This window comes from Bacillus sp. SA1-12 (genome assembly GCF_000981385.1).
Taxonomy (GTDB): domain Bacteria; phylum Bacillota; class Bacilli; order Bacillales; family Bacillaceae; genus Metabacillus.
Genome location: NZ_LATZ01000020.1, coordinates 1 through 57,671, shown reverse-complemented (window position 1 = coordinate 57,671; position 57,671 = coordinate 1). Strand labels below are relative to the sequence as shown.

Genomic DNA, 57,671 nt, shown 5'->3' with positions numbered 1-57,671 from the left:
TATATTGAAGGTCCTTTTCCTTTACCTTCATCTTTAAAATCCCCATCTGTACCTGCCACTCATCATCATTCACTTTTTCAATTAAATGACCTTTTTGATCGAAGCTAATAACCTTTACTTCATCACCAGGAGTAAACGTTTGCTTGACTGGTTCCTTCTTTTCAACTTTTTTACTTTTCTCGAAGACCGGAACTGCTCCTTCTAAACGTTTCCTTGCATCAATCAGCTCATGCTCCTTTACTTGTGCATGTTGTTCCTTTCTCATTCGTCTTAAATCCTGAATGATTTTTTCAGCTTCTTTTTTTGCTTCTTCAACCTTTTCCTCTGCTTTACGTTCTGCCATTTCATATAAAGCATCACGTTTTTCATTCAAGTCAATGATTTGCTGCTGCAATTCTTTATGAAGCTTTTCAGCTTCCTTCCGGATATTTTCTGCTTCCTTCCATTCTTGCTCAGCTGTCTTTTTGCTTGTTTCTAATGAAGCAATCATTGTATCCACTTCAGTACGTTCATCACTCATCTGTGCTCTAGCCATGTTTATCACATGTTCTTGTAAGCCTAATCTCTTAGAAATTTCAAATGCATTACTGCGACCAGGTACACCAATCAATAGCTTATAGGTTGGGCTTAATGTCGTAATATCAAATTCAACACTTGCATTTATAACCTCGCTTCGATTGTAGCCATAAGCCTTTAATTCAGGGTAATGAGTAGTCGCTACAACCCGTGCTCCTCTGTTATACACCTCGTCGAGAATGGAAATGGCCAGTGCCGCACCTTCTTGTGGATCTGTACCAGCCCCAAGTTCATCAAATAGCACTAGACTATTTTCATCAACTTTTTTTAGGATATCAACAATATTAACCATATGTGAGGAGAATGTACTTAAGCTTTGCTCAATCGATTGTTCATCACCAATATCAGCAAATACATGAGCAAATACAGCAACTTCAGATCCATCTAGGGCCGGTATTTGCAATCCTGCCTGTGCCATTAACGTACATAATCCTAATGTTTTTAACGCCACAGTTTTACCACCGGTATTTGGACCTGTAATAACGATTGTGGTAAAGTCCGTTCCAAGTTCAATATCATTTGGTACCACTTCTTCTATAGGCAATAGCGGGTGACGTGCCTGAAACAGTCTTATAACACCTTTATTATTGACGATTGGCTTTGTCGCTTTAATTTGCTTTGCAAATCTTGCTTTTGTAAACATAAAGTCCATTTCTGCTAAGCAATAAACATTTTGTAATATATCTTGACTATTTTCAGCAACTTCTTCAGAAAGAAGTCTTAAAATTCGCTCAATTTCCACTTTTTCTTTAACCTTTGCTTGTTGAAGGGTATTATTTAAATCCACAACTACTTGAGGTTCTATAAAAAGAGTTGCTCCTGAGCTCGATTGGTCATGAACGATTCCGCCATATGATGACCGGTATTCCTGCTTTACCGGTATAACATAACGATCGTTTCTAATCGTAATAATGGCATCGGAAAGCATTTTCGTTGCCGAAGACGAGCGTATCATTGATTCTAATTTTTCCCTTACTCTTGCTTCTGTTGTTCTAAGCTGCTGACGAATCCCTTTTAATGTTACACTCGCACTGTCCAGCACATATCCATTATCATCAATGCATTGTGAAATGCTTTTCTCAAGGTCTTGCATAAGAATAATTTTCTCTGCAAGCACAGGGAGGTGATGCAATTCAATTTCCTCTTCAACCATTTTGTCAATAAACCGTTTCATATTGCGTCCAGCATAAAGTGTTCCGGCTACTTCAATTAATTCAGAAGCACTTAGCAAACCGCCAATTTTTGCACGCTTAACAGCAGCTCTAACATCCACTAAGCCGCCTAGAGGAACATTCCCTTTTAAACGCAATACTTTGGAAGCCTCATCTGTTTGCTCCTGAGCAATAAGAACTTCTTCAAAATGGCTTGAAGGAGTTAACGCTTTTGCTTTTTCTTTTCCTAACGAGGATGAAGCATGGTTAACAAGCTGGTCTTTTACTTTTTCAAATTCTAAAACATGTAATACTTTTTCCTGCAAAACCGTAAACCTCCTAGTAATTGCATGATCGTTTTTATAAAATTGGTCTTTTCAATATAATATTTAATGTGTTAAACTTGCTTATTGATTTCTGCTAAAGGCTCTTGCTTTCACGCAGGTGGTCCTGGGTGCCTCTCAGCGTATACAAGCCTGCTTAGGTCTCCCAACTGTCCTGCTGCTCCCTCTGGAGTCTTGTGACTTATGCCCCAATCAACGTAAAGCAGTTTTTACTATGAGTTTTCATATAGTATAGGACAAAGCAGGCTTTTAACTAGGTAAAAAGTCATTCTATCCATTACAATATAACCTACTGCTCCCCTATCATTTCAGAAAGGACAAGGATCTTGCAGCTAAAGAAACAATTAAGTTTGAAAAAAAGCTCTTTAAATCAATTATTTCTAGCACAAAATCATATTTCAGCATTCTTTATGATGTCTATTTAAAAATGCCTGCAGACTGTCGATCTCCCATGTATTTATAATATTATCACTCATTATCCAGCCTTTTTTAGCAGTAGCGACTCCCACTCTCATATCTTCCAGCATATCCGTATTATGCGCATCTGTATTAATGACAAGCTTTACCCCCGCTTCCTGTGCCTTTCGTACGTGTTCAGCGCTTAAATCAAGACGATGAGGATTTGCATTTAATTCTAGCGCAGTATCCGTCTCCTTGGCTAGTTGAATCAGCATATCAATATCCACATCATAGCCGTTTCGCTTCCCGATTAGGCGGCCAGTTGGATGAGCAATAATGTCAACATGTTTGTTCTCCAAGGCTTTCTTTAAACGACTCATAATTACTTCACGAGGTTGAGAAAAGCTCGAATGAATCGAAGCAATCACAAGATCCATCTCACTTAATAGCTCATCATCATAATCTAATGTGCCATCTGGCAAAATGTCCATCTCTACACCTGAAAGAATAGTTATATCATCATACTCCTCATTTAAGGCCTTAATTTCTTCCTGTTGCGCTCTAAGACGCTCTGGTGTTAACCCGTTTGCAACCTTTAGATAGTGAGAGTGATCAGTTATTGCAATATAGCTATATCCTTTTTTGCGGCAGGCCTCCACCATTTCTCTTATCGTAAATGCACCATCGCTCCAAGTAGAATGCATATGCAGGTCACCTTTAATATCCTCTAATTGGATTAACCTCATTTCTTTGTTGAATAGATCCACCTCTGTACCATCTTCCCGAATTTCTGGTGAAAAGTGCGGGAGATTAAAGTACTCATAAAATTCACTTTCTGTAGCAAATGTTTTTATTTCATTTGTTTCAATGTTTTCTACACCATATTCACTGATTTTTTCTCCGCGTTCTTTTGCAAGCTGCCTCATCCTCACATTATGATCCTTTGAACCTGTAAAATGATGAAGTGTTGTTGCAAATTCCTCAGGCTTAACAATGCGAAAATCCACGCTTACTTCATAATCATAGCTTAATTGAACGGAAACCTTTGTATCACCATTTGCGATAATTGCAGATAGAGCAGAAATAGCTAGCAGCTGATCCCGAACCTTCCCAGGTTCTGTTGTTGAAATAATAAAATCTAAATCCTTGATTGTTTCCTTCATACGTCGGAGAGAGCCTGCTTTTGAAAATCCCTCAATACATTCACATTGCCTGAGATATGCTTCAATTTCCTCTGCAATTGGCAGCATAAAGGCTAATGGAAGACGATCAGGACGACTTCCCATTTCCTCGATTGCTGCTAATATTTTTTCCTCTGTTTTTTTCCCGAAGCCTGCCAGCACTTGAATTTTATTCTCCTCACAAGCCTGCTTTAAAGCTTCAACACTATCTATTTGTAATTCTTTATAAAGCTTAGCAATTTTTTTTCCGCCTAAACCCGGTAGCTTTAATAATGGCAGCAGCCCCGCTGGAACCTCTTTCTGCAATTGCTCCATCACTTCTGATTTCCCAGTTTCTATATACTCCTTAATAACGGCTGAGGTTCCCTTGCCAATTCCCTGAATTTTAGTAAAATCATCTATTAAAGCCAAGCTTCTATCATCTATTTCAAGTGCATTGGCAGCTTTTCGAAACGCTGCTATTTTAAACGGGTTCTCGCCCTTTAACTCCATTAATACTGCAATTTTTTCCAATAAACGAATAACGTTCTTTTTATGAATAGCCATGTTTTCACCTCTACCTCGTTAATCAAAATGATACAAATATTTATAGAAAAAGTACAATTTTTACAAACATCATTTAGCGAATAGAAAAAACTTCTCTATGCGTGAGAGAAGTTATGACATGTACTGAATCCATAGTTCATTTACCTTATCTGAAAAATACGGTGTATGATTGACGATCAAATTCGCTAGCAATGATTGATCTAATGCTTGTTGAAGCTGATCAATTGGAATGAGTGCACCAATAAATAGTAAAATAAATAGCACGAGATAGGATTCTAAAAATCCTAAAATTGAACCTGCCCATTTATTTAACTGCTTTAAGATTGGCAGCAATGCTACAAAATCCAGCATAGCACCAATGATTTGCATAACAATCTTTGTTCCTATAAATAATATAACAAAAGCAACTGCACGGTAATAAGCTCCTTCTAAATTATCACCATTTAGTAAGGTTAAAATGGCCGGACCTTCACTTGTTACAGGATACGGAACCCACAGCTTTAATTTCGGTGCAAGATCATCAAAATACTGATATGCTACAATATATGCAACGATAAACCCGGTTAAATGTACAAATTGAAGAATAAAACCGCGTTTTAAGCCGACTAGGATTCCGAATAATAGAATAATAAATAGTACTAAATCTAGCATTTCTTAGCTTCAATCCTTTTCTATTATTTGCTTCTCTAGTTTTTCATACTCTTCTTTTAACTTTAAGTATTCGTGAACTACATTAACCGCTGTTAAAACAGCAAGCTTATTTATATCAAGAGAAGGGTTTTTACTATTAATCTCTCGCATTTTATCATCAACAATTGAAGCAACTGCACGAATATGACTGGTGCTTTCTGCACCTACAATTGAGAATCGTTGACCATATATATCTACTATCGTTTTCGATTTAGGGCGATTTGACAACGATAAATCCTCCATTTCCTGCAAATCCTACACTCTATCATAACATGAAGCTTTAGGAAATGTGAAGAAGATCGATATTTCGATTGATTTTGCGGGATTCCATTACTATTTTTAGAAGATGAAAGGATGTCATGATGGCAAACACAGTGATTAAAGTAACGACTGATACGATTAATAAAATGGAAACACATTATACCTCTGCTAAAACAGCAAAAGCCCCTCAAGGTGCTGTTTTTTCGGCAAAAGTGAATGGTTGCACCATTACTGCTTACAAATCGGGAAAGGTTTTGTTTCAAGGAAGCAAAGGAGAAGAAGAGGCTTTAAAATGGGAAACTCAAAGTAAACCTGCTCAAAATCCTGTATTAACTTCAGCAAAGAAAACATCAACCGGTTTCCAGCCGCCAGCAAATATTTCAAGCTTATCCATCATTGGATCTGATGAGGTTGGCACAGGTGATTTTTTTGGACCAATGACAGTGGTTGCAGCTTACGTTAAAAAAGAGCAAATTCCTTTACTCCACGAGCTGGGGGTAAAGGACTCAAAAAATTTAAAGGATCCGCAAATTATCGAAATCGCAAAAGATTTAATTCAAACAATCCCATATAGCTTACTTGTGCTACATAACGAGAAATACAATGAACTGCAGCAGAAGGGAATGTCACAAGGTAAAATGAAGGCCTTATTACATAATCAAGCCATTAACCATCTTCTTAGCAAAATAGCTCCTGAAAAACCTGATGGATTATTAATTGATCAGTTTGTTGATCCAGCTATTTACTTTAAGCATTTGCAAGGGAAAAATGTTGTAAAAGAAAATATTTACTTTTCAACAAAAGCGGAAGGGATCCATTTAGCAGTTGCCGCTGCTTCGATAATTGCCAGATACTCGTTTGTAAAAGAGTTTGAACGTTTATCAGAGTTGGCAGGCTTTACCCTTCCAAAAGGTGCTGGAGCTCATGTAGATATTGCAGCTGCAAAAATCATTCAAAAAAGAGGAAATCAGTTTTTGGCATCAATTACTAAAAAGCATTTCGCGAATACAGACAAGGCATTGAAATTAGCGAAAAAATAAAGAAAAGAGCTGTTTTAAAACCAAAGGATCAGTCCCCCTCGAGAGAGCACTGATCCTTTTTTAAACAACTCTAGTTCTTTATCCGCGTAAGGTAGCACCAAATTTCTCTTCTACTGCCTTCAACACGTTTTCATGTGTTTTTGTTACGTCTTCATCTGTTAACGTTCGCTCTGGATCGAAATAGCGAAGTGAGAATGCAACTGATTTCTTGCCTTCTTCAAGACGATCTCCTTCATAAAGATCGAAAACAGATACTTCTTTAAGCATGGTACCGCCAGCATGGGTAATTATCTGTTTAATATCTCCCGCTACAACGTCCCTTTCTACAACAAGTGCGATGTCTCTTGTAATGGATGGATAACGCGGAATCACTTCAAATCGTGTTTCCTCAATCTCAACCGTTAACAAATCAACTAATGAAAGCTCGAATACATAGGTTTCTAATAAGTCTAACTGTTTTTGTACAGATGGATGGACTTGGCCGATAAAACCAACCAGCTTTTCACCAAGGAAAATTTCAGCTGTGCGCCCTGGGTGCATGCCCTCACGTTTTGCTTGCTTATATTGAAATTGATTTGTCAATCCTAGAAGATCTGCTAATCCATCAATGATTCCTTTTACGACATAGAAGTCAACTGGTTTTTTCTCACCTTGCCAAGAATGTGAATGCCATAAACCCGTAACTGCAGCTGATAATCGTTCTTTCTCAAGCGGCTGGGTATCCTTGCCTTGTGAAAGGAAAACTGAGCCAATTTCATATAAAGCAACTTGATCAATTTGTCTTGCCACATTGTACTTTAACGCTTCTAATAAATTTGGAATAAGGCTTAATCTTAGTACACTGCGTTCTTCACTCATTGGCAAAGCCAGTTTGGTTAATTCTGAGAATTCAAGTGCATATTTTGCCGCTTTCTCTTCGCTCGTTAATGAATAAGTTATGGCTTGATATAAACCCGTACCTTCTAAGTAACGACGTACTTTACGGCGCTTATGTTGATAATCCGTCAATTTGCCCGGGAATGCCTGCCCCACCGGCAACGTTGTTGGAATATTGTCATAACCAAAAAGCCTTGCAACCTCTTCGATCAAATCCTCTTCAATCGAAATATCACCGCGGCGAGTTGGAACTGTGACAGTGATTGTTGAGTTGTCAACCTCTACTCCGAATTGAAGACGTTCAAAAATAGACTTCACTTCTTCAGCCGAAATAGACATTCCAAGAACTCGGTTTACCTTTTCAATTGTTGTTTGAACAACTGCAGGCTCAAAAGAGGCTGATTGAACTTCAACCGTACCTTCAAGCACTTCTCCGCCTGCATATAAGGAAATTAACTGTGCTGCACGCTCAGCTGCTGCAAAAACACGATTAGGGTCAACTCCTTTTTCATAACGGGCACTTGCTTCACTTCTTAATCCGTGATCCTTGGAAGCAATCCGAATTCTTTGTCCATTAAATAATGCAGATTCCAAGAGAATGGTTTTCGTGTCTGATTGAACTTCAGAATTTGAACCGCCCATTACACCAGCCAAGGCAACAGGCTCTGAACCATTGGTAATGACTAAGTGTTCTGTCGTTAATGTACGCTCTTGATCATCAAGCGTTATCATTTTTTCTCCAGCTTTTGCTCGGCGAACAACAACTTCCTTTGATCCGAAGCGATCATAGTCAAAAGCATGTAATGGTTGACCATATTCTAAAAGAACAAAGTTTGTTATATCAACGACATTATTATGGGGACGGATCCCTGCTGCCATCAGACGCGTTTGCATCCATAATGGAGATGGGGCAATGGTTACATTTTTAACTACCTTTGCTGTGTAAATCGGATTATCCTCAGCTGCATCAACTTTAACTGTCACTGCATCTGAAGCTTTCTCACCAATGCTCTCAAATGATATTTCAGGATACTTCACATCGCGATTTAAAATAGCCGCAACTTCATGGGCAACCCCCAGCATACTTAAGGCATCAGCTCGATTTGGTGTTAAGCCCAGTTCAAGAACAGCATCATCAAGATTTAATTGCTCAAGCGCATCAGCCCCTGCTTCTACATCGCCAGGGAATACAAAAATACCTTCTGAATATTCCTTTGCGACAAGCTTAGATTCAATTCCCAGCTCCTGTAATGAACAGATCATTCCGTTGGAAGCTTCTCCGCGAAGCTTTGCTTTCTTAATTTTAAAATTCCCTGGCAGAACAGCCCCTACTGTTGCAACTGCAACCTTTTGACCTTTATCCACATTCTTTGCACCGCAAATGATCTGAACAATTTCACCGTTTCCTAAATCAACTTGACATTTATTCAGCTTATCAGCATTAGGATGTTGTTCCTTCTCAAGAACATGACCTATAACAACGCCCTTTAAGCCTTCGTTTAATACGTCAACACCTTCTACTTCGATTCCGCTGCGGGTAATTTTTTCCGCTAATTCATCAGGCGTAATCCCTGATAAATCTACATACTGGGCTAACCATTTATATGAAACAAACACGTTCATAACCTCCTAATTTTGTTATGAATTAACTTATATTTTTATACTTGGGATAAGCGATCGACATCCAGTTCCAGTTCACACGTCACTGATCAAGGCGCTTCCGCTTTTGCTCTTAAACTCGTTTAAATTGTTTTAAGAAACGGACATCATCTGTATAGAAATGACGGATATCATCGACTCCGTACTTTAACATGGCAATACGTTCTCCACCGATTCCAAATGCAAATCCGCTGTATTTCTTTGAATCAAAGCCAGCCATTTCAAGAACGTTTGGATGTACCATCCCGGCTCCAAGCATTTCAATCCATCCTGTTTTCTTACATATATTGCAGCCTTTTCCTCCACAAGAGAAGCAAGATACATCTACCTCTACTGAAGGCTCAGTGAATGGAAAGAAGCTTGGACGCAAACGAATTTCTCGCTCTTCTCCGAACATTTTCTTGGCAAATACTTCAAGAGTTCCTTTTAAATCACTCATGCTAATGTTTTCATCAACAACTAAACCTTCAACTTGCGTAAATTGATGGGAATGTGTAGCATCATCATTATCACGACGGTACACCTTTCCAGGGCAGATAATTTTCACCGGACCTTGGCCTTTATGCTTTTGCATTGTTCTTGCTTGTACAGGTGATGTATGCGTACGCAATAGCAGTTCTTCTGTAATATAGAAAGAATCCTGCATATCACGCGCCGGGTGTCCTTTAGGAAGATTTAACGCTTCAAAATTAAAGTAATCTGTTTCTACTTCAGGTCCTTCAGCAATTTGATATCCCATTCCAAGGAATAAATCTTCAATTTCCTCAAGTACCGCTGTTAACGGATGGTGATTTCCAACTTTAACAGGTCTTCCAGGCAACGTCACATCAATTGTTTCCTTTGCAAGCTTTTGTTCAACAGCTAATTGCTCTAAACGCTCCTGTTTGCTTGAAATCGATGTTGCAATAACTTCACGCACTTCATTCGCTAGGGCACCCATTACCGGACGTTCTTCGGCTGAAAGTTTTCCCATACCGCGCAAAACTTCTGTGATCGGACCTTTTTTCCCTAAATAAGCTACGCGAATGTCATTCAATGCTTTTAAATCCTGCGCTTGTTCAACCTTTTCAAGCGCTTCTTGTTGAAGCTGTTTTAATTGCTCCTGCATGTTTCTTCCTCCTTTATTTGAAAAGCGAGAGCGCCTTGACCAACCTAAGGCATATTAGACGGTTATGAAATAGAGCTGTTTTCTCCCTTTATTTCATGAGTGGCTGGACCTTAGAGGTACTATACGCTGTAGCTAAACTTAATTACAAATGTCAAATGAATGGCTCTTTATTGCAAAATAAAAAACCCGCCCCTAAAAAGGGACGAGTTGAATTCGCGTTACCACCCTTGTTAGCCGTGCATAAACTGATTCGCACTGCTCACTTCATTTGAATAACGGTAAAAACCGGAACACCTTTACGTTTTAGAGTTTTTATAGAAGTGCTCTAAGTTCGAAAACCTTTCCTACGAAAATCTCTAATACGGTCCAAGTATCAACTCGAGAGGTGAATTCATTTACACAATTCCATAAAGTGCTTTCAGTCTACGGCACTTTTTCCCTGATTGGATAAATTGTAAATTACTAGTCTCTGTCATCGTTTCTTTCATATGTAATTTCTATCTTATTATAATCAAAACAAATTGTTCCTGCAACTTACGCCCTCAAATGATAAAGAAGAATTCCTGTTGCAACCGCAACATTTAATGATTCTGCTCCACCATAAATTGGAATATACAGGTTTTTGTCGGTTTTAGTCAGCAACTCACTGGCAACACCGCTGCCTTCATTACCAATCAAAAGACAAAACGACTCAGACGGTGATACTTCACGATAGCTTACTCCATTTTGCAAAGAGGTGCCGTATGTTGGAAGCTGCTTTTCACGGTATGCCTCAAGCCATTCAAGTACATTCCCCTTAACGATTGGCAAATGAAAGATCGAACCTTGGCTTGATCGAATAACCTTTGAATTGAAGTGGTCAACCGACCCTTCAGCTATTATGATTCCGTCAATACCTGCAGCATCTGCTGTTCTTATAATAGTTCCTAAATTTCCGGGGTCTTGCACTCGATCAACGAGAAGGATCTTTTTCCAATCATGGGCAGTATCATGCGAATAAACCTCACAAATAGCTGCTACTCCTTGTGGAGTTTCTGTATCACTAATAGCCTTCATAATTTCCTTTGTAACGATCGTTATATTCAATTGATCGACATTCCAATGGGAAGGAAGTGTTATCTCCTCGGAAACGATAAGATCTGTGATGATTTCCTTCTTTTTTAATGCCTCTTCAACTAAATGCTGACCCTCAATGATAAACGTGCCTGTTGTTTCCCGTTCCTTTTTTGTATGAAGTTTTTTCCATTGCTTTACTTTTGGATTTTTAACTGACTCAATGCGATTCACTGTATTTCTCCTTTTACGTACAATTCCATTATCTCCTATCAATCATACATAATTCTCATGCATTTAACAAACGCTAATCCTAGAAGCAAGTATAAATTAAGGAGGGAATCTACATGAATTTAAATTTACGCCATGCAGTAATCGCAAATGTAACTGGAAATACTCAGGATCAATTAGAAGATACTATTGTTGACGCCATTCAAAGCGGGGAAGAAAAAATGCTTCCAGGCCTAGGGGTGTTATTTGAAGTCATTTGGCAAAATGCAACCGAGCAGGATAAAGAAGAAATGCTCTCAACATTAGAACAAGGGTTAAAAAAGCAATAAAAGGGCTATTTAAAAGACTGTTTCACAAACCTTGTTCCTATTTACCATGTAATACGGAATGGTTGATTGCAGCAAGAGTTGCCCGTTTTCCGCTTGCAGCCAGTTCCACTCAACCTTAAACAGTTTTTGTCATTGAACCTATTTTAAACAACGATCTTTTAGAAAAGAGCCTTATAAAAAAAGAGGGTCAGCCCCAACACACACTATGGAACCTATCATAGCAGGAAGTTCCGAAAAATTAGTGTTTTTGGGTACAGACCCTTTTTCATCTTTTTTTATTACTCATACGTAATTTTATCAACCGTTTCACGGTCCAATCGCTTGATGACTTCTGTTATTAATTTTACTGCATTTTCATAATCATCACGATGAAGCATTGCAGCATGTGAGTGAATATAGCGGGTAGCGATCGTAATGGAAAGTGCAGGCACCCCATTAGCTGAAATGTGAATCGCACCTGAGTCAGTTCCCCCGCCCGGCAATGACTCGAATTGATATGGAATATTTAATTCATCAGCCGTATCTGTTACGAAGTCGCGCAATCCTTTATGAGAAACCATTGAAGCATCATATAAGACAATTTGCGGACCTTCTCCCATTTTGCTTGCTGCCTCTTTCTCTGAAACCCCTGGTGTATCCCCAGCAATCCCAACATCAACCCCAAAAGCAATGTCAGGCTTAATAAGGTTAGCAGATGTACGAGCTCCGCGTAATCCAACTTCCTCTTGAACTGTCCCTACTCCATAGACAACGTTTGGATGATCTGAATCTTTTAAATGTTTGAGTACATCAATCGCAATCGCACACCCTATACGATTATCCCACGCTTTCGCAAGGAGCATTTTTTCATTTGGCATGACAGTAAATTCAAAATAAGGAACGACTTGATCTCCTGGCATAACCCCAAATTCCATTGCTTCTTCACGGCTAGATGCCCCGATATCAATAAACATATCCTTAATTTCAACCGGCTTTTTACGGGCTTCAGGCGGAAGTATATGAGGCGGCTTAGAGCCAATAATACCTGTTACATCACCTTTTTTTGTTACGATCGTCACACGTTGGGCAAGCATTACTTGTGACCACCAGCCTCCAACTGTTTGAAAGCGCAGGAAACCCTTGTCATCAATCTGTGTGACCATAAAACCAACCTCGTCTAAATGTCCCGCAATCATGATTTTTGGACCGTTATGCTTTCCAACCTTTTTTGCAACCAAGCTGCCTAAATTGTCTGTGAACACTTCATCAGCATAATTTGTTATGTATTTTTTCATGACGTCTCGAACTTCTCGTTCATTACCAGGTATCCCCTTAGCATCTGTTAAGTCTTTTAACATCGTTAAGGTTTCATCAAGCTTTGTCATTATGCGGCCTCCTTTAGTTAACCATATCTTTACTATTATATTATAAACTGGCTATTTTAAACGAATTATCTACATGAATATAATTAATAACCTTGTTTTTGTCTTTCATGATTAACCTCGTTTTTAGAAACATATGCATGTACAATTTGTTCCATTGAAAAACCTAGAAGATGACCTAAATGCAAATATCCTTCAAACATTTTTTTATACAGCTGCAACGTTTGCTTGTCTTTAAAAGCAGTAATTGTTTGATACACATTTAAAAATTGTTCTGTAGCACTGCGTTCTGCATGAATTTCTTCAAGCTCGAGTGAAGGGTCGACATTTATTTCTAATCCTAATGATAAAATAAAATGAATCCCGTCTACATATTCCTCTAAAATCACATCAATCGGGGCTGGCGGCTTTAAGCTCCAAAATTTAAAGCACCTCGTTTCATTTGCAAGCTCCCCTACCTCTACTAATAATGCCAGTATCTTTCGCTCAATAAGTGACTCGTTTTCCAATTGGTGCTGTGTTTCAATTTTTGTGTCCAGTTTATGCTGCATTTCAAATAATGATGTAAACTTCATTGCAAAATCCCTCCGTTCCATTTACCTATGTACTAAAAAATTATATCAAATTGAAAAAAACTTGAAACCTTTTTCTACACTAAGACGTATATATGGAAAAATTGCCCTCAGGAGGGGTTTATATGTTTGTGCTTATCTTACGATTATTGCTGCTTGCTTTCATTTGTTTCCTTCTTTATTCGGGGCTTAAATATTATTTTAATCCGAGGAGAAAGCTTAAACTGGCACATGAACAAAAACAATTTTTCTTTTTAGATGAAAAAGATGTTCGCAAAAACTTTTTGATTACCTATAAAGGAGTATATTTTGAAGGGGAAAAATATGTTGGTACAGCCCCAAATTCGTTCGAAGTCTTTTCTATTTTAATATGGACGAACTCTATTCACAGGTTGAAGGAAATAACCCGAGAAGATATTTGTTATATTGAACAACAAGTCAAGGAAAAGTATCCTGATGCTAGAATTGAATGGAAAAGTCCGATTAAGGAAGAATTGATGAGGAAACGGGATCTATAAGTAAGTTAAACAAAGATGCCGTCACAAAAGCAAAGGGTCAGACCCCTATACCACGATATACAGGAAGTAAAACAGCCAAAAAACCCTATATTTGATGTATGTGGGAGGGGTCATACCTTGTGGTTCCATTATGCTTTTTGTTTTACAAAGAAATCGTTCCATTTAATCAATACCTTTTTTTCTCTTAAAAAATATACCAAAAAAGCCAATACGATGAATATAATCAGTAACACGACTGGGGATAGCGTTTGAATCAAAGCCCCTAAAAATGTAAAACAAAACACAGAAGGAATATGAGTTACTAACGAAAGCTTTGTGTAACGCTGAAAGTTCTTAGCCCTTTCGATAATACATAACGAAATAAGAGAAAAGTTAACAAAGGGAATCATACGTAAAATCATAATTTGGCCAATCGATAGGTTGGTATATTCTCCAAACCATTTTTGTTTCATTTTCACAAAACGATTCATAAGTGTTGGGAATAATCTTGCCATAAAATAAAAGATAATACTTGAACCTGTAAGACCGATCACCGAGTACAGCGAACCTAATTCAGCCCCAAATAACAGCCCTCCGCTTATGCACACGACAACTACAGGGATCAACAGAAATTGCCTAATGAGATGAAATAAAATAAATACTAACGGCGCAAAATATCCAGTCGTTTCAATTGCCGTTAACATTGATGATGCAGCTAGTTCAATCGTCATCACCACTTTCTTGGTTGTCATTCCTGATGCAGAAGTGTGTCGATATCATTTTACGAAAATAAATGATCTTTATGCTAACTTAATGATTAAATAGATAAAAAGAAAGACATGTAAAATAGTAATGACCGGAAAACCGATCACAAACGAGGTGTGCTTTGTTTTATGACGGAATTTATTCATTCCGATAAGTCCTCCTAATGCACCGCCGGCTAATGCAAGCCACCACAATGTTGCTTCTTTTATTCTCCATTCCCCGCGCTTTGCCCGTTTTTTATCAGCACCCATAAAGAAATAATTTATAAGATTGATTAGCAAATAATAGCTTATTATGTAAATCATTATGTACGTCTTCCCTTCAATTCTTTTTCCCTACTATACCATATGGAAACGAAAAAAGAGCTGCTCCTTAATGGAGTCAGCTCTTTATCAATCGATCAATTATTGATTAAGTTTCGCTTTAGCAGCGTCTGCTAATTGAGCAAATGCTTTTTCATCTGCAATTGCTAAATCAGCAAGCATTTTACGGTTAACTTCAATACCAGCAAGCTTTAAACCGTGCATTAAACGGCTGTAAGAAAGACCATTTACACGTGCAGCTGCATTGATACGAGTAATCCAAAGCTTACGGAAGTCGCGTTTTTTCTGACGACGGTCACGGTAAGCATACATTAATGATTTCATTACTTGTTGGTTAGCAACTTTGTATAATCTATGTTTAGAACCGAAATAACCTTTAGCTAATTTTAATACTTTTTTACGACGTTTACGTGAAACGATACCGCCTTTTACTCTTGGCATGTAAATTCCCTCCTATATTACGATGTTCCGATTATTTAATGTTGTCTAATAAATGACGAATACGTTTGAAATCGCCTTTGCTTACTAAAGTTGATTTACGTAATTTACGTTTAGCTTTTGTAGACTTGTTAGCGAATAAGTGACTAGTGTAAGCATGTGAACGTTTAAGTTTACCAGAACCGGTCTTTTTGAAACGCTTTGCTGCTCCACGGTGAGTTTTCATTTTTGGCATAAGGGATTCCTCCTTAAGTATTATTGCTTTTCATTTTTCGGTGCTAAAACTAGGAACATGCTACGTCCATCCATTTTAGGATGTGATTCAATCGTACTTAAGTCCGCACATTCAGCAGAGAATCGATCAAGCACCTTCTGACCAATTCCTTTATGAGTTATTGCACGTCCTTTGAAACGGATAGAAGCTTTTACTTTATCGCCCTTTTCTAAGAACTTACGTGCATTTCGAAGCTTTGTATTAAAGTCATGCTCATCAATTGTCGGGCTTAAACGAACCTCTTTTAAATTGATGATCTTTTGATTTTTACGCGCCTCTTTTTCCTTCTTTTGCTGTTCAAAACGGAATTTTCCGTAATCCATGATGCGGCATACAGGAGGCTTTGCATTTGGTGCTACTAAAACTAAATCAAGATTAGCTCTTGCAGCAATTTCTAAAGCCTCTTGACGAGATTTAATTCCAAGCTGATCTCCATTGGCACCGATCAGACGAACCTCACGTGCGCGAATTCCGTCATTTACCATCATATCTTTGCTAATAATTAGCCACCTCCAAGGTTTTCTCAAACTGAATAGTAGTTTTTCAAATCCGAATTGTTTAGCTCCACACTTTTTTATTTTAAATAAATAAAAAAGTGTGGATGCATGAAACACCCACACTACGATTGTATACAAAAAAGTTCATCGTAACCTGTCAACTACATACGGATGTGTCAATCAGGTGAGAAGCGGGTGCTTCTACTTGTTATATGAAAGACTATTCAATTACCTTGAACATTATAACACCATAACAAAGATCTTGCAAGTAAGTACTATATGTTTTAACAACATTTGTTATTGTATCAAAAGGATAGTATTGTTGCAATAGTTTTTTATTGAAAAGCGCAAGCGCCTCGATCAGCTCCGACAAGCATAAGACGTTCAAGAATAGAAGGTGTTCTTTACCTTCAATTCTTGAATGGCTTATGGCTCGAGGAGCTAGACACCAAAACTATGTACAAAAAAATTTATTTTTTCATTAAACAATAGCGGAAGCGCCTTGATCAGCCCCGACAAGCATAAGACGTTACAGAATAGAAGACGTTCTTTGTCATCAATTCCTGAGTGGCTGGACTTGCGGGTTAGGTGCTGGAGCTGGATGTCGAAGCCCTTAATTGGATTTATAATCTTCGAGAAAAAAGTTAAGCGCCTTGATCTGCTTGGGAACAAGGCGCTTGCACTAAACTACATTACCAACAAAATGGACTTATCTTTTCACTTCACTCTTAATACCTTCGATAAATTGGTCAAATGCAATAGTTTCTGACTTTTGCTCGCCATATTTGCGGACATTTACTGCTTTTTCTGCAATCTCATTGTCCCCGACAACAAGCATGTAAGGAATTTTCTGAATTTGTGCCTCACGAATTTTATATCCGATTTTTTCATCTCGTGCGTCTAATTCAACACGTAATCCGGCATCTTGCAATTGTTCTTGTACTTGTTTAGCATAATCAAGATGAATTGCAGGGGATACAGGAATGACTTGTACTTGTACGGGCGCAAGCCATGTTGGGAATGCCCCTTTATACTCTTCGATTAAGAAGGCTACAAAGCGCTCCATTGTTGATACAACGCCGCGATGGATAACAACCGGTCGATGCTGTTTGCCGTCTTCACCAACATATGTTAGATCGAAACGTTCTGGTAATAAGAAATCCAGTTGAACAGTTGAAAGTGTTTCATCTTTACCAAGAGCTGTTCTTACTTGTACATCAAGCTTTGGCCCGTAAAACGCTGCTTCGCCTTCTGCCTCATAGTAATCATGGCCTAATTCATCCATAGCATCCTTTAACATGCTTTGTGCTTTTTCCCACATGTTGTCATCATCAAAGTATTTTTCTTTATCTTCCGGATCACGATATGATAATCTAAACGAATATTTATCAATACCGAAGTCTTTATATACAGCTTCAATTAATCTTACAACACGGATAAATTCTTCTTTAATTTGATCAGGACGAACAAAAATATGGGCATCATTTAAAGTCATTCCGCGAACACGCTGCAGCCCTGTTAAAGCACCTGACATTTCATAACGGTGCATCATTCCCAGCTCGGCGATACGAATAGGCAATTCACGATAACTGTGAATATCGTTTTTATAGACCATCATATGATGCGGGCAGTTCATAGGACGAAGCACTAAATCTTCATTGTCCATTTCCATTTTAGGGAACATATCCTCTTGGTAGTGCTCCCAGTGGCCAGATGTTTTATAGAGCTCAACACTTCCTAAGACCGGAGTATATACATGTTGATAGCCTAAACGCTCTTCTTTATCAACAATGTAACGCTCAACAATACGTCTGATTGTCGCACCTTTAGGCAGCCAAAGCGGAAGACCTTGACCAACCTTTTGTGAAGTAGTAAATAAACCTAGTTCCTTCCCGAGCTTACGGTGGTCACGCTCCTTCGCTTCTTCAAGTATACGAAGATGCTCATCTAAATCACTTTTCTTGAAAAAGGCAGTTCCATAGATACGCTGAAGCATTTTATTCTTGCTGTCTCCACGCCAGTATGCACCTGCTACGCTGAGCAGCTTAAATTCCTTGATTTTTCCTGTTGATGGAACATGGACACCTCTGCATAAATCAAAAAATTCACCTTGTTCATAAATGGAGACAGCTTCACCTTCTGGAATAGCATCAAGAAGCTCAAGCTTTAAAGGATCTTGGATTTCCTCATAGATTTTCTTTGCTTCTTCACGGCTTACTTCCTTACGAACAATCTCAAGGTTTTCATTTACAATTTTCTTCATTTCCTTTTCAATCAGTGGTAAATCTTCAGGTGTAATCGCATTTTCCATATCAATATCATAATAAAAACCATTTTCAATAACTGGACCAATTCCAAGCTTTACTGATTGATCTTTATATAGGCGCTTAATCGCTTGCGCCATTAAATGCGCTGTTGAATGGCGCATAATTTCTAGTGCTTCACCACTATCCTGGGTTACAATTTCAATTTCTCCATCCTCTAAGATTGGTGTACGTAAATCAATTAGCTGTCCATTAAGCTTCCCTGCAAGAGATTTCTTCTTTAATCCCGGGCTAATGGATGCCGCAATATCTTCAGTTGTTGTACCTTTTGCAAACTCCTTTACAGCTCCGTCTGGAAACGCAATTTTTATAACGTCTGACATCCTTGTTCACTCCTTATATAAAAGCGGAATCGCCTTGTTCAGGTTCGAAAAGCATGAGACGCTCATGAATAGAAGGTGTTCTTTACCTCAATTCATGAGTGGCTTATGGCTCGAGGACCTAGGCGTTGGAGCTAGACACGGCACTATGTCCGTCGCTTTTTTGTCAATAAATTTGCTCCAAAAAAAATAAAACTCGCCCCCAAAAAAGGGACGAGTTAAAAAACATTGTCAATGGATCGTGGTTCCACCCTTGTTCCCATATCTTTAAGACGATGAGTCATCACCCATCCACGCAAAAGAAAGAATAGCGTGTGCATCTATGTATGGCTTTAACATCGATAACGGGAAGTCCGTCAGTCATTACTTGGGTTTCCGTTCACAACTGAAGTTTAAAGGTGGTAAATTTGTTCTTCGTGTTAGGAAGGTTTCAGCATATCCTTCCCTCTCTGAGAACCGTAAAAACAAACTCTTGTCCTTATCATTACTGTTACTTATTTCAATTATCTCGTATTATAAAGTGTTTTTATCTTAAAATCAAGATAGGCTCTCCAACATTTTTCTCATTTGTTGAAGTCACTTAATCTATGTACCGTTACTCTCTCTTGAAATATATTTTGTATCGTTTGCACCATACCGTCAAAAGGATTATTTGTATAGAAGGAAATCCGTTTGGGAGCGATGGAAACGATGGGAGCTAATAGCTTTGTATCAATATACATGGGATGCTGAGAGACAAAGGTCTGATCAATATAGGCTTCCAGTTCATCTTCAGTCACTTTTAGATCTTCAGAATTATATACAGCGTATTCTGTATCTTGAACAATAGAAAGTAACTCCAGCTTACTATCACGATTAATAAGATAATCACGTAAGCTTTGGATAAAATTTTGATATTCTTGTTCAAGCTTATATTCCTCAATTGCTGTCTCAACATATTCACGTAATCTAGCGGTATATTCATGCAAGCGAAATTTTTGAAAAGAGGAAAAAGTGAAATACAAATCCGGACGTAAAAATTCTTGAAGGGCATCTCGCAGGATGACATAACGCGGAAAGAAAGATTGAACCCCTGGAATATCCTTACGTTCCCCTTCTATAATTGACTGTGCAATATGTATGATTTGCTGCTGCTCTTCTTCTTCGAGAAAAAAATAATGTTCCTTTAGAATCATTAACATCATTTGCTGTTCTTTATGGTCAAGAATAAATTGAACAAGTCCAGGTATAACTAAATTCTCAAGTGAAATATCCCACTTTTTTGGGGTGATTTTTATGCATTGTTGATTGATCATTTGCAGATCAGTGTCAAAATCCTTGCATAAAGTACGAAAAATTGAAAATATAACATTCGCCTCTTTCGGAGACCCAAATAAAATCTCAAGCATGTTTGTCCCCCCTATTTGCCAACACCTGATTCTATGTATATGGGGGAATACGAATAATTAGAAGTAAAGAAACCAAGAATTTCATAAGAAAAAGCGCAAGATGCCCATTTATAGGTGATAAGTTAAATAGAAATCGAGATGTTCTTTGACTTCGATTCCTATTGACTAGATCATAAACCAAGGCACTTGCAGGTAGCCTTCAAAACTATCCAAAATTTTTTATTACTGTGTACTAAAGCTTAGACAGCCTCGCTTGAACGAGTTCATATAACTATAAAGGATAGGCTTATAGCAAAAAAGTACCTGCCCATATAAATGGCAGGTACTTAAAAAATGTGAAGCTAATCTCTTCGATTTCTTCCAGTTAACTCAATAGGGATTGCCATATGCTTAATACGTTCCATGATCCTTGCAGCTTTAACTGGTTCTTCTTCACCTCGTTGAGATACAGCCAGATGATGTTGAAGCTGTTTTAAATTAAAATTAGACGAAAAGAATGTTGGTAAATTTTCAAGCATCCGGTACTGCAATATCGTCCCAATTATTTCATCCCTCACCCAGCTTGACATTGATTCAGCTCCAATGTCATCAAGCATAAGAACCGGAATTTTTTTAACAGCATCTAATTTTTCATCTAATGAGGCCGAATTTTGAAGGGATCCTTTCAGCTCTCTCATAAATTCCGGCATATAGACAAGCATGGAGGAAACTTTATGTGAAGCTAACTCATTAGCAAGCGCCCCTAAAATATAAGTTTTTCCAACACCGAAAGAACCATATAAATACAATCCCTTTGAACGGATTCCGCTATTGTATTGTTCTACAAAATCCTGTGCAAGACTGATCGCCTTAAAGCGGTTCGGCTCGTCCACCTCAATTTGATCAAAAGAAGCCCCCAAAATATCCTTTGGGATATGCATGCTTTTTATTAAAGACTCATGTTTTTTCCGTTCATCATATGCTTCTTTCGTTGGACACTTATCATATTGAAGATCAATGATTTTCCCTTGGATAACCAAACGCGGATGATAGCCTTCCACTAAATTTTTACATTCTGATAAAGAAGGACAACCCTGGCAATTTTTGCTTTGGTTTATAAATTCCAGCAGTTTTACAAGACTTCTGTCAATCATTCCCTCCTCAATTTCAGATGAGTGATTGGTTAAAAAAGCTTGTACCTCTTCGTTATTTAATACCTGTTTTTTTACAGTATTATAGCGATCTTTAAAGTCAGGTCTGTTGGTTAGATTTCTAATTGACTTACTCAAATGATCCATTTCCTTCACCACGCTTTCTATCTAGCAAGACTACGTATTGCTTTTATTATCCTTATATTTTTTTATCCGATCAAATAATTTCTGTTTTTCTAGTTCAAATTGCTCTTGGTCTATGTGCAATTGCTCATTTTTGTCTTTTGTTTCATCCTTGGTTGACTCATCGTTGTCATCTTCCTTTAACCAAGAAGGAAGCATTTCTTTTCGAATCGGAGCCTTTTTAGCGGATGTTGATTTCTTTGTTGCTTTTTCTTCTGCCCACTGTTGATACTGTCTATGTTCATGTTTGGCAAGATCCATTGCAGCTCTGACTGTTGTAATTTGCTTCCTCGTCCAATGTCCTGCGATCTTTTGAACGTACGCTCTTGTAAGTTTCATATCTGTTTTTAACATGACATAGTAAATAAGAACATTTACAACTCCCGGCTCAAGTCTTTGTTGGAGCATAACTTCTTCAATGATTTGCATATCTCCAACAGCAGGAGGACGACCGCCGGAAACATCGGTTAAAAACTGTCGCGGTGAGATCGTTTCTAATTGGTAAATCATTTCTTCTTCTTTTGTCCGCTGCTTCTTTTCAATCGTTGTTTGTAAATGCTGTGGCTGTGTTTTATCTAGCAGCCCTGGCAAAGTATCACCATATTGAAATTGATACCAATCCCTGGAAGATTTTCTTAGTAGCTCGATGTCAATGATGTCGTCTTGATCAATGCTATTCATAACCACGTTTTTCATATCTACCGCATTTATCCCATACAAGTAAGAGAGCTTCTTTATCACATCCTTGACTGAAGGAGTAATCGCCTTTTTAGGAATAATCGCCTCAGAAAGCCCTGTAAAAAACAACTCAAAATCAAACACATCATCAGAGATATCCATTTCCGCACGCTTCGTAGTTTGCATATAATCTCGGTCATCGGCTAATGACAGATCTGCCAATGTTTCCTCATTAACTCGAGCAATCATATCAACCGATTGGCCTGAATCAAAAATTTCATTAAAGGATCTTGTTATATCCTTCATCTCATGATCAATTTGCTGATCGGAAAAAAAGCGTTTTAGTTGTGCAAATTTATTTTTTCCTACTCTATTATAGAGATATATATTTAATACGCCATCTTGAAAAAATTCATTTGGCCGCAATGGTGCCTGAAGCTCATAAACATAGCGTTTAAATTCCGATGTCTCACTTAAGTAGGTTTTTAATAAACCAAGTCCTTCAAGCTTTAAACGTTCACGGTAAATCTCACGCAAATTACATTGCATGATCATCATTAAACTATGGTGTGTCATTTCTTCACCCCATAACCGATTTTGTTCCAGCTCACCCCATAATGTCATATAAAGGCTAAAGCATTTAGAACCAAGTAATGGCTGATATAATAAAGTTAAAATCTTTCTATCTAAGTCCTGAAGGACTGAGCTGCTTTTCACCGTATATCGATCAATTGCAAGCAATTCCTTCCAATGCTGTTCCATCTTTTTCAACCTTCCATGACTAATTATATTTCCACACTGAAAAAAGAGCTTGAAGAAAATCTTCAGTAGCTCTTCTATCTTACTTTTTTTATTAAATCTGTCAATTCCTCGATAAAAACATTAATATCTTTAAATTGTCGGTAAACAGAAGCAAAACGGACATAAGCAACCTCATCAATTCTTGCCAGCCTGTCCATGACCATTTCACCAACAAGCTCGCTGTTTACTTCCGACACACCTTGATTTCTAAGCTCTTTTTCAATATCGTGGACAATATCCTCTAATTGCTGTAAAGGTACCGGTCTTTTTTCACAAGCCTTGATTAATCCTCTTAAGATTTTATCTCGGCTAAACTCTTCCCTTGTTCCTTCTTTTTTGACAACAATTAAAGGAAACTCCTCGACCTTTTCAAAAGTGGTGAAACGATATTGACATTCCTCACATTCACGGCGGCGTCTAATTGATCTGCCTTCATCTACAGGTCTTGAGTCTAAAACCCTTGTACCATTATGCTGACACGAAGGACATTTCATCTAACCAGCTCCAATCGATCATCTAAAATTAATGAATTAGCTACTTTTCCCAGTTCCAACAAAGTTTTCTTTTGAGTCAAGCTTTTTATAAAGCTGGAGAATAATCTTTTTACTATAGCCAAAGTCTGTTGGTAAAAATGTATTTGTTGTCGCCGTAAAATCAACAGCTGTTTCAAACGGACGGACAGAAACGACCGTTACAATTAAGAAAGCCTTTCTTGGACTGTCAATTGTTACACTCATTTCACCGCGGTCCTCTGACACCGAGGTGACTGTCATCCCAGGTGTCTGCTCGATTAATGATTTTACGGATTGTAATGCATTTTTATATGTAGTTTTATAATAATGGCTTTTCAAATCTGGATTATAATGATTTTCACGTGTTTCTTGGTGTGTACTGAAGAAATCTTTTAGCTTATTCATAAAACTCATACTCTTTTTCCCCTTTATTGTATATTTTTCGGAATGTACAAAAGTTATTCTAACTCTATCATACTGAAATTTTCCGATAATAAAAAGAGGTGCAGATTAAATAATCAGCACCTCGGGAATTTTGTTTTAAAATTAAAGAGCTTTTGCTTGAGTTTGTTTTACTTGCACAGGTCCCATTCCTCTTGGAATTTCAATATTTTCTCTAGTTTGTGCACCTAAAGATTCTGCAATATAATCTGCAGCAATATTCGGGTCTAAATCACCGCAAGTGTAAACATCAATGCTCGCATATCCATGCTCAGGAAAACTGTGGATTGTTAAATGTGATTCAGAGATGATAACAACACCGCTCACTCCCTGTGGAGCAAACTTGTGAAAAGCAACCTCTCTTATTTCTGCACCAGATTTTAAAGCAGCATTTACAAACGTTTTTTCAATGTAATCCATATCATTCAGCTTATCAAAATCGCAACCCCATAATTCCTGGATTACGTGTCTACCCATTGTTTCCATATTCATGGATCCCCCTCTAACTATTTTTTCACATGAATTCTTCGCAAAATGGCATATGTTAAACTACCACGGGGGAAAGTTAGTCCAAAGAGGTCCTAACCCTTTAAGTAGCCCAAATACCTTGGCTTTTATAAGAAGTTCACGAAAAATAGTATACTTTGTTTAGTTATGTTTTGCAACACACTTTTTCAAAAAACTTTGTAAATAGTTAAAGGGTGAATAAAGAAGACGGTGACCCACTTGTTATCATACCTTATATTGTCTGTGTTATACCCAAAAATGAAGGAGTATTAAACCTCCAATAAATTTGCCATTTTTTCAGAAACAAACTTCACAAGATCAATCACTCTGCATGAATAACCCCATTCATTGTCATACCATGCTAATACCTTAATTTTATGTGATTCAATCACCATAGTAGATAAACCATCAATGATCGCTGAATGTGGATTTGTATTAAAATCAATTGATACTAATGGTTCAATTGTATAATCAAGAATTCCTTTTAAATCGCCATTAGCTGCTTTTTTAAAGGCTCTATTTATATCTTCAACGGTAACATTTGTATTGACATCAACCACTAAATCCACTAAGGAGACGTTTGGAGTAGGGACTCGCAATGCCATTCCATGGAGCTTCCCATTTAGATGTGGCAGCACCAGAGAAAGAGCCTTGGCTGCACCTGTCGTTGTTGGAATAATTGATTGTGCACAGGCTCTTGCTCTGCGTAAATCCTTATGTGGATTATCAATGTTCTTTTGATCGTTTGTATATGCATGAACGGTTGTCATTAAGCCATTTTCAATCTGAAACGAATCATCCAGCACCTTTATTACCGGTGCGAGGCAATTAGTTGTGCAGGAAGCATTTGAAATAATCATGTGCTGCTCTGGATCATATTGCTGCTCATTTACTCCCATTACAATTGTAACATCCTCATTTTTTCCTGGGGCGGTTAAAATGACCTTTTTCGCCCCTGCTTCTATATGCAGCATTGCTTTTTCTCTTGAATTAAATTTACCTGTTGCTTCGATCACTATATCAATCCCTAAAGCTTTCCATGGTAAAAATTTGGGATCACGCTCATTTATAAGCAGAATTTTGTTTCCGTTTACAAGCAAGTAATCATCCATTGCAATGACATCGCCATCAAACTTACCGTGATTTGTATCATACTTAATTAAATGAGCTAGCGTGTCTGCCGGATAACTTGCATTTATCGCTATAATGTTCATCTTTTCTTTCATCGCTTTACGAAATACCATTCTCCCAATACGACCAAAACCATTTATTGCAATTGTGGCTCTCATCATATATCCCCTCTCATATATGTCATACTAATTAACTTATTTATAAATATAGTATAACACATATATCAGAAAAAGCGATATTTATTATCATCATTTTTTAATTTAGGCTTTTTGCACATAAAAAAGAAGACTAATACTAGTCTTCGTAAAAATCCCCCCAAATTTTTTAATAGGCTATGTAGAAATTTTTATCACAACATACAGCTATTTACACATTAATTGAACTTATATGTTGTAGAGTAAAGATTTAAAAAAGCTGCCGGGACTTTCTCGGCAGCCTGAGAAGACTAATACTAGTCTTCTTTATATATTCCCCATTTCATCAATAATCTGTTGATCTGTACAGTGGTTTCTTCGATCGAACCATTGTTATCAATTATTTCATCGGAAAGCTTAACCTTGTTTTTAAGAGGCATCTGAGAACGAATTCTCATCATCGCTTCCTCTTTAGTATAACCATTTCTCTCCATTAATCGTTTTAACTGTGTTTCCTGAGTTACAAAAACTAAAACTATTTTATCCACCATATGGGTCAAATTGCTTTCAAACAATAAAGGAATATCCAATACTACCGCTTTTGCCTGTAGATCTTTTTCTTGTCGGGTTTGCTTCAGCATTTCCTGACGAACAGCAGGATGAACAATTTGATTTAATTTCTGGCGTTTCGCTTCATCTGAAAAAACTAACGCACCAAGCTTTTCACGATTAAGTGTTAAGTCTTTAAGCAACATATCTTGGCCAAATGTTTCTATGATTTGTTTGTAGGCAGGCTTACCCACTTCAACTACCTCTCTGGCAATTTTGTCAGCATCTATCACTCGAATTCCTGCATTTTTAATGATGTTTGATACTGTGCTTTTCCCGCTTGCGATACCTCCTGTTAAACCAATTACAATTGTCACAGTGACTTGCCTCCATAATCTTTATAATTTCCATATTCCTATCATAATTAGAATGATCCCTGGCAGGCAAGAAAATTTATCCATCCAAGTGAATTTCGAAAAAACATAGCCTGATTTAATACCGATTGATACAAACAACGAGCTCATACATGCTACTAAAATACTCATAATAGCAGGAGAATAGCCCAGTAAAGCGGCGCCAATCCCGGCACCAAATGCATCAAGTGATAGGGCAGCACCGAGTAGAAAAGCTTCAATACCTGTTATTGTTCCCGACTTATCAATATCTGCTGACATCGGTTTTTTAAGTATATTGATTACAATTCCAAGGGTTTTAATTTCGAAATTGATGAGCGTTTTTTCATTTTCTGCTTCATCCTCTTGGACTTCTTTTGCTGGTCTAAAAAATTGGAACAAAACCCATGCACCAATAAAAAGCAGAATAAACCCACCAAGCTTTTCTGTTACATAGACGGGAAAAATCCTTGTCATAAGATCGCCAACCATCATAGCTAGTAACAGTGTTCCAGCAGAACAGCATGCAATAATCAAAATGGATTTAAATGGAATTCCCATCTTGCGCAAGCCATAAGTAAAGCCCACTGAAAAGCTATCTAAGCTTACTGCGAATGCTAATAATAAAAGTGATGCAAACTGAACCATATTAGCCTAGCCCCTTCCTTCTGATTGCTAACATAGTGTATGACAATCGCCTAGATAGTGTTAAAAGAAGGGATAAAAAAATGGTGCCAAAGCAAAAGAGTCATCTCCTCTCAACACGATAAATCGAGTTTATTAGAAGGAGAGCCTTTTGAGACACCCATCTTTTTAATTATTTCTGGCAGTTTTCACAATAATGTGTTCCTCTTCCGCCAACAACAGTTTTTATTAAATTGGTCCCGCATTGCTTACAAGGTTCGTTTGTTCTCCCATATACAAATAATTGCAGTTGAAACATGCCGATTTCACCTTGAGTATTTACATAAGAACGAACCGTGCTTCCTCCTTTGGCGACCGCTTCGTCGAGTGTTGCTATGATTTCTTGATGTAATAATTTATATTCTGCAGCTGTTAACTGATTAGCAATCCGTTCAGGACGGATCCCTGCCCGGAAAAGTGCTTCATCCACATAGATGTTCCCAAGACCGACAACAATGTTTTGATCCAATAATGCTGATTTTATTTTTCTTGTGGTTTTCTTCAAACGGTCTCGAAGATAGGCTTCAGTAAATTCCTTAGCAAAAGGTTCCGGTCCAAGCTGGGAAAGAGGAGGTTCATTTTCTTCCTCCCCTTTTTTAAATAAATGCATCGTTCCAAATTTCCGGACATCTCGATAACGGAGCTGTGCCCCATCCTCAAAAGAAAAAAATACATGTGTATGATGATCATACTCTTCTTCAGGTTTATATAAACCGTAACGCCCCTCCATTCGTAAATGGGAGACTAGGACATAATCATCTAGGATAAATTTTAAAAACTTCCCTCTCCGCTTCACATCATAGATGGTTTGTCCAACCAAAGCATCCCTAAACTGGTCAATGTCATCTGGCTTCTTGATGATTTTGGGCCAATGGATCGTAACTTGTTTAATTGTTTTCCCCTTTACAAGCTGAAGCAAAGTTCGACGAACCGTTTCGACCTCAGGTAATTCTGGCATCATTTCACTTCCTTGCTATCTTACGTAAAGCTGTTTTATAAGATTGTTGTTTTTTAATAATGTGTTGTTGCCTGTTGATTTCCACTATATACGTTCAATTTTGCAGGTAGTCCATGAGCCTGCTAATTTATCGCTATGCACCTGCTAAGGTCTTATTTGACCCATTTTCCCTGCAGAAGTCTTCCGTCACTCAACACAGTTCACAATCCACAATGAACTTAAACACGAGAACAATCAAAAAAAAATGATCATTTCGCGTCATACCACGAGTCACCATAGGAATAATCCACCTTTAACGGAACAGCTAACTCTACCGCATTTTCCATAACATCAGGCACGATTTTTTCAAGAATTGCAATTTCATCCCTTGGGCACTCAAAGATTAATTCATCATGTACCTGTAATAATAATTTTGCTTGTACCTTTTCCTGCTTCAAACGTTCCGCCATATCAATCATAGCCTTTTTAATAATATCGGCGGCACTTCCTTGGATTGGAGTATTCATCGCCGTTCTTTCGGCAAAACTGCGAAGATTAAAATTTCTGCTTGTGATTTCAGGGATATATCTTCTTCTGTGAAGCAGTGTTTTCACATAGCCTTTTTCCCTAGCATCCGCAACAATGTCATCCATATACTCTTGGACTCCTACAAAGGTTTCCAAATAGCGTTTAATAAACTCGCCTGCTTCCTTACGGGTGATTCCCAAACTTTGCGAAAGTCCGTAATCACTAATACCATAAACAATACCAAAATTTACGGCTTTAGCTTGTCTTCTCATGTTTGAGGTAACATCCTCTTTGGCTACATGAAAAACATCCATCGCTGTTTTTGTATGAATATCTAAATCATTTTGAAATGCTTCCACTAAATTTTTATCATTTGCAATATGTGCCAATACCCTTAATTCAATTTGCGAGTAATCAGCTGCAAAAATAACCCAGTCCTCTTTTGATGGAACAAAGGCTTGGCGAATTTTCCGGCCTTCCTCAAGTCTTATTGGGATATTTTGCAAATTCGGATCGATCGAGCTAAGACGGCCTGTTGTTGTTAACACTTGGTTAAACCGGGTATGAATCTTACTAGTATCTTTGTGAACAACCTTTAATAAGCCTTCTATATATGTTGATTGCAGTTTTCCAAGCTGACGATAATGAAGAATTTCCCTTACAATTTCATGTTTTTCTTCAAGCTTCTCCAACACGTCTGCCGAAGTTGAGTAGCCTGTCTTCGTCTTTTTAATTACAGGCAAGCCAAGTTTGTCAAATAGAATAACGCCTAATTGTTTAGGAGAATTAATATTGAAAGCTTCACCGGCAAGCTCATAAATTCTTTCTTCAATCGCTGTTAACTGCTCAGCTAAATTAGATCCCATATCCTTTAACCGATCAATATCAACCTTCACACCAGTTGCTTCCATTTCTGCAAGGATGACGGAAAGCGGAAGCTCTAAATCATAAAACAAGGATGATTGATCATTTTTTTCAAGCTGATCTGCTAAATTATCCTTTAAAGCAAAAATTGCTTGGCCTTTGCGGACAAGATGCTCACTAAGTATTTCTTCATTAGGGATTGTCCGTTTTGCTCCTTTTCCATAAACCAGTTCATCTGATTGAACGATTGTCAGTCCATTTGTTTTAGCAACACCCGCTACATCAGCAAAGTTTTCAGAAGGATTTAATAAATAGGCAGCAATCAAGACATCAAAATCGATCCCTTTTAATGAAATTCCCTTCCAGTTAAGAGCGACACTTGTTTTCTTCCCGTCATAAACAATTTTACGCTTTGTCTCATCCTCCGCCCAATCTTTAAAAGCCTCTGACGATAATGCTGCTTCAGCTGGTATGTAATAGTGGCCGTTCTCATTTACAAGAGAGAACCCAATAATATCAGCGTTATGATAACTTTCATCGAGAACCTCTGCATATAATGCAACTTCATCAGTTAATAATTCACTTGAAAATTCGGTTATTTTTTCAAAGCTGATGTCCTCTACTGTTTCTTCCTCAATCTCAACTTCTTCTCCGAGCTTATCAAGTAAGGAATTAAAGCCTAATTCTTTGAAGATATCAGTTACCTTTTTCACATCAAAGCCGTCATAAAGCACATCATCTACCTTTATTGCTAAAGGTGCCTCACAATTAATAGTGGCGAGCTCCTTGCTCATCAGTGCTTGTTCACGGTTTTCTTCAAGCTTTTCTTTCAGCTTTTTACCGCCTACTTTGTCAATTGATGCTAACACATTTTCAAGTGTTTCAAATTCTTTCAAAAGCTTAACTGCTGTTTTTTCTCCAATTCCAGGCACTCCAGGAATATTATCTGAAGTATCCCCCATTAAACCCTTCATATCAATGATTTGCTCTGGTGTTAAGCCGTATTTTTCATGGATGAAACTTGGAGTATAGGAATCGACATCAGTTATTCCTTTACGAGTGATATCAACTGTTATCCCATCTGTAACGAGTTGGGTTAAATCTTTGTCACCTGAGATGATTTTTACTTCATAGCCTTCCTTTTCTGCTTGGCGTGATAATGTTCCAATGATATCATCTGCTTCGTAATTCTCAAGTTCATAACGGGGTACTTGATAAGCATCAAGAAGCTCGCGAATAAACGGAAACTGTTCAGATAATTCAGGTGGGGTTTTTTGACGTCCCCCTTTATATTCTTGGAATGTTTCATGTCTAAATGTCGTTTTACCTGCATCAAATGCAACAAGCATATGTGATGGTTTCTCATCTTCTAAAATTTTCATTAATATCATCGTAAAGCCATAAATGGCGTTTGTATGGATCCCTTTATCATTATTTAATAAAGGGAGAGCAAAAAACGCCCGATAAGCGATGCTATTTCCATCAATTAAGACAATCTTTTTTGTCACTATTTCGTACCTCCTGTATCTATTGATAAGCGCTGTTTGCTGATTTTCTTCATCCCACAAAATGTTAGCGATACTTATCGCGCATAACCGCACATCCTTCGCCTGACTTAGATATCCTGTCCTTTGTCGGCTCTTTAAGGATCGTTATCACTCATATTCGCTTTCCATTATAACTAAAAATAGGGTTTACTATCCTTTAAGATGAGATAAAGTGAGACTTCCATCAGTAGGTTTTCAGCCATTCAGATTTAGATAGTGAATTTATTAGAAAAAACCACTGTTTTCCACCTTCTATTCTATCATGACTGCAAATAGAAAGGAAAACTGTGGTTCTTTTTATTATAATCAAGCTTCGAAAGGCAAAAAAAAGGGACGGGAGCAAAATGCTCTCGTCCAAAAGATTGGCTCCTTGGATGAAGGGGTTTTCACTTAGTATCTTACCAACTTTATATTAAGATAGAATAAATTGGATGTAAATAAATTGTAAAGGATAACAATTATTATCATCTTTTTATCAAAACTTTTATAAATTTTGGCCATCCTGATACTTTTTAAACAATTTTACAGTAAACGTTGTCCCTTCTCCAATTTCACTCGTCACGCTTAATTGTCCCTTATGCGCTTCGACTAAATGCTTGACGATCGCCAATCCTAATCCGGTTCCACCTGAATTTCTGCTTCGCGCCCGATCAACTCGATAAAACCGTTCAAAAATTCTCGGTATCTCCTCTGCCTTTATCCCGATACCTGTATCGGTTACTTTAATAAGAAGGTAGTGATTGTATTTTTCAACCTTAACTTGTACAGAGCCGCCCTTTGGGGTATAGTTTAACGCATTGCTCATTAAGTTAATAAAGATCTGCTTTAAGCGATATAAATCTCCTTCAATATACAGAAGACCGTCTGGAATCTGAAGGGATAAATCTACTTCCTTCTCCTGTGATTTTCCTTGTAGAATAATATAAATATCTTCTAAAACCTCTCTAATATCACAAGTCTGTATCGATAATTGAAAGCCTTGCTGTTCTATTTTTGATAAATCAAGGAGATCTTGTATAAGTGACTGCAAGCGGTCGCTTTCCTTAAGAATAATCGATAAAAAATATTTAGCTGTTTGTTTATCATTTAGTGCACCATCTAAAAGAGTTTCACTAAAACCTTTTATTGATGTTATTGGTGTTTTTAACTCATGTGAAACATTAGCGACAAAGTCTTTTCTCATTTGCTCCAATTTCTTAAGCTCTGTAATATCATGAAAAACCAGCACAATACCTTTCCATTCATCATTCGTTCCGATAATTGGAGCCCCATATACCTCAAAGTGTTTTCGTTCTATTTTCAGAGGGATATGCAGCTGCTTTCTAACCTTTACCTCTGTCATAAAGATTTCTTCAACAAGTTCAATAATTTCTTTATGGTTAAAGGCATCATAATATAATTGATAAAGAAATTCAGCGGAATCTACCTCAAATAGTTCTTTATAGGCACGGTTAACTAAATTAATATAGCCTCGTCCGTCGATTAAGATCAGCCCGCTTCCCATGTTCTCAATCAAGGTTTGCAGACGGTCCTGCTGCATTTCCTGAGCCCTGGTCATATCCTGAAGATTTCTAGCAAGAATATTAATAGACTGGCTTAACATGCCTGTCTCATCTAAATGATCCTCGTAGGTCCGTGCCTTATAATTTCCTTTTGCAAGCTCCATCGCTACCTTTGTAGCCGATTCAATCGGTTTAGTATATCGAGAGGTTATTTTAACCCCTAGAAATAAAATAATAAAAAAGGCTGATCCTAAACTAATCAATAAAATGGCCCACATTTGTTTATTTGCTTTATCTAATTCATTAATCGAAGACGTCACTAAAACAATCCCTTTATAGGACTCTCCCTCCGTAACAGGAATCCCATAATAAGCCTGTTTCTCTTTTTGATCCATGAAAAAATAACCGTCTTGTTTATTTTTCATCAACGGCAGAATATCATCGATCATACGCTGATGATTATGCCCTTCGGCTAATTCTCCCGCTTCATAAAGAACCTGATCTTTTTCATTTAAAACCGTAAAATGTGATGTGAAAGATTTGCCCATTTCATTTACAAAATCATAAGCTTCCTCTTCGGGTAAGCCTTTCTCAAAAACAAGCGTTTTTGTTATTTTTGCTTCTCTTTTCAAGCTTTCTTTATAAGAATTCATATAATAGCTATTAAAAATTTGTCCAAGTAAAAGCCCTAATCCGATTAAAACCGTAATAACTAAAATAATTAAGGCAAATAACAGCCTTGAACGAAACTTATTCATTCATCTTGGGCTCCTCGAGCTTATAGCCTAGCCCTCTAATTGTTTTAATATAAAGAGGCTTTTTCGTATTTCTTTCAATCTTTTCACGCAAATGACTAATATGAACATCGACAATTCTTGTATCACCTGCAAAGTCATAATTCCATACAGCACTTAGCAACTGGTCACGTGTAAGTACTCGTCCTTTATGTTTAGCCAAATACACAAGTAATTCAAACTCTTTAGGAGTTAAATCTAACCGTTCTTTGCCGTAATACGCCTCATAGTGTTCCGGCAAAACCTTCAAATCTCCGATCATGACCTGCTCTGATTCGACTGTCTCTTTATAGTCAGTTTCCATTTGATGTGATTGTGTTCGTCTTAAAATAGCCTTTATTCTTGCAACAACTTCTCTAGGACTGAAAGGCTTTGTCATATAATCGTCCGCACCAAGCTCAAGTCCTAACACTTTGTCAAATTCATCATCTTTTGCTGTTAACATCAAAATCGGTACCATAATCTTTCTTTGGCGAAGCTGCTTACATACTTCGATACCGTCCATTTTTGGTAGCATTAAATCTAGAACAAGTAAATCTGGTTCTTCATTTATACAGCTATATAGCCCTTCTTCCCCATCCATTGCTGTAGTAACACTAAAACCTGCTTGCTCTAAATTGTACTTTAACAAAGTTGAAATTGATTGTTCATCATCTACTACAAGAATTTTCTTACTCATAACTGCCTCCAAGGATAGTATTTCCCTTCATCATAGCCAAGCTCTTTTTACCCTTATTATATAGGAAACTTCGCTTAGCGGGGGGATTTTTTCATTTGTGAACAAAGAAAGTTAAGGAAGATCGTATACCCTTCTTTGTTTTTTATCTATTCTAGCCAAAACTTGTTAAAAAGAAAAACAGTTGAAAGGGCAATGGGACTGTTGAAAATTTTGGTATTCATCTACATTTAATGGTAATAATAGGAAAAACAATGTCATTAGGAGAAAGAATATGCACTTACTTTTTGTCATCCTCGTTCTTTTCCTTTCTTTTAAAAAAGGTGATTGGAAAAACTGGGAGACCTACTATCCTACCATGCTTTATATATCTTTAGCCTCTTTTCTTTATGAGTATATTTCCCATTCAAATTTTCATTTATGGGATTTAAAAGAAATGCATATACTGAATGCAATGAATGTTCATTTTGTTCATAATCTGCTTATAAATCCTTTAATAGCCTTTGTTTTTTTATCGCATTATCCTGATAAACCAAAAAAACAAATCAGCTATCTTCTTAAGTGGGTGATTAGCTTTTTACTAATCGAGTGGTTTGCCGAAAGTTATGGGTTATTATTATATGACAATGGATGGACTATTGGCTGGTCAGCTTTTTTTGTCATCATCATGTTTCCGATGATTAGACTTCACCATGTTAATAAACCTTTGGCATTAATACTTTCTGTCTTTATTGCCATATTTTATTTATCCATTTTTGATTACCTTTAGGTATTACACCAACTTCAACAGGAGGAGTAAGGAATGGAAATGGTTATCTTATGGTTACTGCTCATCATTGGAATTGTGTTATTCCTTTTTAGTTTTAGAAAACCTCCGATCAAGCATTGGGTGCTTATTTACTTGTTAGCCTCATATTTTTCGATCTTTTTAGGTGTCATAGTAGTAGAAGAAAATATGCTGACATATCCGGTGAAATTTTTAGATCAGTATTTTTCTTCGAGTATTCTTTATGAATATCTGCTATTTCCAGTCGTTTGTATGTACTTTTACCAAACCACCTATCGTTCAAAGTTAATCGGTATTATCGGACAGGCCCTCCTTTATACAGCCGCATTAACCGTTACTGAATTTCTGTTTGAAAGATATACTGATTTAATTGAATACTTGTCCTGGACTTGGCTGCATACATTTCTATCAATTTTCTTCCTTATGCTTATTCTCCGATTTACTGCCCATTTGGTTAATAAAGAAGGGTAAAAAATGAAAGATTCACTGTTCTTATTTTGGTTCCTTTTAAATCTTTGCGTAAGGAGGAACATATTTCTTAATTTTCAGGCAGATGCAAATTAAAAAAACTGACCACATTGATCAGTTTTAGAAATTGTCTAAAGCTTTACCTTCGATAGGTGTTATTTTACAAGGAGGACAAACGGTAACCCTTCCCTCTAATATCATTTCCTCATCGCCATTTATTGCTTGAACTTCAACAATTATTTGATTTTCTGCTGCATGGATTTCACTGACTTCAAAAAGGAATTGGACAATACTATAATGATATAGCGGTTTAAGGAAGGCTAATTCTTGTTTGACTATATGGCTACCTGGTCCAGGTAAGTATTTTGATACGGCAGAAGTAATAATTCCAGTTAGCATTAAGCTTGGAACGAGCGGTTTTTCATATGGAGTTTGTGAGGCATAATCATGCTGTATATAGAGCGGATTTGCATCATTTGTTAAGCCTAAATAAAGCAATAAATCTTTATCTTCAATTTTTTCAGTTAATGACAATTTTTCTCCAACTGTAATCTCTTCAATATGTCTTCCGAGTTTTCGCTTTTTACCAAGGAGCATATTTGCACCACCTTACTATATTAGAAGAAACAACCAATTTTATGAGAATTTTACAAAGTAAATGAAAATGATAAAAAAGAAAATTGAGGATGGCCCCAACTTTCTTTTAGATAACCAGGAAGTAGCTTAAGATAAAACTTTCATTACGTTTTTAACTGAATCTGCAGATTTACTTAATGCAGCTTTTTCTTCTTCTGTTAATTCGAGTTCGATGATTTTCTCTAATCCATTGCCGCCAAGGACAGTTGGGACACCTAAGTAAATACCATCATAACCATATTCACCTTCTAAAAATGCAATCGTTGGAAGGATACGGCGCTGATCTTTTAATATCGCTTCAACCATTTCTACTAAAGATGCAGCTGGTGCATAGTAAGCACTTCCATTTCCAAGCAGGTTAACGATCTCTCCGCCACCCTTACGTGTTCTTTCCACAATCGCATCTAAACGATCTTTTGGAATTAATGTTTGCAAAGGAATTCCACCAACATACGAATAACGTACAAGAGGTACCATGTCATCACCATGTCCACCTAATACAAATCCTGTTACATCCTTAACAGAAAGATTGAGCTCTTGTGCAACAAATGTACGGAAACGAGCTGTATCAAGTACCCCAGATTGACCAATGACACGATGCTTTGGAAATCCTGATTCTTTAAATACAGTATATGTCATTGCATCTACAGGATTCGTTAAGACGATAATGGTACATTCTGGAGAATATTTTACAACTTCCTTAGTTACACTTTTCATAATGCCAGCATTCGTCGAAACAAGATCATCGCGGCTCATCCCGGGTTTTCTGGCAATACCTGCAGTAATGACGACAATATCTGAGTCAGCTGTATCTTCATATTTTGATGTACCAATAATATTTGCGTCAAATCCTTGTACAGGACTTGCTTCAAGCATATCTAATGCTTTTCCTTTTGTAGGATTTTCCATTTGTGGGATATCAACCAATACAACATCTGCAAGTTCTTTTTGGCCTAATAAAAATGCCGTTGTAGCACCTGTAAAACCACTGCCAATAACAGAAACCTTTTTACGTTTGATTGCCATTTGAACATCCCCTTAAAGTTATGTAAGTCAGGTAATCGGGGCCGGCCTAATTGTTCAAAGGCAGGCCCACATCGTTACCTATAAAATAATGACTGGAATTATGAATTAACCAAAGTTTTTAATTAGCTCTTCTGCAAATTCTGAGCATTTTACTTCAGTTGCCCCATCCATTAAACGAGCAAAATCATATGTTACAACTTTAGAAGCAATTGTTTTTTCAACTGAATTAATAACTAACTCAGCAGCTTCTGTCCAGCCTAAATGTTCAAGCATTAATACACCAGAAAGCAGAACAGAAGATGGATTTACTTTATCAAGACCAGCATATTTTGGTGCTGTTCCGTGAGTAGCTTCAAAGATCGCATGTCCTGTTTCATAGTTGATGTTTGCTCCTGGAGCAATACCGATACCGCCAACTTGTGCTGCTAATGCATCAGAAATGTAATCACCATTTAAGTTCATTGTTGCAACTACATCAAATTCACGAGGACGAGTTAAAATTTGTTGTAAGAAGATATCTGCAATTGCATCTTTTACAATAATTTTCCCAGCAGCTTCTGCATCAGCTTGTGCTTTATTAGCTGCTTCTTTGCCTTCTTTTTCAACAATGCGGTCATATTCTGCCCAAGTAAATACTTTATCGCCGAATTCTTTTTCTGCAAGTTCATAGCCCCAGTTTTTGAAGGCACCTTCAGTGAATTTCATAATGTTTCCTTTATGAACAAGTGTTACAGATTTACGGCCATGCTCAATTGCATAATTGATTGCAGCTCTTACTAAACGGCTTGTACCTTCTTCAGAAACAGGTTTGATACCGATACCAGAAGTTTCAGGGAAACGAATTTTATTAACGCCCATTTCACTTTTCAAGAAGTCGATTAGCTTTTGAACTTCTTCAGAGCCTTTTGCATACTCAATACCAGCATAGATATCCTCAGTGTTTTCACGGAAAATAACCATATCCGTATCTTCTGGACGCTTAACTGGTGAAGGTACACCTTGGAAATAACGTACTGGACGCAAGCAAACAAATAAATCTAATTCTTGACGAAGTGCTACATTCAGTGAACGGATTCCTCCGCCAATTGGTGTTGTTAAAGGTCCTTTAATAGCAATTAAGTACTCACGAATAACTTCCAGTGTTTCATTTGGTAACCATTCGCCAGTTTGATTAAATGCTTTTTCACCAGCAAGAACTTCTTTCCAAACGATTTCTTTTTCACCATTGTACGCTTTTTCAACCGCTGCTTCTAATACACGTGATGCAGCTGCCCAGATATCAGGACCGATTCCGTCACCTTCAATAAATGGGATAATTGGATTGTTTGGTACGTTTAATGCTCCGTTAGTTACTGTAATTTTTTCACCTTGTGTCAAAGAAATTACCTCCCAGATTATGTATATTCTATAGCTATTATCCAAAGGATAGATTGCACACTTTTTAGTATAGTAGTTTTTAAAGAATTTTGCAGAGAATTTAAAATAATTTTTTTGCTTTTTATAAAGATAACGATTCCACACAGTAATCCTCCCAATCAAACAGGGAGGATGCTGTGTTTGAAATCATAATTTATTATTACCATTTCCAAATAAAAGATTATTAACCGCGTTGCTCTAATGGTATATAGGCTTGCTTATCGGGACCAACATATTCAGCGCGCGGGCGAATTAAGCGGTTGTTTTCATATTGCTCTAAAATATGAGCTAACCAGCCAGAAACACGGCTAACTGCAAAAATTGGCGTAAACAGGTCATGATCAATACCTAAGCTGTGGTACATAGATGCTGAATAGAAATCAACGTTTGGCGGCAATGGTTTGCGTGATCTAACAACTTCTTCAACTTTCGTTGAAATTTCATACCATTTCGGTTCACCAGTTAATTTCGTCAGTTTCTCAGACATTTTCTTTAAATGTTTAGCTCTAGGGTCCCCCTGACGATAAACACGGTGCCCAAAGCCCATAATTTTTTCTTTATTATCAAGCTTTTCATTAATATAGCTTTCTACATTTTCCACTTCGCCAATCTCAGTAAGCATCTTCATTACTGCTTCATTTGCTCCACCGTGTAATGGTCCTTTTAGCGCTCCGATTGCTGAAGTCACACCAGAATAAACGTCTGATAATGTTGCAACACAAACACGAGCAGTAAATGTAGATGCATTTAATTCATGATCGGCATGTAAAACGAGCGCTTTATTAAACGCCTCAATTGCTACTTCATTAGGTTCCTCACCAGTTAGTGTATATAGGAAGTTTGCAGCCATTGATAAGTCTGTTCTAGGCTCAACCGGCTCTAAGCCTTTACGGATGCGAGCAAATGATGTGACAACGATTGGAAGCTGTGCTTGTAGTCGGATTGCTTTTCTATAGTTAGCTTCTGTATCCATCACATCAGCTTCCTCGTCAAATAAGCCAAGTAATGATACAGCTGTACGAAGAGCTGCCATTGGGTGCACACTTTTGATAGGATATGTTCTGAAGTGTTCGATGACTTGCTGTGGAATTTTTGCATTTTCCGCAAGTTGTTTCTTGATTTCATTCAACTGCTCAGCATTTGGCAGCTTTCTGTGCCAAAGTAGATATACCACTTCTTCAAAGCTTGCGTTTTCTGCTAAATCATCAATGTTATAGCCCGCATATGTTAGTGTGTCATCAATGATCGAGCTAACAGATGAAGTAGTCGCTACGATTCCTTCAAGACCGCGTGTTGCTGTCATATTAAACCTCTCCTTTACCTTTTATTCCCCATTTGATTCATCTTTAAAGTTTAAAAGTTTACCCACAAAAATCCGTTTTCCATCTCATTTTTCTCAGCAATGAATATGTAAGAAAAATATCTGTGGTAAGAGATATTTTTTATAGTATAAGCAAATTTATTTTATGCTTTTATACCAATTAAATACGAAATGCTCTTTCTTTTAAACTTTTTGACGATTGAGCGCTTGCTCAATGCAAGCCCCAAAAAAGAAAATGCTTACATTTTTACGAATAGATAGAGTCAAAATGTTCATTCTTTATTTATGATCCATTATATACTATCTATATTCTATTCAAATGGTGAGCGTTTATAGAAAATTTACTCTTTTTACCCTATCGGGAAAAGCAAGTTTTTCTATTATGTAGGCATTTAAATGAACCTAACCCTATTATAAACAATTATCAGACTTTTGTGAATGAAAACAATTCAATAAGGCCGAAAAATTTGTTAGAAAAATTTTATTTTAGGGATTTGGTCACTTCATTCTATCTCACATATATAACCATACCATAAATTTGTTATATTAGTGTACATTTTCCCTCAAATAATTTCCTGCTTTTTTCATTATCATTAGCAACCTGGACATTATGAGCTGAAAAGCTTCACAATTTGCATGGCGAGGTAAGCAATACCTGCACCAATTAATGGACCAACAGCAACTCCATTAAATAGCGCAACCGCTAAAATTGTCCCAAAAACTAGAGCTGTAGTAATATGAGGATCTTCAGCCAAGAGTGTTAAGCCATTCTTGGCAATTAAGGCTACGGCAATCCCCGCTCCTAAAGCAATCCATGCATAAGCAGATTTCACTGCTTCTAACAGCTGCTTAAACCCAATATCACCTGTTGCTATTGGTACAAGAACAGCAATTGTAATAACTGTTACTCCCCAATTGATCCCTTTTGAACCGATAGCAGGAAGTAATTTTGAGTCTAAACCAAACAATTTAATAATCATTAAAAAAGATACTGCAATAATTAATGATTGATTTTTTGCCAACAGTCCGATCCCTAACAAAACAAGTAAAAATAACATCGGTTGACTAAACATGATGTAACCCCCAAATATATAGTTCACTAACAACTTTATCCCAAACTAACCCGGGCAGTAAACCATCCTGCTTCTGATTCTGGAAAAGCTGAGCTTTGAAGATAATTAAGTAAAAACTGCCCGTATAGATCCGATAAGTTTCGCTAACCATCAGCGGGGATGGGATAAACCCTACTGATGGAAATCTCACCTTTTCCCACATACCCTTCAATTTTTGTTCACATAAACAAGTCCATCTTGTAATAAATATGCTATAAGACGCGAAAATTCGGGAGGAAACAAAGTTGAGTTTGGACTATTTATATAGCACGTTAAGACTATTATTAATTGTTGGATTATTGATTATAGGTCTTTATATTTTCTATTATTTATCAACTTTAACCTATCCATTTATCATCGCTATTTTTATCGCATTGCTTATTAATCCGCTCGTAAATTTATTAGAGCAAAAGGGTAAATTTCCAAGGGGCTTAGCGGTTATCATTGCTATTTTACTGTTAATTTGTTTAATAGCAGGGGTCCTTATCCTATTAGTTGCTGAAATCGTGACTGGTACTACCTATTTGGCGAAGGTTATACCAGGGCATTTGAAGCTGCTTACAGTTTATCTAGAAACCTTTTTTGTTGAAAAGCTTATGCCAATATACAACCAATTAACCTATCTTTTTAATAACTTGGAGTCTAATCAGCAACAATCCATTATCGCAAATATCCAAAACATTGGTGAGCAGGTGTCCTCAAGCGTTGGAAATTTCATAAAAAGCTTTTTAGAAAATATACCTGCCATTATCAGCTGGCTCCCTAATGCAGCAACGGTTATCATTTTTTCTTTGCTGGCTACTTTTTTCATCAGCAAGGATTGGTACAAGTTTAAACGCACATTAAATACCATCTTACCGCTTAAAGCCAGAAAAAGCGGAAGAACTATTTTGGATGAATTAAAAAAAGCACTGATCGGATTTATTCGTGCCCAGGCAACCCTTATCTCGATCACAACAACAATTGTACTTATCGGTCTGCTCATCCTCCGGGTAGATTATGCAATAACGATAGCTTTGCTGATTGGGTTAGTTGATATCCTGCCATACCTGGGCACAGGGCTGGTATTTGTTCCTTGGATTATCTACCTTGCTTTTAGCGGAAGCCTTCCGCTTGCAATTGGTATCGGGATCCTTTATCTGATTGTTTTAATACAACGGCAGGTAATGGAACCAAAAGTTCTTTCATCAAGTATCGGATTAGATCCGCTTGCTACTCTGGTCTCTCTTTTCATTGGATATAAATTAATAGGATTTTTAGGTCTTATAGCAGGACCGGTTGCTTTAGTCATTTTAAAGACCTTGCATAGTGCCGGGGTATATGAGGATCTATGGACGTTTATTGCGGGGAAAGGAAAATAAGAAAAGGATAAGGCTGTCTCTTTGTTTTTGAAACAGCCTCATTCTTTTTTAGGATAACTCTGTACCGTGGAAAAGTGTTTCACATCCAGCGCCTCGCAAAGTAATTTCAGCCGCTCCGGCATTAAAGAAAAAAACATCTTCTATTTTGGAGCGTCTTGACTTATGAATTTGCTATAGGCGCTTATTCTCAGCGAATGATTGTAATTCGATTTCGATCAATCCATTTCCGGATAAGTGAAATAAAAAAAGGCTTTATTTTTTTTCTGCTTAATGGAAATAACAATAAAAAACCTGCAATATCAGTAATAAATCCAGGTGTAAGCAGCAATAATCCTCCAACCAAAATACATAGGCCATCGATGATCGCATCACTAGGTATTTGTCCATATTGCATTTGTTGCTGTACGTTTCTTATGGCTTCGATTCCTTGTTTCTTAGCAAGCCAAGCCCCAATGACACCCGTTAGGATAATCAAGAAGACTGTGGGTATAACTCCGATCGTTTTACCAGAAAGAAGGAGAAAGCCTATTTCTAAAGCAGGTATGACGATGATGAATAACATTAATAATCTCATCTTATCACCTCTTAAATAAGAGACATGGCTAAGGACAAGCTCTTTAATTCGTTTTTATAATTCTATTCTATTCGTTTTGTTTATAAAAGAGAAGTGATCAATTCTAAAAGCAAAAGCGCAAGCGCCTTGATCAGCCTTGGTCAAATAAGAGAATTGGGAATGGAAAGCGCCTTTTTGCCTTTAATACCATCTGGCTGTCATAAACGGGACATCCTTATCTCTTGCCTACACTTTCATGTTCTGTGCTTCGGCAAAGCAATTATCTACTAGTACAGGGCATATTAAAGTTTCCTAAACCTCGAAAAAGGAACCGGTAAAAACCGATTCCCTTATTTTAAAAATCTATTTATTAAAGTACACTTGCATGTCCTTGATAGATTACACCTCGAACAGCATCAACTGTAATATCCTGTCCGTCTTTTAATAAAGTTGTTGCATTGTCGACTCCAACAATGACAGGGATTCCGAGGCTTAATCCTACAACAGCAGCATGACTGGTTAGCCCGCCCTCTTCTGTGATTAATGCAGAAGCTTTCTCAAGCCCCTCAATCATATCACGGTCTGTACTTTGGGCAACAAGGATTGATCCTTTTGTCATTTTTTCTTTTGCGTCTTTTGCAGTACTTGCAACAACAACCTTACCAAAGGCAGTTTTCCGTCCAATACCTTGACCTTTTGCAAGGACATCTCCAATTACATGAACTTTCATTAAGTTTGTTGTTCCTGCTTCTCCAACTGGAACACCTGCAGTGATCACAATTAAGTCTCCATGGGAAACAAAACCGCTGTTTACTGCTTCAACAACTGAGTTATCGAGCATTTCATCTGTGGTTGTTGAATGGTTGCCGCTTCTTGGATAAACTCCCCATACAAGGGCAAGCTTACGTGAAAATGAATCAGATACTGTTACCGCGATGATTGGTGCTTTTGGACGATATTTGGAGATCATTCTAGCCGTATGTCCACTTTCTGTTGGAGTAACAATTGCTGATACACCAAGATTTAATGCTGTATATGCAGTTGATTGACCAATTGCATCTGTAATCGTTGTGCCAACTTGAGCACTACGTTTAGTTAAAATTGATTTATAGTCTAAAGCTTGTTCAGCTCTTGATGCAATATTATGCATTGTTTTAACCGCTTCCACCGGATATGATCCCGCTGCAGTTTCACCTGAAAGCATAATCGCATCTGTTCCATCAAATATAGCATTTGCAACGTCACTTGCTTCTGCACGAGTTGGTCTAGGATTACGCTGCATGCTATCAAGCATTTGTGTTGCAGTGATAACTGGTTTTCCTAATGCATTACATTTTCTAATTAATTCCTTTTGAACCAATGGAACTTCTTCAGCAGGTATTTCCACACCTAAGTCACCACGGGCAACCATTAAACCGTCAGACACTTCAAGGATTTCATCGATATTGTCTACGCCCTCTTGATTCTCAATTTTAGGAATAATTTGTATATGGCTTGCATTGTGTTCTTCAAGTAATTCTCTAATTTCAAGTACATCTGATGCACGTCTTACAAATGAAGCTGCAATAAAGTCAACTTCCTGCTCGATTCCAAATACAATATCTTTTGCATCCTTTTCCGTGATACCTGGAAGCTTAACACTTACACCTGGCACGTTTACACCTTTTTTATTTTTCAACGTTCCGCTATTTTTAATAAGTGTTTTAATTTCATTGTTAGCATGATCTAAGCCAACTACTTCAAGTCCAATAAGTCCATCATCTAAAAGGATTGTCGAGCCGATATGTACATCGTCAATTAAACCTTCATATGTAACTGAGAATTTTTCAGTTGTTCCGATAACCTCATTCATTGAAATGATGATTTCTTTCCCTGCTTCAAGCTCAATGGCACCATTTTCCATTGTATTAGTTCGAATTTCTGGACCTTTTGTATCCAACAAAATCGCGACTGTTTTATTTAACTTTGCTGAAGCCTCTCTTATATTAATAATTCTAGCTCCATGTTCTTCAAAATCACCATGAGAAAAGTTTAAGCGCGCAACATTCATTCCTGCTTCCATTAACTCTGTTAACTTTTCAATCGATTCACTAGCTGGTCCGATTGTACATACAATCTTAGTTTTACGCATTTATGTTCCTCCTACCAATTGTGTGGAAAGAGGCAGCTCTAAGTAAGAAGAGATTACCTCTAGATTCCACTATTATATGGTTTTTATATTCGTTCGATTTCCCCGGAATTACCTTTTGCTTTCAAAAACAATGGGACTGGGACCCTTATGAAAACGATCCCAACTTCTTTCTATTATATAGATAGTTCTTTTGATAAACGGTACATATCGTTGTCAATAGTATGCGGTTGATCCAGTATCTCTAAAATATCATGATGGACCAGTTCATTTTTCTGGATGCCAACACAACGTCCGCCCTTGCCTTCAAGAAGTAATTCAACAGCGTAAGCTCCTAATCTGCTAGCTAATACACGGTCAAATGCAGTTGGTGATCCTCCGCGTTGAACATGTCCTAAAACAGAGACACGTGTTTCATAAGAGGTAGCTGCTTCAATTTGTTTTGCAAATTCCACTCCGCTTCCAACACCTTCTGCTACAACGATTATACTGTGCTTTTTACCGCGATCATGGCCGCGCTTCAAACGTGCAATAATATCTTCCAAATCATAGTCAGCTTCTGGAATCAAAATCGTTTCTGCTCCGCCCGCTAAACCAGACCATAATGCGATATCGCCAGCATGTCTTCCCATAACTTCAATTACATATGTACGTTCATGTGATGTAGCTGTATCACGAATTTTATCAATTGCATCGATTACCGTATTTAAAGCAGTATCAAAACCAATTGTATAGTCAGTTCCAGGGATATCGTTATCGATTGTGCCAGGAACACCTACACATGGGAATCCGTGCTCAGTAAGCTTTTTAGCTCCCATATATGAGCCATCTCCGCCTATAACTACTAACCCTTCAATTCCAAACTTTTTCAGCTGTTCAATACCCTTTTTTTGTCCTTCAATTGTCTTAAATTCAGGACATCTTGCTGAATACAACTTCGTACCTCCGCGGTGAATAATATCCCCAACTGAGCCTAATTCTAATTTTTCAATACGGCCTTCAATTAGTCCTGTATATCCGTGATAAACACCATATACTTCAACATTATGATAAATTGCCTTCCGAACAACTGCCCGTACTGCAGCATTCATACCTGGAGAATCTCCTCCGCTTGTTAAAACACCTATTTTTTTCAAACTCTTCACCCCACTATATAATATAGCATTATTCATTTAATTTAAAACTAACTTGAAAGGAATGTCAAAAACAACATAAGCAGAACGCAGCTTTTGTCGAATAACCTTTTTAAGAGCCTATCTCATTATACAATAAATTCATCTCTGTGTTTAATGAATTATGTAATTTTGCTAAATTATTGTCCTTGCTTGCACGTTTGGTTGATATTAAATTTGTCCATGATAAATCTATCACTCAAAAGAAACGTGGACCAATGGCCACACGTTCTTTATTTTACCCCAAGTAACTCATTTGTAAATGATACTTGGCCTATTCTTTTATACTTTTCGTATCGATGCTGAATCAACTCTTCACCATTCATTGCTGAGAGAGCCTTTAAAGAGTTTGCCAGCACCTCTTCAATATACCCTGCTTGTTTTGTAACATCCTTATGTGCTCCACCTTTTACTTCAGGGATAATTTCATCCACAACACCTAGTTCCTTTAAGTCCGGTGCTGTAATTTTCATTGTTTCTGCTGCCTTTTTAGCTAATCCGGAATCCTTCCATAATAAAGCAGCAGCACCTTCTGGCGAGATAACAGAATAAGTAGAGTTTTCCAGCATGTGAATATGGTTGCCAACGCCTAATGCTAAAGCACCGCCGCTACCGCCTTCACCAATAACAATACAAATAACCGGTACTGATAATCCTGCCATTTCAAACAAGTTCTTAGCAATTGCTTCGCTTTGTCCGCGCTCTTCTGCCGCTTTCCCTGGATAAGCACCTTTCGTATCAATAAAGCAAATGATAGGACGGTTAAATTTATCTGCTTGCTTCATTAATCTTAATGCTTTACGATACCCTTCAGGATGGGGCATACCAAAATTTCTTCTGATATTTTCCTTCGTATCCTTCCCCCGTTGATGACCAATAACGGTAACAGGAAGTCCCTTAAACTTGGCAATTCCGCTGACAATAGCCTCATCGTCGCCAAAATAGCGGTCACCATGACACTCAAAGAAATTAGTAAAAATATGTTCGATATAATCTAATGTTGTCGGTCTGCTAGGATGCCTTGCAATTTGGACTCTGTCCCATGGCTTGATGTTCGTATAAATCTCATTTTCCAGCTTTTCTAATCTAGCTTCCAGCTTCTCTATTTCGGAGGTTAAATCAACATCAGATTGGCTTGTAAATTCTTTTAATTCACTGATTTTTTTTCTAAGTTCAACAACCGGCTTTTCAAATTCCAATTCGCCTACCATTTTAATTCACCTCCTGCTTGATGGATATCAAGAATATTTCCAAGCGTATCCTTTAATTCTCGACGATCAATAACTGCATCAAGCTGACCATGCTTTAATAAGAATTCAGCCGTTTGGAAATCTTCAGGAAGCTCTTCTCTTATCGTTTGCTCGATAATTCTTCTTCCTGCAAATCCGATAAGTGCGCCAGGCTCTGCAAAATTATAATCACCAAGTGAAGCAAAACTTGCAGATACTCCACCTGTTGTCGGATGTGTCATAACAGAAATAATTAAACCGCCATTATCGCTAAAAAGCTTTAATGCAGAGCTCGTTTTTGCCATTTGCATTAAACTTAGTACACCTTCCTGCATTCTGGCACCGCCAGAAGCAGTTAAAATAATAAATGGCAGACCTTTTTCATTTGCTTTTTCAATTGCACGGGTAATCTTTTCACCAACTACTGAACCCATGCTTCCCATTCTGAAGCTGGCATCCATAATGGCTATTGTTGTTTTATAACCGTCTATCGTGCCTTCTCCTGTAACAACCGCCTCATTTTGCTTCGTTTTTTGACGGTCTTTTTCAAGCTTTTCCTCATAGCCAGGAAATTGCAATGGGTTTTCTGAAATCATCTCTTTATCATATTCTATAAAGCTATTCTCATCAAATAAGCTCTGAATTCGTTCTCTTGCATTCATTTGATAGTGATAGCCGCAATTCAGACAAATCTTTTGGTTTTTTACTAGTTCTTTTGAATAGATAATTTTCTTACAGCTTGGACACTTGCTAACTATTCCTTCTGGAACATCTTGTTTTGCTTGCTCCGATGGAACCTGCGCATATTTTCTTTTCTTCGGTTTCGGTTTCGTAAATAAATCTTTTAACAAAACGGTACCTCCCCTTTTCTAAAGCTGTTTAATCGTTTCTCTACAAATCTTTTTTCACTTTGTTTATCTAGGTTTCATAGCTGTTATGGCAAATCATTAGCACATGATCCTCGTTATTACTTTAACGAAAGTTGAACAAGCATGTTGTTGAAGTATGTCAGTATCTATTCGACATTTTCCTCAAACGATATGGCCTCATATGCAGCAAAAACGTTTTCCCGTTTCTTATTTAACAGGGCTGTTATAAGCATTTCTAATTTTTCATGCGAATAAACCATAGCCTCGTCCCGTTTGGAGACATACGTAACATATTCATTTAATACAGACCATATTCGATAAAGGAGATGATTATTGGATAATTGCATAAGTTCTTTCATCACTTCATATCTTGTCATTGTATGGTTTGTAAGCTTTTCTATTAAAAGAAGAAGTTCTTTTTCACAATTATTTTGTAATAGTAAATTAAGTGCATTGTTTTCCAGAAGAGAATTCATCTCAATAATATCATCAACCACTTTTGAATCTTCTAAAATGAATGTTCCAAGCAATTCGATAAGATGATGTTCCCGGAAGTCTTTAAGAAATGTGCCTTCTCCCCTTCTTGTTTCAATCATCCCTAATAGCTCAAGGGCTCGTAATGCCTCCCTTACTGAGGATCTTCCTACCTTTAGTCTATCAGCAAATTCTCGTTCAGAAGGGATTTTATCACCATAAGAAAGCTGATTTTCAGCGATGTAAGCTCTAATATGACGAAGAATTCCTATATAAACTTTTGATTGTTCAGTCGTCAAAGACAAATCACTCACTTCTACTCTATAATCGCTAGCCTTCTCGTTTTTTCAGCAACTTCCTCTGGATCTACTTTTATTCTCGCTACACCTGTTTCCATCGCGGTTTTTGCCACGGCAGAAGCTACTGCAGGTGCAACGCGAGGATCAAAAGGAGCAGGAATAACATACTCTGGCCTTAATTCATTATCAGTTACAAGTGAGGCGATGGCTTCAACTGCTGCTATTTTCATTTTCTCATTGATATGGGTAGCACGAACATCTAAAGCACCTCTGAATATCCCAGGGAATGCCAAGACATTGTTAACCTGGTTTGGAAAATCAGAACGTCCTGTACCAATGACCATGGCTCCAGCTGCTTTTGCATCCTCCGGCATAATTTCTGGAACAGGGTTTGCCATTGCAAATATAATAGGCTGATCGCTCATTGACTGAACCATTTCTTTTGTTAACGCACCTTCGACAGATACTCCGATAAAGACATCGGCATCTTTTATTACATCAGCAAGAGAGCCGGCAATTTGATCTCGGTTCGTAAATTTTGCCACTTGTGCTTTTACTTCATTCATCCCTGTAGGACGATTCTCATAAATAGCCCCTTTTGAATCACACATAATAATATCTCTGACCCCATAAGTATATAGGAGCTTAATAATCGCAATCCCAGCAGCCCCTGCGCCATTAGCAACAACTCGTATATTTGACAAATTTTTCCCAACTAATTTTAAGGCATTTACGAGAGCTGCTACGGTTACGATCGCGGTTCCATGTTGATCATCATGGAAAATTGGAATATTTGTTTCCTTTTTTAATCTTTCTTCAATTACAAAGCAGTTTGGTGCAGCAATATCTTCCAGGTTTACCCCGCCAAAGGTAGGCTCAAGAAGTTTTACCGTATTAACGATTTCATCAACATCTGTTGTATTTAAACAAATTGGAAAAGCATCTACCCCTGCAAAGCTTTTAAATAATACGGCTTTTCCTTCCATAACAGGCATAGCAGCCTCAGGTCCGATATTTCCGAGCCCCAGCACTGCTGTTCCATCGGATACAACCGCCACCATGTTACCCTTCATGGTATAGTCATATACTTTATTTTTATCATCATAAATTTCTTTACAAGGCTCTGCGACTCCTGGTGAATAGGCAAGACTTAAGTCATGTGCATTTCTAACAGGAATTTTAGACTTTGATTCAAGCTTTCCCTTATTTATACGGTGAATATGTAATGAGTCTTCTCTCAATGACAATATGAACATCCCCTTTGTACCTTGTAAAGTTTCAAAAAAAGACCGTCGTTCAAGAACTTCTCGTTATTTTATCCTATCTCACAAGTGGTCTGACCACCTATAATCCTATTAAATGATAACATAATTCATTTGTTTGTAAAGAAGGTTTTACATCCATTCGTTTATAAAGGACTTAAATCATCAAAGCTTGCTGTCCCTCTATTTCCATGAAAATAGGTTTAGAAAATATGCGAATTCCCTTTTTGTGAGAAGCATTCTAAATGATTAAAATGATGATCAATTCATAATAATAATATTATTTTCGTAACACTACATTATTTTTCCCCAGTAATTTTATTAATTCGATTAAGCATTTTTCTGTTGGAGAAATAAAATACTCTTTATCAAGCTGTACCGTACGTTTATCTGCTTCATAATAAAGAAAAACGGGTGTATCTCCATGGTAATTTTTAAGAAGTTTTTTTACGATTAAGAGCCTATTTGTTTCCATGGATTGCTGATCGATTTTTATAAAAAGCTTGCCATTCCCGCTTTGACTAGGCAGTTCCTTTGGTAATATCACCCGTTGAATAATAAACTGGATTTTATCTTGACGGTGTTCTGTTTTTCCCTCCAAGAGGAAAATATTACTAGATGACATTCTTTCGCTAAATTTTGAATATATTTGCGGGAACATGACTGCATCAATCTCTCCAGTCTCATCACCAACCTTTAAAAATGCCATTACCTCGCCTTTTTTGGTGCGAATGGTTCGGATACTTGAGACCATAACTCCAATCGAAGCTCGTTTATTTAATTTTTCCTGTACTTCTTCTATTAGGACTGCACCAGCTAGCTGAAATTGGTTTCGATGCAATTCTGCTGGATGACTTGAAAAATAAAAGCCGAGCGACTCTTTTTCAAACTTTAATTTTTCCTCAATTTTAAATGGTTCAACCTGGATATATTTAGGCTTTAGCGTAAATTCCTCTTCATTAAATAAGTCAAATTGCTGATCATCAGCGGGTTTTAACAGTTCTGCATGCTCTACGGCAACATCTAAGCTGGCAAGCAAGGTTGCACGGTCTACCCCAAAATCATCCATTGCACCTGAAAAGATTAACTGTTCGATTGTACGACGATTTACAATCTTCATTGATACTCTAATGCAAAAGTCAAACAAGTCATTGAAGGGTTTCTTTTGCCGGCCATGGAAAATTTCCTTAATCGCGGTAATCCCAACATTTTTTATGGCCATTAAACTATAGCGCACCATACCATTTTCAACTAAAAAAGGGTATGCGCTTTTATTAACGGAAGGAGGTAAGATCGTCACACCTTTTTGCTGGGCTTCTCGAATATACTGTGATACTTTATCATCATTACCAATTACACTTGTTAATAAAGCCGTTGTAAAATATAGCGGATAATTTGCTTTCAGGAAAGCTAGCTGATAGGCAATCATACTGTAGGCAACTGCATGGCTTCGATTAAAACCGTAATTAGCAAATTTTACGATCAAATCATATGTTTTTACAGCTACTTCTTGATCATAACCATTTGCAATACAGCCTTTTACAAAATGCTCCCGTTCCTCATCAAGGACTTCCTTCTTTTTCTTACCTACTGCACGTCTTAACAAATCAGCTTCACCTAAAGAAAAGCCAGCAATTGTTGAGGCAATTTCCATAATTTGTTCTTGATAGACAATGACTCCATATGTGGACTGTAAAATAGGTTCAAGTTTAGGGTGCAAATATTGAACTGGTTTTTTGTTATGCTTTCTTTCAATATAAAGAGGGATATTTTCCATGGGACCGGGACGATATAAGGCATTTACCGCAACAATATCTTCCAGGCCTGTTGGTTTTAAACGCTTTAATACACTTCTCATTCCTTCAGATTCTAGTTGGAAAATTCCAGTAGTATCCCCGCTTGAAAGAAGGGCAAATGTTTTTTCATCTTGATAAGATATGTTCGTTAAGTTAACTGAAACTCCTTCTTCACGCCGAATTAATTTTGTTATATTTTCTATCAATGATAGATTTCTTAGTCCTAAAAAATCCATTTTTAATAACCCTAAATCCTCTAAAAAATCCATTGTAAACTGGGTTAGATATACATCCTGTGTCCCGTTTTGGATGGGGACAATGTTTGTAAGAGGCTGATCGCTTAATACAACACCTGCAGCGTGAGTTGAAGCGTGCCTTGGAAGGCCTTCGATTTTTAATGCTGTATCAATTATTCTTTTATATAAATTGTTTTCTTGTATTGCTTTTTGCAAGCCTTTAGACTCTGATATGGCCTTTGAAAGGCTGACTCCAGGACGAGATGAAATTTGTCTTGATAAAAAGTCCATTTCTTTTGTCGATGCACCCATGACTCTCCCGACATCACGGATTGCCGCCTTTGCTGCCAATGTACCAAATGTGATGATTTGTGCGACATGAATTTTACCGTATTTCTTCGCGACATAGTTAATAACCTCGTCTCTTCTTGTATCTGGGAAGTCAATATCTATATCAGGCATCGAAATTCGCTCAGGATTTAAAAAACGTTCAAACAATAGGTGATGCTGAATTGGATCAACATCCGTTATTTTTAAGACATAAGATACAAGTGAGCCTGCCGCAGAACCTCTGCCGGGACCAGTAAGAATACCATTTTCATGGGCATATTTCATAAAGTCCCATACAATGAGAAAGTAATCACTAAAATTCATCCGTTTGATGACATTTAATTCATAATCAAGCCTCTCTAGATAAACCTTATTTATTTTCTCAATCCGTTCTGGCAATGCTTTTCGGCAGAGCAATTCGAGATAATCATCCGCACTTTCCTGATTGGGCGTAGGGAATTTAGGCAAATGCGTTACCCCTAGTTCCAGGTTAACATGGCACCGATTGGCTATAGCTAATGAATTCTCCAGCGCTTCAGGAATATCACCAAAAAGCGAGACCATTTCCTGCGGTGATTTCAAATAATATTCATTTGATGTTTCCAAATCTGCATGCTCATCTGAGAGCTTCTCACCATTTTTTATAGCTTCTAAACACTTTTGAGCAAAAAAGTCTTCTTTCTCTATGTAAGAAACATTGTTTGTTGCTACAATAGGAATATTTGTTTCTTCACTCAATAAGATGATTTCTTCCATAAGCAGCTGATCCTGATGTAAGAAGTGATTTTGAATGCCGAAATAAAAAGATTCTCGTCCAAAAATGGATTGATATTTCACAGAACGCTCTTTGGCTTTTACACGATTACCATCCATTAGCATTTGTTCAATTTCCCCACCTGGACCGGGGGTGATAGCAATTAAACCTTGGCTATAACTCTTCAACCATCTTTCAGGCAGCCCATCCGGCGCTTTTGTTTGCAGAGCACTGCTGATCTTGATTAAATTTTGATAGCCAATATTATTTTCAGCAAGCAAGACAAGCGGAGCCGCTGCTTTGTCATCCTGTTCATTGATCACTTCTATGGTTAATCCAATTATTGGCTTAATATCATGTTGCTTACATATTTTATAAAATGCAATCGCTCCGTACATAACATGGTCATCAGTTAAAGCAAGAGCTTTAAAATTAAGTGATTTTGCTTTTTCTACCAGCCTGTCCAGCTTTGCTGCACTTGTTAAGAGACTATATGCACTTTTAACTTGAAGATGAACGAAAGGCAAAAAAATCCCTCCTTTCTTAAAACATTTGATCTTTATAGGGCATCGTTAACTATATCCTCCATTATATTCTTAGTTTTTTATTGAGACAAATAGTTCGTACATGGTTGTGATTGTCTACAAAACGATTTTTTATATACGTCTAAATAGAACATACTTCCTAAAGGTCGTCCATATATATTAAGTGAGACTTCCTTCTGTGGGAGGGCTTATCCCCACTGAAAGTTGTTCTAAGACTTATCAGCTCTTTAGGGGCTTAAATCCCCACCAATGTAGATATGCTTTTCATATCATTTGAATAAGGGATATTACTGCTCGTTAAGCTTGGGATAAAAATAGGAGGATGATGGAATGGAAAATGAAGCCTTTGTTCCGGCTTTTATCCATAGCTATTTTATTGCACTTGGTGTTATTTTGGGCGGGACACTCATAGGTGCTATTGGAGCATTTATAGCTGGTGAGCCGCCTTTAACGAAAATGTTTATATTTGCAAATCGCTTAAAGATATGGGCGCTTGTTGCCGCAATTGGCGGAACATTTGATGCGTTTTACAGCTTTGAACGAGGAATATTCGAAGGGGAAACGAGAGATATCATCAAACAAGTTTTACTAATTATTTCCGGAATGGGCGGAGCTCAAACTGGATTGCTTATTATTACTTGGTTAACTCAGGAGCATTTATCATGAGAATCCCGCAACATTATCAACAACCATCATGGCAGCGTTTCTTTGCAGGAGCAGCGATTGGAGCCGTTATCAGCTGGTGTGTGTTTTTATTTATGTTTGGCGTGATTCAAGAAAAGCATAGCACCAAAATTACAGAACAACAAGTAGTAATTAATGACCTTAAAAAAAGTGTAGAGATTTACCAGGAAGAATTCACAAAACTAAATAAAGAAGCTCAAAAAAAGGTTACTGTTCAGGATATAGAAATTGATTTAACAAATGGTGAGAAATATCATTTTCAAAAGTTCCAAATTGAAAATATTGAGCGAATAATTGAGGATGATTTATTGGATTTAATTGCAAAGGAGCTTGAGGGCGTTATCTCCAACCATAAGTTAATAAAACGAACGATCGAGAACAGAACACTGTCAATAGATGATAAGAATTATAAACTTAAAGTTACCCATTTTTTTCTATCTACAACGATTTATATTGAGGTGGAAATATCCTATTTGAAATAAAGACTTTGTTTAATTGGTATATCTGCATTGAATAGAATGGATAAATGAGACTCCGCCTTAGAAAAGTAAGCTAAAAGGGAGCCTGCCGCTGGTGCACTGCACCGGGGAGGTTTCCTGTCCGGCTGCTTAAATACGCGAACAAATTGAAGCGAAGAGGCAAATTCATCAGAAAATTTGAATTTTTTATAATCTTGGAGCAAAAATTAATCGCATTTTCAGGTTATTTTCGATAAAATAAAAATAGGAAAAACAAGTAAATAACTTTTTAACATTCAAATCAACTCTGCATCATCCACCTCATTATACTCACCTCATGAGTAAAATGCTTGTTCATTCCAACTTCATGATTATACAAACGGAACCTCGTCCAAATTCAACTGCCTTAAGCCATGTTTACCGTTATTTGTTTTATTGAAAAATGGACTCCTTATTGACTAGCTAAAACCTTCTTTGGTTAACATTCCAACTAACGCTGCCTTTTTATGCAAAAAAGGTCAGACTTGTCAAATGAAGAAAGGGTGACTTCCTATTTAAAAATCAAATTGGAGGGGATTAAATTGTATATTATTAACTCAAAAAAGTTTGTACAGGAAAAGCTTGAGTATATTAAAAATGGATTCTCAGCATATGTTGAATCACCTGAGATCGCAAATCTCATAAAAAAGGAAATTCAAATATTGAAGCTTGATGTTTACGAGGATGCAACGGATATTGGATTTTGGTTTATTCCAAACAAAGACTAGTAAGCGTTACCATAACCTCTTATGCTACCGTCTCCCCATCTGCTTCTTTTAATAATACTTATATAACTCTCACATTTTCTCCTTATAACTTATTAAAAGAAAAGGTTCGGAACCGTCATGACGAATTCCGAACCAATACATACCCCTTCCTTATCTGTTAACATCCTGACAAAGCTCTTCTAAATCTTTAAGAAGGTTTTCAGCTTCATCCCAGCTGTAAATTGAAGCACCAGATGCTAAAGGATGTCCTCCCCCGTTGTATTTTCTTGCTAATCCATTAATTACTGGGTCTTTGGATCTCAATCTTACTCTAATTTGATCTTTTTCTTCAACAAAAAACACCCATGCTGTAACACCCTCAATATTTCCAAGTATACCTACCAGCTGCGAAGCTTCTGAAGGTGATACCTCATATTCATCTAATATTGCCTGTGAAATATTCATAGATGCTGCTCCTGATGATGTTAACGTGAAATTTTGAAGCACATAACCGCTAAGCTTTGCTACATTCCGTTTTGTCTTATACAGTTCGTTATATAATGGAGCAAACTCAATTCCTTCGGAAATTAATGCACTAGCATAACGGAAAGTCTTTTCAGTTGTACTTGGAAAAAGGAAACGGCCTGTATCACCAACGATTCCTGCATATAACAATTGCGCTGCTTTTTTTGGAAGAACAAGGCCTTGTTCCCTGCCTTCCAAATATAGTTCATAAATCATTTCACTTGTTGCTGCCGCACTCGTATCAACCCAAAGCAGATCCCCGTATTTATCTTCATTTGGATGGTGATCAATTTTAATAAGCTTTTTCCCATTTTTATAACGTTGGTCGCTTACCCGAGCTTGATTGGCTGTATCACAAACAATAACCAATGCTTTATGATAAACGTCATCCTCGACAAGGTCCATTTTATATAGAAACTCCAAGGATGGATCACTTTCCCCTACGACGAGAATTTTTTTATCCGGATAGGAAGCTTTTAATAGTTCAGCTAAACCACATTGTGAACCATATGCATCAGGATCAGGACGAACATGACGGTGGATAATAATCGTTTCATTTTGACGTATTTCTTCTAAGATTTTTTGTTTCATTTCTTTCTCCTTTAATCATCGATATAAGTTATTAAATCATAAAAAATCAGATTTAAAAAGAAAGAATAATCAGCAAACAGAAAATGAATACATTTTGATAGAGGACATGTTAAAATAATATAGGTTACGATCATATACACGTTATTGATTTTAAAGCGGAGGTTTAAGATATGCCGGTGTTAGTTGTAATTATTATGATTTCCCTTGCCTTTTACGTTTACTTTAAGGTAAAAGCTTATAGATCCTCAAAGCCGATTGAAAAACAATGGATTTCTGCAAAATCGAGTATTGCATTAGGGATATTTGTTGCAACCTTTGGCCTGAATCAGCTATTCCTATATCGATCAAGCATTTCGTTAATAGTTGGGGTTATCTTTTTACTTATTGGCCTTGGAAGCAGCTGGGCAGGATTCCGTGCATACAAACATTATTTACCTCAAGTAATAAATGAATCGGGAATCGAGTAGGAGGGGGTGACTAACCCCCGACCTCTCACACCACCGTACGTACCGTTCGGTATACGGCGGTTCAATTAAGTTTGACGTAGAAATTCATATCTTTGATATAAACTTTAAAGCCCACGGGAACTCCAATAGGAGTTATCAAGGGTTTTGTGTAGAATTGGACTACAGGCGATTCTCCAATATTTCTTTCTTGAGTTTCCCCATTCGTATGCCTTGTTATCAGGAACACCTAAACC

At 37.3% G+C, this 57,671-nt stretch carries 52 protein-coding genes, 1 pseudogene and 2 other annotated features (1 of these 55 running past the window's edge); of the genes and pseudogenes, 10 read left to right on the top strand and 43 right to left on the bottom strand.

The window, feature by feature from the left end; genetic code table 11:
• The 4 genes from WQ54_RS13135 to zapA form a co-directional block, all read right to left on the bottom strand.
• Window positions 1-2,053 carry the 5' portion of an endonuclease MutS2 gene (locus tag WQ54_RS13135; RefSeq protein ID WP_046517268.1) on the bottom strand. The gene continues 308 nt to the left of window position 1, outside the view, so only the first 2,053 of its 2,361 coding nucleotides appear in the window; its start codon is at window positions 2,051-2,053; its stop codon lies beyond the left edge, outside the window.
• A gap of 416 nt (window positions 2,054-2,469) precedes the next feature.
• Complete coding sequence (polX, locus tag WQ54_RS13130; RefSeq protein WP_046517266.1) at window positions 2,470-4,197, bottom strand: DNA polymerase/3'-5' exonuclease PolX; 1,728 nt, start codon at window positions 4,195-4,197, stop codon at window positions 2,470-2,472.
• 111 nt (window positions 4,198-4,308) lie between these two features.
• The gene (locus WQ54_RS13125; RefSeq protein ID WP_046517265.1) at window positions 4,309-4,848 is read right to left on the bottom strand and encodes a CvpA family protein; all 540 of its coding nucleotides are present in this window, start codon (window positions 4,846-4,848) and stop codon (window positions 4,309-4,311) included.
• 9 nt (window positions 4,849-4,857) lie between these two features.
• Complete coding sequence (gene zapA, locus WQ54_RS13120; protein WP_046517263.1) at window positions 4,858-5,115, bottom strand: cell division protein ZapA; 258 nt, start codon at window positions 5,113-5,115, stop codon at window positions 4,858-4,860.
• A gap of 134 nt (window positions 5,116-5,249) precedes the next feature.
• On the opposite strand from zapA, the gene rnhC reads away from it, so the two are divergent.
• The gene (gene rnhC, locus WQ54_RS13115) at window positions 5,250-6,188 is read left to right on the top strand and encodes a ribonuclease HIII (protein WP_046517261.1); all 939 of its coding nucleotides are present in this window, start codon (window positions 5,250-5,252) and stop codon (window positions 6,186-6,188) included.
• A gap of 78 nt (window positions 6,189-6,266) precedes the next feature.
• Here the strand turns inward: rnhC and pheT are convergent, their stop codons facing one another.
• The 3 genes from pheT to WQ54_RS13100 all read right to left on the bottom strand — a co-directional run bounded on the left by pheT (window position 6,267) and on the right by WQ54_RS13100 (window position 11,118).
• Window positions 6,267-8,681 (bottom strand): phenylalanine--tRNA ligase subunit beta, encoded by a 2,415-nt coding sequence (pheT, locus tag WQ54_RS13110; protein WP_046517259.1) that lies wholly within the window; start codon window positions 8,679-8,681, stop codon window positions 6,267-6,269.
• Between the two features lie 115 nt (window positions 8,682-8,796).
• On the bottom strand, window positions 8,797-9,831 hold the full coding sequence (gene pheS, locus WQ54_RS13105) for a phenylalanine--tRNA ligase subunit alpha (RefSeq protein WP_046517258.1): 1,035 nt from the start codon (window positions 9,829-9,831) through the stop codon (window positions 8,797-8,799).
• A gap of 195 nt (window positions 9,832-10,026) precedes the next feature.
• Window positions 10,027-10,316 (bottom strand) — a binding site (T-box leader).
• A gap of 49 nt (window positions 10,317-10,365) precedes the next feature.
• Complete coding sequence (locus WQ54_RS13100; protein ID WP_046517256.1) at window positions 10,366-11,118, bottom strand: RNA methyltransferase; 753 nt, start codon at window positions 11,116-11,118, stop codon at window positions 10,366-10,368.
• A 113-nt stretch (window positions 11,119-11,231) separates the two neighbouring features.
• Between WQ54_RS13100 and sspI the strand changes: the two genes are divergently transcribed.
• Window positions 11,232-11,444 carry a small acid-soluble spore protein SspI gene (sspI, locus tag WQ54_RS13095; protein WP_046517254.1) on the top strand — a complete coding sequence of 71 codons (213 nt, stop codon included), beginning with the start codon at window positions 11,232-11,234 and terminating at the stop codon, window positions 11,442-11,444.
• Between the two features lie 278 nt (window positions 11,445-11,722).
• On the opposite strand, the gene WQ54_RS13090 is transcribed toward sspI, so the two are convergent.
• Both WQ54_RS13090 and WQ54_RS13085 read right to left on the bottom strand, forming a co-directional pair.
• Entirely contained in the window at window positions 11,723-12,808 is a 1,086-nt protein-coding gene (locus WQ54_RS13090; protein ID WP_046517252.1) for a M42 family metallopeptidase, read from the bottom strand.
• Window positions 12,809-12,891: 83 nt separating this feature from the next.
• The gene (locus WQ54_RS13085; protein WP_046517250.1) at window positions 12,892-13,380 is read right to left on the bottom strand and encodes a dUTP diphosphatase; all 489 of its coding nucleotides are present in this window, start codon (window positions 13,378-13,380) and stop codon (window positions 12,892-12,894) included.
• Between the two features lie 122 nt (window positions 13,381-13,502).
• Here WQ54_RS13085 and WQ54_RS13080 point away from each other — a divergent pair, with 122 nt between their 5' ends.
• A complete protein-coding gene (locus tag WQ54_RS13080; protein ID WP_046517249.1) occupies window positions 13,503-13,895 on the top strand; it encodes a hypothetical protein in 393 nt (130 codons plus the stop codon).
• A gap of 128 nt (window positions 13,896-14,023) precedes the next feature.
• Here WQ54_RS13080 and WQ54_RS13075 read toward each other — a convergent pair whose 3' ends face one another.
• The 19 genes from WQ54_RS13075 to WQ54_RS12985 form a co-directional block, all read right to left on the bottom strand.
• Window positions 14,024-14,626 (bottom strand): TVP38/TMEM64 family protein, encoded by a 603-nt coding sequence (locus tag WQ54_RS13075; RefSeq protein ID WP_084822025.1) that lies wholly within the window; start codon window positions 14,624-14,626, stop codon window positions 14,024-14,026.
• Between the two features lie 48 nt (window positions 14,627-14,674).
• Window positions 14,675-14,944 carry a DUF1294 domain-containing protein gene (locus WQ54_RS13070; protein ID WP_046517247.1) on the bottom strand — a complete coding sequence of 90 codons (270 nt, stop codon included), beginning with the start codon at window positions 14,942-14,944 and terminating at the stop codon, window positions 14,675-14,677.
• Between the two features lie 99 nt (window positions 14,945-15,043).
• Window positions 15,044-15,403: a 50S ribosomal protein L20 gene (gene rplT, locus WQ54_RS13065; RefSeq protein ID WP_046517245.1), complete on the bottom strand. Its 360-nt coding sequence runs from the start codon at window positions 15,401-15,403 to the stop codon at window positions 15,044-15,046.
• A 31-nt stretch (window positions 15,404-15,434) separates the two neighbouring features.
• Window positions 15,435-15,635 (bottom strand): 50S ribosomal protein L35, encoded by a 201-nt coding sequence (gene rpmI, locus WQ54_RS13060; protein ID WP_046517244.1) that lies wholly within the window; start codon window positions 15,633-15,635, stop codon window positions 15,435-15,437.
• A 20-nt stretch (window positions 15,636-15,655) separates the two neighbouring features.
• On the bottom strand, window positions 15,656-16,177 hold the full coding sequence (gene infC / locus WQ54_RS13055; RefSeq protein ID WP_197089596.1) for a translation initiation factor IF-3: 522 nt from the start codon (window positions 16,175-16,177) through the stop codon (window positions 15,656-15,658).
• A gap of 80 nt (window positions 16,178-16,257) precedes the next feature.
• Window positions 16,258-16,384, bottom strand: a sequence feature (ribosomal protein L20 leader region).
• A gap of 496 nt (window positions 16,385-16,880) precedes the next feature.
• Window positions 16,881-18,818 (bottom strand): threonine--tRNA ligase, encoded by a 1,938-nt coding sequence (gene thrS, locus WQ54_RS13050; protein WP_046517236.1) that lies wholly within the window; start codon window positions 18,816-18,818, stop codon window positions 16,881-16,883.
• Window positions 18,819-19,378: 560 nt separating this feature from the next.
• Complete coding sequence (gene ytxC, locus WQ54_RS13045; RefSeq protein ID WP_046517235.1) at window positions 19,379-20,203, bottom strand: putative sporulation protein YtxC; 825 nt, start codon at window positions 20,201-20,203, stop codon at window positions 19,379-19,381.
• 341 nt (window positions 20,204-20,544) lie between these two features.
• On the bottom strand, window positions 20,545-21,480 hold the full coding sequence (gene dnaI, locus WQ54_RS13040) for a primosomal protein DnaI (RefSeq protein ID WP_046517233.1): 936 nt from the start codon (window positions 21,478-21,480) through the stop codon (window positions 20,545-20,547).
• A 30-nt stretch (window positions 21,481-21,510) separates the two neighbouring features.
• A complete protein-coding gene (locus tag WQ54_RS13035; protein WP_046517232.1) occupies window positions 21,511-22,956 on the bottom strand; it encodes a replication initiation and membrane attachment family protein in 1,446 nt (481 codons plus the stop codon).
• Window positions 22,957-23,030: 74 nt separating this feature from the next.
• Entirely contained in the window at window positions 23,031-23,489 is a 459-nt protein-coding gene (gene nrdR, locus WQ54_RS13030; protein ID WP_046517230.1) for a transcriptional regulator NrdR, read from the bottom strand.
• Window positions 23,490-23,525: 36 nt separating this feature from the next.
• The gene (locus WQ54_RS13025; protein WP_046517227.1) at window positions 23,526-23,921 is read right to left on the bottom strand and encodes a hypothetical protein; all 396 of its coding nucleotides are present in this window, start codon (window positions 23,919-23,921) and stop codon (window positions 23,526-23,528) included.
• A 132-nt stretch (window positions 23,922-24,053) separates the two neighbouring features.
• Window positions 24,054-24,434 carry an adenosylmethionine decarboxylase gene (gene speD / locus WQ54_RS13020; RefSeq protein WP_046517225.1) on the bottom strand — a complete coding sequence of 127 codons (381 nt, stop codon included), beginning with the start codon at window positions 24,432-24,434 and terminating at the stop codon, window positions 24,054-24,056.
• A 290-nt stretch (window positions 24,435-24,724) separates the two neighbouring features.
• A complete protein-coding gene (locus WQ54_RS13015) occupies window positions 24,725-25,744 on the bottom strand; it encodes a glyceraldehyde-3-phosphate dehydrogenase (protein ID WP_046517223.1) in 1,020 nt (339 codons plus the stop codon).
• 293 nt (window positions 25,745-26,037) lie between these two features.
• The gene (gene coaE / locus WQ54_RS13010) at window positions 26,038-26,646 is read right to left on the bottom strand and encodes a dephospho-CoA kinase (RefSeq protein ID WP_046517221.1); all 609 of its coding nucleotides are present in this window, start codon (window positions 26,644-26,646) and stop codon (window positions 26,038-26,040) included.
• Window positions 26,647-26,667: 21 nt separating this feature from the next.
• The gene (gene ytaF / locus WQ54_RS13005) at window positions 26,668-27,309 is read right to left on the bottom strand and encodes a sporulation membrane protein YtaF (protein WP_046517219.1); all 642 of its coding nucleotides are present in this window, start codon (window positions 27,307-27,309) and stop codon (window positions 26,668-26,670) included.
• A gap of 169 nt (window positions 27,310-27,478) precedes the next feature.
• Complete coding sequence (gene mutM, locus WQ54_RS13000) at window positions 27,479-28,303, bottom strand: DNA-formamidopyrimidine glycosylase (RefSeq protein WP_046517216.1); 825 nt, start codon at window positions 28,301-28,303, stop codon at window positions 27,479-27,481.
• Between the two features lie 248 nt (window positions 28,304-28,551).
• Window positions 28,552-31,182: a DNA polymerase I gene (polA, locus tag WQ54_RS12995; RefSeq protein WP_046517215.1), complete on the bottom strand. Its 2,631-nt coding sequence runs from the start codon at window positions 31,180-31,182 to the stop codon at window positions 28,552-28,554.
• 523 nt (window positions 31,183-31,705) lie between these two features.
• Window positions 31,706-33,481 carry a two-component system histidine kinase PnpS gene (gene pnpS / locus WQ54_RS12990; RefSeq protein WP_046517212.1) on the bottom strand — a complete coding sequence of 592 codons (1,776 nt, stop codon included), beginning with the start codon at window positions 33,479-33,481 and terminating at the stop codon, window positions 31,706-31,708.
• Entirely contained in the window at window positions 33,474-34,196 is a 723-nt protein-coding gene (locus tag WQ54_RS12985; RefSeq protein WP_046517210.1) for a response regulator transcription factor, read from the bottom strand. The genes pnpS and WQ54_RS12985 overlap by 8 nt, the downstream gene beginning before the upstream one ends.
• Before the next feature lie 271 nt (window positions 34,197-34,467).
• Between WQ54_RS12985 and WQ54_RS12980 the strand changes: the two genes are divergently transcribed.
• Window positions 34,468-34,962 carry a CBO0543 family protein gene (locus tag WQ54_RS12980; protein WP_046517208.1) on the top strand — a complete coding sequence of 165 codons (495 nt, stop codon included), beginning with the start codon at window positions 34,468-34,470 and terminating at the stop codon, window positions 34,960-34,962.
• A 33-nt stretch (window positions 34,963-34,995) separates the two neighbouring features.
• Window positions 34,996-35,451 carry a CBO0543 family protein gene (locus tag WQ54_RS12975; protein ID WP_046517206.1) on the top strand — a complete coding sequence of 152 codons (456 nt, stop codon included), beginning with the start codon at window positions 34,996-34,998 and terminating at the stop codon, window positions 35,449-35,451.
• Window positions 35,452-35,568: 117 nt separating this feature from the next.
• Here the strand turns inward: WQ54_RS12975 and WQ54_RS12970 are convergent, their stop codons facing one another.
• From WQ54_RS12970 to WQ54_RS12950, 5 genes are all read right to left on the bottom strand, one after another.
• Entirely contained in the window at window positions 35,569-36,045 is a 477-nt protein-coding gene (locus WQ54_RS12970) for a MaoC/PaaZ C-terminal domain-containing protein (protein WP_046517204.1), read from the bottom strand.
• Between the two features lie 126 nt (window positions 36,046-36,171).
• Window positions 36,172-37,110: a malate dehydrogenase gene (gene mdh / locus WQ54_RS12965; protein WP_046517201.1), complete on the bottom strand. Its 939-nt coding sequence runs from the start codon at window positions 37,108-37,110 to the stop codon at window positions 36,172-36,174.
• Window positions 37,111-37,215: 105 nt separating this feature from the next.
• Window positions 37,216-38,487, bottom strand: a complete 1,272-nt coding sequence (gene icd / locus WQ54_RS12960; protein WP_046517291.1) for an NADP-dependent isocitrate dehydrogenase — start codon at window positions 38,485-38,487, stop codon at window positions 37,216-37,218.
• A 223-nt stretch (window positions 38,488-38,710) separates the two neighbouring features.
• The gene (gene citZ, locus WQ54_RS12955; RefSeq protein ID WP_046517199.1) at window positions 38,711-39,829 is read right to left on the bottom strand and encodes a citrate synthase; all 1,119 of its coding nucleotides are present in this window, start codon (window positions 39,827-39,829) and stop codon (window positions 38,711-38,713) included.
• A gap of 626 nt (window positions 39,830-40,455) precedes the next feature.
• Complete coding sequence (locus WQ54_RS12950; protein WP_046517197.1) at window positions 40,456-40,920, bottom strand: DUF441 domain-containing protein; 465 nt, start codon at window positions 40,918-40,920, stop codon at window positions 40,456-40,458.
• Between the two features lie 284 nt (window positions 40,921-41,204).
• Here WQ54_RS12950 and ytvI point away from each other — a divergent pair, with 284 nt between their 5' ends.
• The gene (ytvI, locus tag WQ54_RS12940) at window positions 41,205-42,320 is read left to right on the top strand and encodes a sporulation integral membrane protein YtvI (protein WP_046517192.1); all 1,116 of its coding nucleotides are present in this window, start codon (window positions 41,205-41,207) and stop codon (window positions 42,318-42,320) included.
• Window positions 42,321-42,507: 187 nt separating this feature from the next.
• Here ytvI and WQ54_RS12935 read toward each other — a convergent pair whose 3' ends face one another.
• From WQ54_RS12935 to dnaE, 8 genes are all read right to left on the bottom strand, one after another.
• Window positions 42,508-42,894, bottom strand: coding sequence for an FxsA family protein (locus WQ54_RS12935; RefSeq protein ID WP_046517190.1), 387 nt, complete (start codon window positions 42,892-42,894; stop codon window positions 42,508-42,510).
• A 349-nt stretch (window positions 42,895-43,243) separates the two neighbouring features.
• Window positions 43,244-45,004: a pyruvate kinase gene (pyk, locus tag WQ54_RS12930; RefSeq protein WP_046517188.1), complete on the bottom strand. Its 1,761-nt coding sequence runs from the start codon at window positions 45,002-45,004 to the stop codon at window positions 43,244-43,246.
• 173 nt (window positions 45,005-45,177) lie between these two features.
• Window positions 45,178-46,137 (bottom strand): 6-phosphofructokinase, encoded by a 960-nt coding sequence (gene pfkA / locus WQ54_RS12925; RefSeq protein ID WP_046517186.1) that lies wholly within the window; start codon window positions 46,135-46,137, stop codon window positions 45,178-45,180.
• 269 nt (window positions 46,138-46,406) lie between these two features.
• On the bottom strand, window positions 46,407-47,384 hold the full coding sequence (gene accA / locus WQ54_RS12920) for an acetyl-CoA carboxylase carboxyl transferase subunit alpha (protein WP_046517184.1): 978 nt from the start codon (window positions 47,382-47,384) through the stop codon (window positions 46,407-46,409).
• Window positions 47,378-48,253 (bottom strand): acetyl-CoA carboxylase, carboxyltransferase subunit beta, encoded by an 876-nt coding sequence (accD, locus tag WQ54_RS12915; RefSeq protein ID WP_046517183.1) that lies wholly within the window; start codon window positions 48,251-48,253, stop codon window positions 47,378-47,380. Before accD ends, accA begins: the two co-directional genes overlap by 7 nt.
• 164 nt (window positions 48,254-48,417) lie before the next feature.
• Entirely contained in the window at window positions 48,418-49,050 is a 633-nt protein-coding gene (locus WQ54_RS12910) for a FadR/GntR family transcriptional regulator (RefSeq protein ID WP_046517181.1), read from the bottom strand.
• Between the two features lie 11 nt (window positions 49,051-49,061).
• A complete protein-coding gene (locus tag WQ54_RS12905) occupies window positions 49,062-50,291 on the bottom strand; it encodes an NADP-dependent malic enzyme (RefSeq protein WP_046517179.1) in 1,230 nt (409 codons plus the stop codon).
• 295 nt (window positions 50,292-50,586) lie between these two features.
• Window positions 50,587-53,949, bottom strand: a complete 3,363-nt coding sequence (dnaE, locus tag WQ54_RS12900) for a DNA polymerase III subunit alpha (RefSeq protein WP_046517177.1) — start codon at window positions 53,947-53,949, stop codon at window positions 50,587-50,589.
• A gap of 348 nt (window positions 53,950-54,297) precedes the next feature.
• Between dnaE and WQ54_RS12895 the strand changes: the two genes are divergently transcribed.
• The 3 genes from WQ54_RS12895 (at window position 54,298) to WQ54_RS12885 (ending at window position 55,876) form a co-directional block, all read left to right on the top strand.
• Window positions 54,298-54,633 carry a YtrH family sporulation protein gene (locus WQ54_RS12895; protein ID WP_046517176.1) on the top strand — a complete coding sequence of 112 codons (336 nt, stop codon included), beginning with the start codon at window positions 54,298-54,300 and terminating at the stop codon, window positions 54,631-54,633.
• On the top strand, window positions 54,630-55,133 hold the full coding sequence (gene ytrI / locus WQ54_RS12890) for a sporulation membrane protein YtrI (protein ID WP_046517174.1): 504 nt from the start codon (window positions 54,630-54,632) through the stop codon (window positions 55,131-55,133). Before WQ54_RS12895 ends, ytrI begins: the two co-directional genes overlap by 4 nt.
• Before the next feature lie 557 nt (window positions 55,134-55,690).
• The gene (locus WQ54_RS12885; RefSeq protein ID WP_046517173.1) at window positions 55,691-55,876 is read left to right on the top strand and encodes a hypothetical protein; all 186 of its coding nucleotides are present in this window, start codon (window positions 55,691-55,693) and stop codon (window positions 55,874-55,876) included.
• Window positions 55,877-56,026: 150 nt separating this feature from the next.
• Here WQ54_RS12885 and WQ54_RS12880 read toward each other — a convergent pair whose 3' ends face one another.
• Window positions 56,027-56,971: a bifunctional oligoribonuclease/PAP phosphatase NrnA gene (locus tag WQ54_RS12880; RefSeq protein ID WP_046517171.1), complete on the bottom strand. Its 945-nt coding sequence runs from the start codon at window positions 56,969-56,971 to the stop codon at window positions 56,027-56,029.
• A 170-nt stretch (window positions 56,972-57,141) separates the two neighbouring features.
• On the opposite strand from WQ54_RS12880, the gene WQ54_RS12875 reads away from it, so the two are divergent.
• Window positions 57,142-57,438 carry a YtpI family protein gene (locus WQ54_RS12875; RefSeq protein WP_046517169.1) on the top strand — a complete coding sequence of 99 codons (297 nt, stop codon included), beginning with the start codon at window positions 57,142-57,144 and terminating at the stop codon, window positions 57,436-57,438.
• A gap of 104 nt (window positions 57,439-57,542) precedes the next feature.
• On the opposite strand, the pseudogene WQ54_RS34710 reads toward WQ54_RS12875, so the two are convergent.
• Window positions 57,543-57,671: pseudogene (locus WQ54_RS34710) on the bottom strand (group II intron reverse transcriptase/maturase); the annotation flags it as partial.

Bases quoted from the DNA above. Each gene is read 5' to 3' on its own strand.
- polX (WP_046517266.1), bottom strand. From the start codon at position 4,197: ATGGCTATTCATAAAAAGAACGTTATTCGTTTATTGGAAAAAATTGCA.
- WQ54_RS13125 (WP_046517265.1), bottom strand. From the start codon at position 4,848: ATGCTAGATTTAGTACTATTTATTATTCTATTATTCGGAATCCTAGTC.
- rnhC (WP_046517261.1), top strand. From the start codon at position 5,250: ATGGCAAACACAGTGATTAAAGTAACGACTGATACGATTAATAAAATG.
- pheS (WP_046517258.1), bottom strand. From the start codon at position 9,831: ATGCAGGAGCAATTAAAACAGCTTCAACAAGAAGCGCTTGAAAAGGTT.
- sspI (WP_046517254.1), top strand. From the start codon at position 11,232: ATGAATTTAAATTTACGCCATGCAGTAATCGCAAATGTAACTGGAAAT.
- WQ54_RS13090 (WP_046517252.1), bottom strand. From the start codon at position 12,808: ATGACAAAGCTTGATGAAACCTTAACGATGTTAAAAGACTTAACAGAT.
- WQ54_RS13085 (WP_046517250.1), bottom strand. From the start codon at position 13,380: ATGAAGTTTACATCATTATTTGAAATGCAGCATAAACTGGACACAAAA.
- WQ54_RS13080 (WP_046517249.1), top strand. From the start codon at position 13,503: ATGTTTGTGCTTATCTTACGATTATTGCTGCTTGCTTTCATTTGTTTC.
- WQ54_RS13075 (WP_084822025.1), bottom strand. From the start codon at position 14,626: ATGACAACCAAGAAAGTGGTGATGACGATTGAACTAGCTGCATCATCA.
- WQ54_RS13070 (WP_046517247.1), bottom strand. From the start codon at position 14,944: ATGATTTACATAATAAGCTATTATTTGCTAATCAATCTTATAAATTAT.
- rplT (WP_046517245.1), bottom strand. From the start codon at position 15,403: ATGCCAAGAGTAAAAGGCGGTATCGTTTCACGTAAACGTCGTAAAAAA.
- rpmI (WP_046517244.1), bottom strand. From the start codon at position 15,635: ATGCCAAAAATGAAAACTCACCGTGGAGCAGCAAAGCGTTTCAAAAAG.
- thrS (WP_046517236.1), bottom strand. From the start codon at position 18,818: ATGTCAGACGTTATAAAAATTGCGTTTCCAGACGGAGCTGTAAAGGAG.
- ytxC (WP_046517235.1), bottom strand. From the start codon at position 20,203: ATGCTTGAGATTTTATTTGGGTCTCCGAAAGAGGCGAATGTTATATTT.
- dnaI (WP_046517233.1), bottom strand. From the start codon at position 21,480: ATGGATCATTTGAGTAAGTCAATTAGAAATCTAACCAACAGACCTGAC.
- WQ54_RS13035 (WP_046517232.1), bottom strand. From the start codon at position 22,956: ATGGAACAGCATTGGAAGGAATTGCTTGCAATTGATCGATATACGGTG.
- nrdR (WP_046517230.1), bottom strand. From the start codon at position 23,489: ATGAAATGTCCTTCGTGTCAGCATAATGGTACAAGGGTTTTAGACTCA.
- WQ54_RS13025 (WP_046517227.1), bottom strand. From the start codon at position 23,921: ATGAGTTTTATGAATAAGCTAAAAGATTTCTTCAGTACACACCAAGAA.
- speD (WP_046517225.1), bottom strand. From the start codon at position 24,434: ATGGAAACAATGGGTAGACACGTAATCCAGGAATTATGGGGTTGCGAT.
- WQ54_RS13015 (WP_046517223.1), bottom strand. From the start codon at position 25,744: ATGAGAGCCACAATTGCAATAAATGGTTTTGGTCGTATTGGGAGAATG.
- ytaF (WP_046517219.1), bottom strand. From the start codon at position 27,309: ATGGTTCAGTTTGCATCACTTTTATTATTAGCATTCGCAGTAAGCTTA.
- mutM (WP_046517216.1), bottom strand. From the start codon at position 28,303: ATGCCAGAATTACCTGAGGTCGAAACGGTTCGTCGAACTTTGCTTCAG.
- pnpS (WP_046517212.1), bottom strand. From the start codon at position 33,481: ATGAATAAGTTTCGTTCAAGGCTGTTATTTGCCTTAATTATTTTAGTT.
- WQ54_RS12985 (WP_046517210.1), bottom strand. From the start codon at position 34,196: ATGAGTAAGAAAATTCTTGTAGTAGATGATGAACAATCAATTTCAACT.
- WQ54_RS12980 (WP_046517208.1), top strand. From the start codon at position 34,468: ATGCACTTACTTTTTGTCATCCTCGTTCTTTTCCTTTCTTTTAAAAAA.
- WQ54_RS12975 (WP_046517206.1), top strand. From the start codon at position 34,996: ATGGAAATGGTTATCTTATGGTTACTGCTCATCATTGGAATTGTGTTA.
- WQ54_RS12970 (WP_046517204.1), bottom strand. From the start codon at position 36,045: ATGCTCCTTGGTAAAAAGCGAAAACTCGGAAGACATATTGAAGAGATT.
- mdh (WP_046517201.1), bottom strand. From the start codon at position 37,110: ATGGCAATCAAACGTAAAAAGGTTTCTGTTATTGGCAGTGGTTTTACA.
- citZ (WP_046517199.1), bottom strand. From the start codon at position 39,829: ATGACAGCAACACGCGGTCTTGAAGGAATCGTAGCGACTACTTCATCT.
- WQ54_RS12950 (WP_046517197.1), bottom strand. From the start codon at position 40,920: ATGTTTAGTCAACCGATGTTATTTTTACTTGTTTTGTTAGGGATCGGA.
- WQ54_RS12935 (WP_046517190.1), bottom strand. From the start codon at position 42,894: ATGAGATTATTAATGTTATTCATCATCGTCATACCTGCTTTAGAAATA.
- pyk (WP_046517188.1), bottom strand. From the start codon at position 45,004: ATGCGTAAAACTAAGATTGTATGTACAATCGGACCAGCTAGTGAATCG.
- accA (WP_046517184.1), bottom strand. From the start codon at position 47,384: ATGGTAGGCGAATTGGAATTTGAAAAGCCGGTTGTTGAACTTAGAAAA.
- WQ54_RS12895 (WP_046517176.1), top strand. From the start codon at position 54,298: ATGGAAAATGAAGCCTTTGTTCCGGCTTTTATCCATAGCTATTTTATT.
- ytrI (WP_046517174.1), top strand. From the start codon at position 54,630: ATGAGAATCCCGCAACATTATCAACAACCATCATGGCAGCGTTTCTTT.
- WQ54_RS12880 (WP_046517171.1), bottom strand. From the start codon at position 56,971: ATGAAACAAAAAATCTTAGAAGAAATACGTCAAAATGAAACGATTATT.
- WQ54_RS12875 (WP_046517169.1), top strand. From the start codon at position 57,142: ATGCCGGTGTTAGTTGTAATTATTATGATTTCCCTTGCCTTTTACGTT.